Source organism: Neorhizobium sp. T25_13 (genome assembly GCF_002968675.1).
Lineage (GTDB): Bacteria > Pseudomonadota > Alphaproteobacteria > Rhizobiales > Rhizobiaceae > Neorhizobium > Neorhizobium tomejilense.
Genome location: NZ_PVBI01000001.1, coordinates 567,340 through 623,998, shown reverse-complemented (window position 1 = coordinate 623,998; position 56,659 = coordinate 567,340). Strand labels below are relative to the sequence as shown.

Annotated in this window: 53 protein-coding genes and 1 riboswitch (1 of these 54 cut by a window edge); of the genes, 20 read left to right on the top strand and 33 right to left on the bottom strand. The window is 62.4% G+C overall.

The window, feature by feature from the left end:
• The 5 genes from C5J22_RS02970 to aztD form a co-directional block, all read right to left on the bottom strand.
• Positions 1–612: the 5' portion of an ABC transporter permease gene (locus C5J22_RS02970; RefSeq protein ID WP_105437082.1), read on the bottom strand. Its footprint begins 153 nt before the window's first position; the window shows 612 of its 765 coding nt (coding positions 1–612); it begins with the start codon at positions 610–612; its stop codon lies off the left edge, out of view.
• On the bottom strand, positions 612–1,526 hold the full coding sequence (locus C5J22_RS02965; protein ID WP_245440290.1) for an ABC transporter permease: 915 nt from the start codon (positions 1,524–1,526) through the stop codon (positions 612–614). Before C5J22_RS02965 ends, C5J22_RS02970 begins: the two co-directional genes overlap by 1 nt.
• Before the next feature lie 8 nt (positions 1,527–1,534).
• Entirely contained in the window at positions 1,535–3,031 is a 1,497-nt protein-coding gene (locus C5J22_RS02960; RefSeq protein WP_105437081.1) for an ABC transporter substrate-binding protein, read from the bottom strand.
• Positions 3,028–3,837, bottom strand: a complete 810-nt coding sequence (locus C5J22_RS02955) for a (2Fe-2S) ferredoxin domain-containing protein (RefSeq protein WP_245440273.1) — start codon at positions 3,835–3,837, stop codon at positions 3,028–3,030. Before C5J22_RS02955 ends, C5J22_RS02960 begins: the two co-directional genes overlap by 4 nt.
• A gap of 96 nt (positions 3,838–3,933) precedes the next feature.
• Positions 3,934–4,127: riboswitch (cobalamin riboswitch) on the bottom strand.
• A 49-nt stretch (positions 4,128–4,176) separates the two neighbouring features.
• Complete coding sequence (aztD, locus tag C5J22_RS02950; protein ID WP_105437080.1) at positions 4,177–5,415, bottom strand: zinc metallochaperone AztD; 1,239 nt, start codon at positions 5,413–5,415, stop codon at positions 4,177–4,179.
• A gap of 344 nt (positions 5,416–5,759) precedes the next feature.
• On the opposite strand from aztD, the gene C5J22_RS02945 reads away from it, so the two are divergent.
• On the top strand, positions 5,760–6,743 hold the full coding sequence (locus C5J22_RS02945) for a substrate-binding domain-containing protein (RefSeq protein ID WP_105437079.1): 984 nt from the start codon (positions 5,760–5,762) through the stop codon (positions 6,741–6,743).
• A 75-nt stretch (positions 6,744–6,818) separates the two neighbouring features.
• On the opposite strand, the gene C5J22_RS02940 is transcribed toward C5J22_RS02945, so the two are convergent.
• The 5 genes from C5J22_RS02940 to C5J22_RS02920 are packed head-to-tail and all read right to left on the bottom strand — an operon-like array spanning position 6,819 to position 11,864.
• Positions 6,819–8,084, bottom strand: a complete 1,266-nt coding sequence (locus C5J22_RS02940; RefSeq protein ID WP_105437078.1) for an ABC transporter substrate-binding protein — start codon at positions 8,082–8,084, stop codon at positions 6,819–6,821.
• Between the two features lie 25 nt (positions 8,085–8,109).
• Positions 8,110–8,946, bottom strand: coding sequence for a carbohydrate ABC transporter permease (locus tag C5J22_RS02935; protein WP_105437077.1), 837 nt, complete (start codon positions 8,944–8,946; stop codon positions 8,110–8,112).
• Positions 8,943–9,875 (bottom strand): carbohydrate ABC transporter permease, encoded by a 933-nt coding sequence (locus C5J22_RS02930; protein WP_105437076.1) that lies wholly within the window; start codon positions 9,873–9,875, stop codon positions 8,943–8,945. The genes C5J22_RS02935 and C5J22_RS02930 overlap by 4 nt, the downstream gene beginning before the upstream one ends.
• Positions 9,868–11,037, bottom strand: coding sequence for an ABC transporter ATP-binding protein (locus C5J22_RS02925; RefSeq protein WP_105437075.1), 1,170 nt, complete (start codon positions 11,035–11,037; stop codon positions 9,868–9,870). Before C5J22_RS02925 ends, C5J22_RS02930 begins: the two co-directional genes overlap by 8 nt.
• On the bottom strand, positions 11,034–11,864 hold the full coding sequence (locus C5J22_RS02920) for a metallophosphoesterase (protein WP_105437074.1): 831 nt from the start codon (positions 11,862–11,864) through the stop codon (positions 11,034–11,036). The genes C5J22_RS02925 and C5J22_RS02920 overlap by 4 nt, the downstream gene beginning before the upstream one ends.
• A gap of 265 nt (positions 11,865–12,129) precedes the next feature.
• Here C5J22_RS02920 and C5J22_RS02915 point away from each other — a divergent pair, with 265 nt between their 5' ends.
• On the top strand, positions 12,130–12,423 hold the full coding sequence (locus C5J22_RS02915) for a DUF982 domain-containing protein (protein ID WP_046665512.1): 294 nt from the start codon (positions 12,130–12,132) through the stop codon (positions 12,421–12,423).
• Positions 12,424–12,488: 65 nt separating this feature from the next.
• Here C5J22_RS02915 and C5J22_RS30980 read toward each other — a convergent pair whose 3' ends face one another.
• The 3 genes from C5J22_RS30980 to C5J22_RS02905 all read right to left on the bottom strand — a co-directional run bounded on the left by C5J22_RS30980 (position 12,489) and on the right by C5J22_RS02905 (position 14,578).
• Positions 12,489–12,821, bottom strand: a complete 333-nt coding sequence (locus C5J22_RS30980; protein ID WP_172746502.1) for a hypothetical protein — start codon at positions 12,819–12,821, stop codon at positions 12,489–12,491.
• Between the two features lie 178 nt (positions 12,822–12,999).
• Positions 13,000–13,323: a hypothetical protein gene (locus C5J22_RS02910; RefSeq protein WP_105437073.1), complete on the bottom strand. Its 324-nt coding sequence runs from the start codon at positions 13,321–13,323 to the stop codon at positions 13,000–13,002.
• A 181-nt stretch (positions 13,324–13,504) separates the two neighbouring features.
• Positions 13,505–14,578, bottom strand: a complete 1,074-nt coding sequence (locus C5J22_RS02905; protein ID WP_105437072.1) for an ABC transporter ATP-binding protein — start codon at positions 14,576–14,578, stop codon at positions 13,505–13,507.
• Between the two features lie 95 nt (positions 14,579–14,673).
• On the opposite strand from C5J22_RS02905, the gene C5J22_RS02900 reads away from it, so the two are divergent.
• The 7 genes from C5J22_RS02900 to C5J22_RS02870 all read left to right on the top strand — a co-directional run bounded on the left by C5J22_RS02900 (position 14,674) and on the right by C5J22_RS02870 (position 21,316).
• Positions 14,674–15,351, top strand: a complete 678-nt coding sequence (locus C5J22_RS02900) for a GntR family transcriptional regulator (RefSeq protein WP_105437071.1) — start codon at positions 14,674–14,676, stop codon at positions 15,349–15,351.
• Positions 15,348–16,331, top strand: a complete 984-nt coding sequence (locus tag C5J22_RS02895; RefSeq protein WP_105437070.1) for an alpha/beta hydrolase — start codon at positions 15,348–15,350, stop codon at positions 16,329–16,331. The genes C5J22_RS02900 and C5J22_RS02895 overlap by 4 nt, the downstream gene beginning before the upstream one ends.
• Positions 16,332–16,357: 26 nt before the next feature.
• Positions 16,358–17,557, top strand: a complete 1,200-nt coding sequence (locus C5J22_RS02890; RefSeq protein WP_046665517.1) for a sugar ABC transporter substrate-binding protein — start codon at positions 16,358–16,360, stop codon at positions 17,555–17,557.
• 66 nt (positions 17,558–17,623) lie between these two features.
• Complete coding sequence (locus tag C5J22_RS02885) at positions 17,624–18,547, top strand: carbohydrate ABC transporter permease (RefSeq protein ID WP_105437069.1); 924 nt, start codon at positions 17,624–17,626, stop codon at positions 18,545–18,547.
• A complete protein-coding gene (locus C5J22_RS02880) occupies positions 18,544–19,374 on the top strand; it encodes a carbohydrate ABC transporter permease (protein WP_105437068.1) in 831 nt (276 codons plus the stop codon). Before C5J22_RS02885 ends, C5J22_RS02880 begins: the two co-directional genes overlap by 4 nt.
• A gap of 68 nt (positions 19,375–19,442) precedes the next feature.
• On the top strand, positions 19,443–20,324 hold the full coding sequence (locus tag C5J22_RS02875) for a sugar phosphate isomerase/epimerase (RefSeq protein ID WP_105437067.1): 882 nt from the start codon (positions 19,443–19,445) through the stop codon (positions 20,322–20,324).
• Positions 20,321–21,316 carry a Gfo/Idh/MocA family protein gene (locus C5J22_RS02870; RefSeq protein ID WP_105437066.1) on the top strand — a complete coding sequence of 332 codons (996 nt, stop codon included), beginning with the start codon at positions 20,321–20,323 and terminating at the stop codon, positions 21,314–21,316. The genes C5J22_RS02875 and C5J22_RS02870 overlap by 4 nt, the downstream gene beginning before the upstream one ends.
• Positions 21,317–21,443: 127 nt before the next feature.
• On the opposite strand, the gene C5J22_RS02865 is transcribed toward C5J22_RS02870, so the two are convergent.
• From C5J22_RS02865 to C5J22_RS02830, 8 genes are all read right to left on the bottom strand, one after another.
• Complete coding sequence (locus C5J22_RS02865; protein WP_105437065.1) at positions 21,444–21,959, bottom strand: ferritin-like domain-containing protein; 516 nt, start codon at positions 21,957–21,959, stop codon at positions 21,444–21,446.
• A 169-nt stretch (positions 21,960–22,128) separates the two neighbouring features.
• A complete protein-coding gene (locus C5J22_RS02860; RefSeq protein WP_105437064.1) occupies positions 22,129–23,007 on the bottom strand; it encodes a galactose mutarotase in 879 nt (292 codons plus the stop codon).
• On the bottom strand, positions 22,994–24,181 hold the full coding sequence (locus C5J22_RS02855; protein ID WP_037086004.1) for a galactarate dehydratase: 1,188 nt from the start codon (positions 24,179–24,181) through the stop codon (positions 22,994–22,996). The genes C5J22_RS02860 and C5J22_RS02855 overlap by 14 nt, the downstream gene beginning before the upstream one ends.
• Before the next feature lie 11 nt (positions 24,182–24,192).
• Positions 24,193–25,425, bottom strand: coding sequence for a mandelate racemase/muconate lactonizing enzyme family protein (locus C5J22_RS02850; protein ID WP_105437063.1), 1,233 nt, complete (start codon positions 25,423–25,425; stop codon positions 24,193–24,195).
• Entirely contained in the window at positions 25,422–27,182 is a 1,761-nt protein-coding gene (locus C5J22_RS02845; RefSeq protein WP_105437062.1) for an ABC transporter ATP-binding protein, read from the bottom strand. The genes C5J22_RS02850 and C5J22_RS02845 overlap by 4 nt, the downstream gene beginning before the upstream one ends.
• Before the next feature lie 7 nt (positions 27,183–27,189).
• Positions 27,190–28,311, bottom strand: coding sequence for an ABC transporter permease (locus C5J22_RS02840; RefSeq protein WP_105437061.1), 1,122 nt, complete (start codon positions 28,309–28,311; stop codon positions 27,190–27,192).
• A 9-nt stretch (positions 28,312–28,320) separates the two neighbouring features.
• Complete coding sequence (locus C5J22_RS02835) at positions 28,321–29,307, bottom strand: ABC transporter permease (RefSeq protein ID WP_105437060.1); 987 nt, start codon at positions 29,305–29,307, stop codon at positions 28,321–28,323.
• A gap of 141 nt (positions 29,308–29,448) precedes the next feature.
• A complete protein-coding gene (locus C5J22_RS02830; protein WP_105437059.1) occupies positions 29,449–31,398 on the bottom strand; it encodes an ABC transporter substrate-binding protein in 1,950 nt (649 codons plus the stop codon).
• A gap of 195 nt (positions 31,399–31,593) precedes the next feature.
• On the opposite strand from C5J22_RS02830, the gene C5J22_RS02825 reads away from it, so the two are divergent.
• Genes C5J22_RS02825 through C5J22_RS02805 form a run of 5 tightly spaced genes read left to right on the top strand, consistent with a single transcriptional unit; the run spans position 31,594 to position 35,288 of the window.
• Complete coding sequence (locus C5J22_RS02825; RefSeq protein WP_105437058.1) at positions 31,594–31,878, top strand: hypothetical protein; 285 nt, start codon at positions 31,594–31,596, stop codon at positions 31,876–31,878.
• Positions 31,878–32,597, top strand: coding sequence for a FadR/GntR family transcriptional regulator (locus C5J22_RS02820; RefSeq protein ID WP_105437057.1), 720 nt, complete (start codon positions 31,878–31,880; stop codon positions 32,595–32,597). The genes C5J22_RS02825 and C5J22_RS02820 overlap by 1 nt, the downstream gene beginning before the upstream one ends.
• A 45-nt stretch (positions 32,598–32,642) precedes the next feature.
• Positions 32,643–33,473: an NAD(P)-dependent oxidoreductase gene (locus C5J22_RS02815; RefSeq protein WP_105437056.1), complete on the top strand. Its 831-nt coding sequence runs from the start codon at positions 32,643–32,645 to the stop codon at positions 33,471–33,473.
• Positions 33,470–34,351, top strand: a complete 882-nt coding sequence (locus tag C5J22_RS02810; RefSeq protein WP_105437055.1) for an SMP-30/gluconolactonase/LRE family protein — start codon at positions 33,470–33,472, stop codon at positions 34,349–34,351. The genes C5J22_RS02815 and C5J22_RS02810 overlap by 4 nt, the downstream gene beginning before the upstream one ends.
• 10 nt (positions 34,352–34,361) lie before the next feature.
• Positions 34,362–35,288 (top strand): dihydrodipicolinate synthase family protein, encoded by a 927-nt coding sequence (locus C5J22_RS02805; RefSeq protein ID WP_105437054.1) that lies wholly within the window; start codon positions 34,362–34,364, stop codon positions 35,286–35,288.
• 22 nt (positions 35,289–35,310) lie between these two features.
• Here the strand turns inward: C5J22_RS02805 and C5J22_RS02800 are convergent, their stop codons facing one another.
• From C5J22_RS02800 to C5J22_RS02755, 10 genes are all read right to left on the bottom strand, one after another.
• Positions 35,311–36,597, bottom strand: a complete 1,287-nt coding sequence (locus C5J22_RS02800) for a GGDEF domain-containing protein (RefSeq protein ID WP_105437053.1) — start codon at positions 36,595–36,597, stop codon at positions 35,311–35,313.
• Between the two features lie 95 nt (positions 36,598–36,692).
• Positions 36,693–39,122: a PAS-domain containing protein gene (locus C5J22_RS02795; protein WP_105437052.1), complete on the bottom strand. Its 2,430-nt coding sequence runs from the start codon at positions 39,120–39,122 to the stop codon at positions 36,693–36,695.
• A 183-nt stretch (positions 39,123–39,305) separates the two neighbouring features.
• Positions 39,306–40,178: an N-formylglutamate amidohydrolase gene (locus C5J22_RS02790; protein WP_105437051.1), complete on the bottom strand. Its 873-nt coding sequence runs from the start codon at positions 40,176–40,178 to the stop codon at positions 39,306–39,308.
• An 11-nt stretch (positions 40,179–40,189) separates the two neighbouring features.
• Positions 40,190–41,737 carry a gamma-glutamyltransferase gene (locus C5J22_RS02785; protein ID WP_105437050.1) on the bottom strand — a complete coding sequence of 516 codons (1,548 nt, stop codon included), beginning with the start codon at positions 41,735–41,737 and terminating at the stop codon, positions 40,190–40,192.
• Entirely contained in the window at positions 41,737–42,414 is a 678-nt protein-coding gene (locus C5J22_RS02780; RefSeq protein WP_105437049.1) for an RraA family protein, read from the bottom strand. The genes C5J22_RS02785 and C5J22_RS02780 overlap by 1 nt, the downstream gene beginning before the upstream one ends.
• On the bottom strand, positions 42,411–44,063 hold the full coding sequence (locus tag C5J22_RS02775) for an ABC transporter ATP-binding protein (RefSeq protein ID WP_105437048.1): 1,653 nt from the start codon (positions 44,061–44,063) through the stop codon (positions 42,411–42,413). The genes C5J22_RS02780 and C5J22_RS02775 overlap by 4 nt, the downstream gene beginning before the upstream one ends.
• The gene (locus C5J22_RS02770) at positions 44,060–44,896 is read right to left on the bottom strand and encodes a creatininase family protein (RefSeq protein ID WP_245440272.1); all 837 of its coding nucleotides are present in this window, start codon (positions 44,894–44,896) and stop codon (positions 44,060–44,062) included. The genes C5J22_RS02775 and C5J22_RS02770 overlap by 4 nt, the downstream gene beginning before the upstream one ends.
• On the bottom strand, positions 44,896–46,473 hold the full coding sequence (locus tag C5J22_RS02765; RefSeq protein ID WP_105437046.1) for an ABC transporter substrate-binding protein: 1,578 nt from the start codon (positions 46,471–46,473) through the stop codon (positions 44,896–44,898). Before C5J22_RS02765 ends, C5J22_RS02770 begins: the two co-directional genes overlap by 1 nt.
• 41 nt (positions 46,474–46,514) lie before the next feature.
• Complete coding sequence (locus C5J22_RS02760) at positions 46,515–47,354, bottom strand: ABC transporter permease (RefSeq protein ID WP_105437045.1); 840 nt, start codon at positions 47,352–47,354, stop codon at positions 46,515–46,517.
• Between the two features lie 10 nt (positions 47,355–47,364).
• Positions 47,365–48,285 (bottom strand): ABC transporter permease, encoded by a 921-nt coding sequence (locus tag C5J22_RS02755; RefSeq protein WP_105421636.1) that lies wholly within the window; start codon positions 48,283–48,285, stop codon positions 47,365–47,367.
• A 124-nt stretch (positions 48,286–48,409) separates the two neighbouring features.
• Here C5J22_RS02755 and C5J22_RS02750 point away from each other — a divergent pair, with 124 nt between their 5' ends.
• From C5J22_RS02750 to C5J22_RS02740, 3 genes are all read left to right on the top strand, one after another.
• Positions 48,410–49,387 (top strand): LysR family transcriptional regulator, encoded by a 978-nt coding sequence (locus tag C5J22_RS02750; RefSeq protein ID WP_245440271.1) that lies wholly within the window; start codon positions 48,410–48,412, stop codon positions 49,385–49,387.
• Between the two features lie 109 nt (positions 49,388–49,496).
• A complete protein-coding gene (locus tag C5J22_RS02745) occupies positions 49,497–51,035 on the top strand; it encodes a tannase/feruloyl esterase family alpha/beta hydrolase (RefSeq protein WP_105437044.1) in 1,539 nt (512 codons plus the stop codon).
• A 303-nt stretch (positions 51,036–51,338) separates the two neighbouring features.
• Positions 51,339–51,599: a hypothetical protein gene (locus C5J22_RS02740; RefSeq protein WP_105437043.1), complete on the top strand. Its 261-nt coding sequence runs from the start codon at positions 51,339–51,341 to the stop codon at positions 51,597–51,599.
• Positions 51,600–51,663: 64 nt separating this feature from the next.
• Here the strand turns inward: C5J22_RS02740 and C5J22_RS02735 are convergent, their stop codons facing one another.
• Both C5J22_RS02735 and gudD read right to left on the bottom strand, forming a co-directional pair.
• Positions 51,664–52,632 carry a tripartite tricarboxylate transporter substrate binding protein gene (locus C5J22_RS02735; protein WP_105437042.1) on the bottom strand — a complete coding sequence of 323 codons (969 nt, stop codon included), beginning with the start codon at positions 52,630–52,632 and terminating at the stop codon, positions 51,664–51,666.
• A gap of 78 nt (positions 52,633–52,710) precedes the next feature.
• Positions 52,711–54,102 (bottom strand): glucarate dehydratase, encoded by a 1,392-nt coding sequence (gene gudD / locus C5J22_RS02730; protein WP_371412531.1) that lies wholly within the window; start codon positions 54,100–54,102, stop codon positions 52,711–52,713.
• A gap of 154 nt (positions 54,103–54,256) precedes the next feature.
• Between gudD and C5J22_RS02725 the strand changes: the two genes are divergently transcribed.
• The 3 genes from C5J22_RS02725 to C5J22_RS02710 all read left to right on the top strand — a co-directional run bounded on the left by C5J22_RS02725 (position 54,257) and on the right by C5J22_RS02710 (position 56,589).
• Positions 54,257–54,979, top strand: a complete 723-nt coding sequence (locus C5J22_RS02725) for a FadR/GntR family transcriptional regulator (RefSeq protein ID WP_105437041.1) — start codon at positions 54,257–54,259, stop codon at positions 54,977–54,979.
• 285 nt (positions 54,980–55,264) lie between these two features.
• A complete protein-coding gene (locus tag C5J22_RS02715) occupies positions 55,265–55,510 on the top strand; it encodes an SDR family oxidoreductase (RefSeq protein ID WP_305778773.1) in 246 nt (81 codons plus the stop codon).
• A complete protein-coding gene (locus tag C5J22_RS02710) occupies positions 55,507–56,589 on the top strand; it encodes an Ldh family oxidoreductase (protein ID WP_245440269.1) in 1,083 nt (360 codons plus the stop codon). The genes C5J22_RS02715 and C5J22_RS02710 overlap by 4 nt, the downstream gene beginning before the upstream one ends.
• The last annotated feature ends 70 nt before the right edge of the window (positions 56,590–56,659 follow it).

Here is a 56,659-nt window from a genome sequence, read left to right as displayed (position 1 = left end):
GAGACCGATGAAGGCGAGCGAGGCATAGGCGACCGCCGCAAGTCCCGCCTGGTTGCCGACATAGGCGAACATCAGGGGCAGGGTGTTGGGCAGTAGATGCCGGGTAATCATCCGTGCCGGCGCGACGCCGAGGCTCCTCGCCGCCAGCATGAACGGCTGGCCGAGCACCCGCTGACTGAGCGAATGCGCAAGCAGCGCATGCGGCCCGACGCCAGCCAAGCCTAGCGCCAGTCCGGCACTGAGCGGCGACAGGCCAAAAATCGCAGCTGCCGTCAGTGCGACGATGAGCGTCGGCACCATGACGAAGAACTCGCAGAAGCGCAGGATCACCGTTTCGCGCCAGCCGCCAAGGACGGCGGCGGCGGTGCCCAGCAGGGTGCCAAACAAAAAACCGATGGCACCGACCGAGAGGATGACGCCGGCCGTCCGCCACCCGCCGGCCATGATCCGGGACAGAAGATCGCGACCGAGATGATCAGTACCGAGCAGATGGCTGGCGGTCATGCCGGAATGTCGGGCAAGCATGTCCACCGCATCGGGATCATATGGCTGCCAAAAACCGCCGACACAGAGAAAAACGGCGAGCGCTGCGAGCATGACCAGCCGGGACATCAGGCGAGACGCGGATCGAGAAGGCGCATGGCGAGATTGGCGCCGGCATTCATCACAAGCATCCAGATGGCAATGACCATGACATAGGCCTGCAGCACCATCTGGTCGCGTGCCGCGATGCTTTGCACCAGGAACTGGCTGATGCCGGCAAGGCCGAAGAGGATTTCCATGGTTGCGGTGCTGCCGATCACCCAGCCCGCTTCGGAACGGACTGCCGACAAGAGGGCATAGAGTGCGCTGCGGTGGCCGTGCCGCCAGAGCGCCTGCTTTTCCGACAGGCCCTTGGCAAGCGCCGTGCGGAAATGCGGCTGCCCCGCGGTCTCCTTCAGGTCGCGCCGATAGACGCGGGAGAGAACGGCAACCGAATGCAGTGCGATCAGCAGGACCGGCAGGACGATCGCGGTCCAATCATTGGCGAAGGGTCTGAGCCAGCGCAGCTGCACGCCGAGCACCCAGAGAAGAACAAGGCCGAGCCAGAAGGCCGGCACCGCCTGCACGAAGATCGACAGAGCCCGGCTCATCCGATCGACAACACCTGCGGGATAGGCCGCTGAGAAGAACCCGAGCGGAATTGCCATCACGATCGCCAGCGCCAGGCCGGCGAGACCGAGCGACAGCGAGACCGGTAACCGCTCGGCGAACTCGGCAAGCACCGGCTCTCCGGTCCGGAAGGAGCGCCCCCAATCGCCGCTGAGGAAGTCCGCCAGCCAATGCAGATACCTGACCGGCAGTGGCTGATCGAGCCCCCACTCCGCCCTCAACGCGGCGACGGTTTCCTCCGTCGCCGGCAGGCTCCAGACACGAATGGCGATCGCGACCGGATCGGCCGGCATCAAGGTGATGACCGAGAAAGAGGCGAGCGAAACCGCCAGCAACCCCGCTATCGATTGTATGCCGAACCGGGCCAGTCGCATCACGTGGCCTACTCCGCCTCGCCGATATCGGCGCGCAGGACGTGGTAGTCGGATCCCCACGGCTCGTAGTTCTTCAGCCGCTTCGACAGGCCGACATACCACACGGGCGATACCAGGAAGGAGACAGGCGCATCGGCGAAGAGTTTCTGCTGGGCATCCAGCGCGATCGCCACCCGCTTTGCCGGATCGCCCTCGGCCGCAAATCGGTCGAGGATCGCATCGAAATCCGGCGAGGCGTATTTCGCATAGTTCAGCGAAGCGCCGCTTCTCAGCATCGAGTTCAGGAAAAAGGCGGTATCGCCGCTCGGGGCCGTATGCTGCGCCCAGAGCGCGATGTCGAAGTCGCCGGCCGAAGCGACCTGCTGGATGTTCTCCACCACCTGCGTATCGACCGCGATGCCGATCTTGGCGAGTTCCGCCTTGACCACCGGCAGCATGGTGACGAGATCCGGGCGCTGCGGATAGGTGATGACCAGCAGGCGCAGCGGCGTGCCGCCCTTTTCGCGCATGCCGCCGCTGCCTCTTGCCCAGCCGGCTTCGTCGAGCAGCGCGCCAGCCCTGGCAAGATCGGTCGGGCGTGCCTCCTGGCCGGCAAAGGGGAAATAGGCGGCGTAGGCACCTGTGGCCGGTTCGCCGCCATTGATCGCGGCTGCAAGCTGCTTGCGGTCGAAGGCCAGATCGATCGCCCGGCGCACCTTCACGTCAGTCATCAGCGACCGGGCGGTATTGAAGAAAGCGAGATACTGGTACCCGACCGGGAACGACTTGATCGTCAGGTCCGGGTTGGTCTTGAGCCGGCTCACGACCTCCGACGGCAAACCGAAGGCCATGTCGAGTTCGCCTGCTTCCAGCGCCAGCGTCAGGGTCTGGGCATCACCGAACTTGCGGAAATTGACCGGCGAACGCTGGTCGGCGCCGGCGAAATGCACGTTGGGCTCCAGCGAGATCGAGGCGTCCGTCTTGAAGGCGGAGATCTGGTAAGGACCGCTGAAGACGGCATTGCCGGCCTCGGTGGGCTTGTAGGCTATCAGCGGCCATTCGGCGAAGAGTGCCTGAATGAACGGCACCGGCTTTTCGGTCGTCACCTTCAGCGTCAGGTCGTTGACCGCCTCGAAGGTCAGCTTGCCGCCGGTCGCGAGCGCCGCCTTGTTGTTGGCGAACGTGGTATCGAAACCGGCTGCCAGTGCCCTGGCGGTGACGGGCGTGCCATCGGAGAACAGGCGGCCGGGTGTGAGGGTCACGGTCCAGGTCAGGTTCCCGATGCGCTCCGCCTTCACGGCCAGTTCCGGTACGAGCTTGCCGTCCCGATCGACGGTGAAGAGGTTCTCGCCGACGCCATGGCTGACCAGCGCCCAGCCGTTCGAGCCCTTGGCGGGGTCCGTGCCGCTGGTGATGTAGGTGGCACCGACGCGAAGCGGCTCGCCTGCGAAGACGGTGCCTGCGGTGGCAAAGGTGGCGGCGGTGAACCAGGCGGCGGCCAAGCGTGATAGCGTCTGCGACGTCAATTCTCTCTCCTCTTATTCTGTTCGGATGGGGTGCGAAGCCGTTGCTTGCGACCCGTTGGGTGATAGGCGAAGTTCTCGACGATCCGGCCGCCAAGCAGGTGCTCGCCGATGATCCGGTCGATCGCATCTTCGGTGACGCCGCCGTAATAGGTGCCTTCCGGAAACACCTGCAGCACGGGCGCCAGACTGCAGGGACCGAGACAGGTGGATTTTGCGGTCATCGTGCCATCGCCGGCAGCGCGCAATTTCTGCCGCTCCTGCCGGTTGCGCAGATGTCCCCAGATCACACCGGCTCCGGCCGCGTTGCAGGGACCGCCCTGACAAACGAGCACGCGGCGTTTCTGGGCCGGCACGAGGGAACCTTCGATGACAGGTGGGTTTTCGGTTTTCGGGACATCCAGCTCTTCGGCCGTCTCCAGCAGTTCGCCGAGAAGCTGCGCCATCAGCGTGCTGGAGGCGATATCCCTGGCGATGGACAAGGCCGGCCAGGGGCGGCTGTCGGCGGCCTTCCAGCGCGTCAGCGATTTCGTTAGCCAGATATGGAAGCTCGGCTCCATGGGCAGGACGAGCGGCACGATGACGACGGTTTCGACATCCTCGTCGAGCAGATTGGACAGCGCTTGGCGCAGCGAGGGGGTTCCCTGCTCGGTAAAGGCGAACCGGACGATTCCGGCCCCGGTCATGCCGGCCGCAAGCTCCGCGAGCCGCTGCATTTCCAGATGCGGCGACGCCGCAAAGGCGGATTTGGCGATCAGGAGGACGGCGCGCCCGGATACGTTCTGGGAAGATAATCCCTGTGTTTTCACTGCCTTCGTCTCACTCAAGGAGGAGGCAGCAAAAATGAAGGTTGCGGCAGGCACGATGGCCCGACGGAACCGTCATTCCTGTGGCACACCCCGACCACGGAACTTCTATCGTCAGGCAGGTCTCCTGGCTTGCGGGTCAAAGCCTTCATCGTCCGTCTTCCCGGCATTGTTGCCAGTGACATGTTGGACGAACGGCTCACCGCTCACAGTTGCGGGACAGCTCCGGTTTTGACCGGATTCCCTCTTAGCTTCCATCGCGGGATGGAAGAACCTTGACGCCGCGAACTTACACTCCCTCTGCCGACTGTCAACGGCGCCGCTTCATGCAGCATCATCGCATCAATGCGATGCGCCGGAGCCACCGACGGCAACGATCGTAAAGGGTTTTCCTTCGACGGGTATCGTACGGACCTCCTTCAGGCTCTCCGCATCGACGACGCGAACCAGCGAGTGCCGCGGATCGGTAATGACGATATGGTCGTCCGCAACGGCAAGGCGCGGCCGCGGATCACGCCAATGGCCGTCCTTGCTGTAGGGCTCGGTGACCTTGGCCTTGCGAACGATCTCGCCCTTGACCACGTCCAGCACATGAAGATCGCCGTCCTCCGTCAGGATGTAGGCATTGCGCGGCGTTGCCGGGTCCAGCAGGAAGTCGACGCGGCGGGTGGGCAGGGCGATCAGCCGGAAGTGCTCCTCGGCATCCGGATCGATCAGGACGATTTTGTCCTCGCCGTAGTTGCCGAGGAAGAACTGCATCGCCTTGCCGCCAAGCAAGGTCCCGGTGCTGCCCTTTGGCAGGTCCGTCGGGTAAGCGAACATTTCCAGCTTCGGGCCATCAATGCCGCCGGGCCGGGCAACGAGAACGCCTTCCTTGCAACCGAAGGCAACCAGCCGGGCCGAGGTGGCCTCGCCGTGAAGATCGGTGCATTTCGCGACGTCACCGAGCTGCTTGCCCGCCTCGTCGACGACCCGAAGACCGACCCTCGGCGGCAGTTCGTCGGGCTTGGTTTCGATTTCAGTGTTTGGGACCGACACGAGCACGAAACGACCCATCGTCACCGCTACGCCGTGATGCGGCTTCGTCGTGTCGACTGTCTTCACGTCAGCCCTGCCTTCGAGAAGAGCTGTTTCGTCGATGATATCCGCCTTGCCGCCTCGATCGTAAAAGAGGACCGCATGGTCGTCATGCGGGACGACGTGGAAAGGACGCTTGCCTTCGAAAGTCACGGGCAACAGCCCGACGTCGGAAACCTCCAGGTCCCGATGCTCCCCGTGATCGGAGAAATCGATGCCAGTCCTGATGACGTGCACGATGTCATGATCTGACTGGGTAACGAATACGGTCTGGCCGGACGCGCTGGCGGTCAGGGCCGCGGGACCCTTGACGTCATAGCGGCCGAGTTCCTTGCCGTTCTCGAAGTTGATGGCACGCACGACCGGGTTCGTGTGATCGCCGACAAACAGGCGCCATGCTTCCTTCGTCTCATGATCTTCATCGGCAAACGCTCCGGACGCCGCGAAGATCAGGCCTGCCGCGACAGCGCCTAGCAGGCGGCTTGTAGTGAGGGACAAATTCATGAGGTTCCTTCCTTATCGTTTGAACTTTTGTAGCGCCGAGCGCTTATCCAGCACATGGCTATGTACGTTATATCGTTACATTCAATGTTGAGAGTGTAATAACATTACATAGGTGGCCGTTGTCAATCCCTGCGATGGCGACATTTGCCTGGTTCACGCTGGTAGGGCATGCAGCCTGCGGGTTTGACGCGGCAGGACAAATGGACCTCAAAGATTGCCTGGCGGCAGTCGGCCTTGCCGTTTGAGGAAAATCCGTAGTTGCTGACATAAAACTCTTACATATCGGGAGGAAATCTGCCGTTGGCGGGCTCTGGGACTTGGCAAACGGAAGAGGACCTTCTCCGATGACGACATTGCAGCAGGTGGCGACACGAGCCGGATGTTCGTTGGCGACGGCAAGCCGGGCGCTCAGTCGCAACGGCAATGTCAGCGACCGCATGGCACGCAGAGTCCGCCGCGCCGCGGCAGAGCTAGGGTATCGGCCGATCAATTCTGCGTCCGGCAGGCCCGGGCAACGGCCGGTCGTCGGCGTACTGATCCCGAGCATCACCAATCCCGTCTTCGCCTCGTCGCTTTCCAGCATCCAGAACCGCATGCTGGTTGCCGGCCATGGCGTGCTGATCGCCCAGTCGAACTACGACCCTGCACGCGAGGCGGACGCGGTCGCCTCGCTTCTCATCGACCGGCCGACCGGGCTGATCCTGACCGTCTGCGATCCCGCCACAAGCGTTGCCCTCGCATCCTCGCTGCCGCCAACCGTGCTTCTGAACAACATGCCGACCTCGCTGTTTCCCGCCGCCGTGACCGTGGACAATCGCGGCGCCGGCCGGGAGCTGACGCAGATGCTGATCGGTCTCGGCCATCGACGCATCCTGTTCGTCTCCGGAAATTTCGCGGCCTCCGACCGCGCGCGTCGCCGGCATGAGGGTTATCGCGATGCGATGAACAAGAATGGCGTTGAACCCTTGGAAGCGGTCGAGATTTCCTTCCTCAACGGCTACGACCAACTCGATCTCAGCGTGGCGCTCGCGACCGTGTCGCCGACGGCGATCATCGCCTCCAACGATCTTCTTGCGCTTGGCGTCATCAGCGCGCTGCGGCGCGAGGGACTTTCCGTACCGCGTGATATTTCCGTGGCCGGTTTCGACGGGATCGCCATCGGACGGCTGATGGACCCGCCGCTGACGACGGTGGAGATGCCGGATGCGAGCATGGGGGCGGCGGCGGCCTCTCTGCTGCTGGACATGGCCGAGAATGCGGCGCCCGCCCGGCATCTCGACGTCGCTTATATGCTGCGCCGGGGCGGCACGGTGCGGGCAATCCGGTAAAGCTTCGTGCAAAAGGAAAACCGCCGCTTCCGATCGGAAGCGGCGGCTCGTGGTGTGGTTGGGCCGGATCGGCGCTTAGCTGCGCGGCAGCAAACCCTTCACTTCGGAAGCAGCATCCTCCAGCGCTTGCCTCGGGGTGGCCTGCTGTTCGACGATACGCGACAGGTTCTCAACGATCGCCTGGGTGACCTTGACGCCGTTGGTGCCCGGGAAGGCGTACCAGGGAACCATGCGGTCCATCTGGCTGAGGCCGGCGACGAAGAGCGGGTTTTCCTTGTAGAAATTGCCGAGATAGTCGGGCGACTTGGCGGCAAGCTCGTTGTTCGGAACGTAGCCAGTGCCCGGAACGACGACCGAGGCGCCATACGGACCGGCGGCGAACTTGGCGAACTTCCAGGCGGCCTGCTGCTTTTCGGCATTGCGGGCGAGGATGACGACGGCATTGCCGCCGGTCGGCAGCTTGCCCTTGACCGGATCGATCAGCGGGATCTGCGCGGTGCGCAGGTCGAACTTGTCGCCGACGCTCTTGATCGTGTTGCGCAGGGCGCCGGTCGTTTTGAACTCGATGCCGACCTTGCCGGCGAAGAAGGCCTGTTCGCCCGCCTGGGCGGTGAACACCGGCAGGCCGCCCTGCTTGACCATGCGGTCGAGCGTCTCGACAGCCTTCAGGCCTTCCGGTCCGGCGAACGCGACGGATTTTTCGTCGGCGCTCAGCATCTGGCCGCCGGCGCCGAACAGAAGTGCCGAGAACATCCAGTCGTCACCCTGCCAGCGGAAATCGATGCCTTCGATGCCGTTGCCGAGCGCCTTGATCTTGGCGCCGAGCGCGATGACTTCGTCCCAGGTCTTCGGCGGAACGTCCGGGTTGCCGCCGGCAGCCTTCACCAGGTCGGCGTTGTAGTACATGATCGGGTTCGACGTGGCGAAGGCAAGGCCGGCCTGCTTGCCCTTGACCTGGGCGAGCTTCAGGATGTTGTCGGAGAAGCCGAGCTTGCCCATGTCGCCTTCCTTGGCGATGAACGGAGCGAGGTCGACGGGCAGGTCGCGCTCCTGAACCATGCGCAGCCGGTTGAGGCCGATAAAGGTCAGGTCCGGCATTTCCGCCGTGCCGGCCTGGCGCATGATCAGCTGGATGCCCTCTTCATAGGTCGCCGACGGGTTGGCGAACTGGATCTTGATGTCCGGATTTTCTTCCATGAACTTCTTCGAGATCGTGTCCATCACGTCCTTGAAGAAACCCGGCATCGGATAATGCACGGTCAATGTCGTTTCGGCATGGGCCGGAAGCGACACCGTCATGGCAATCGCCGCGGCGGCGAGGATGTTGGTGAGATGCTTCATCGCATAGTCTCCTGGTTGATGCCGGTCAGCCTTTGAGACCGGTCATTGTGATGCCCTCGACGAAGCGCTTCTGTGCCAGAAGGAAAGCAGCAACGAGGGGAGTGGTGATGATCAGCGTGGCGGCCATCAGGGCGCCGTAGTCGTCGCCGGCCTCGGCGGCTCGAAAATAGAGGAGACCGAGCGGCGGCGTCGCATAGGTCTGGTTGGATACGACGATCAACGGCCAGTAGAGGTCGTTCCAGTGGGCGACGACCGAGAAGATCGCGAACGCGGTGATCGCCGGCCAGGCATTCGGCACGATCACGCGGCCGATAATGCCGAGCTCTGACATGCCATCGAGCCGGGCGGCATGTATCAGGTCGTCCGGTATCGCGCGAAAGAACTGCAGGAACAGGAAGATGCCGAAGACGGAGATGGTGAAGGGGGCAACCAGTGCGAAATAGCTGTTGAGCACGGCCAGGCGGTCGAAGGCGACATAGAGCGGCAGGGCGGTGGCATGGATCGGTACCAGCAGGCCGAGCATGACCAGCACCATCATCAGCCTTGCAGCGCGGAACTTCAGTTTCGCCATGGCATAGGCGCAGGGGATGGCGATCATCACCTGGAAAACGAAGATCAGCGCGCAGACGGCGACGCCGTTGAAAAGCAGCTGCGTCATCGAGACGCGCGTCAGCGCCTTGGCGAAGTTGGCGGCATAGGACCAGTGCTGCGGGATGAGCGACAGCGAGGAGGAGAAGATGTCGCTCTGCGCCTTGCCGGCGGTCGAAATCATGAAGACGTAGGGAGCGAGAAATATAGCCGCCCCGAAGATCAGGATCGACAGGCGGACGGCTCGCCCGAGGGTAAAGGCTGAAGCATTCATGAGTAATGCACCTGCTTGTCCTGGACGCGGTATTGCAGGAACATCAGCACCACCAGAATGATCAGGAAGACGACCGTCATCGCCGAGGCGTAGCCGACCTTCAGGTAGACAAACCCTTCCTGGTAAATGGTGAAAAGCAGCACTTCGGAAGCCTTGTTCGGCCCGCCCTCGGTCAGCGTCTTCACCGTCTCGAAGACCTTGACCGCATTGATGATGCTGATCGTGGTGACGAACAGCGTCGTCGGTCCGAGCATCGGCCAGGTGACCAGCCGGAACCGGTCGAAGACGGAGCGGGCGCCATCGACATGCGCGGCGTGATAGAGCTCGCGGGGGATTGCGGTGAGGCCGGCCAGGAACAGGACGAGATTGAAGCCGACCGATTGCCAGATGCCGATGATCGACAGGCTGTAGAGGACGGATGTCGAGGCGCCGAGCCAGTTGGGGCGCGGCAGGCCGCCGAGCGCCAGAAGCGCGTTGATCGGGCCGATCGTCGGGTGGAAGAGATATTGCCAGACCGTCGCCATCGCGACGAGCAACGAGGCGACCGGCAGGAAATAGGCGGTTCGAAAGAAGGAGCGGCCGATATTCTCGCTTTCGATCAGCATCGCCAGGCCGAGTGCCATGAAGATCGAGATCGGCGCGACGATCGCGGTATAGACCGTCGTGTTCCACAGCGAGCGGCGGAAGGTGCGATCGGTAAAGAGCTCTGTATAATTTTCGAAGCCGACGAACCGGAAACCCGTATAGCCGAGCTCGTAATCGGTAAATCCGAACAGGATCACCACCGCGACCGGCAGCAGGATAAAGACGAACAGGAGAACCATAGCCGGCAGCGACAGCACGAGCGCAGCGCGCGCCTCCTGCCGCTCCGCAGCCGAACGGGCAGGTTTTCCGATGAGGGGGAGTGCAGCAGCAACCGCGTCAGCCATGGGCCGTCTCCCGCATGACGGCAGCATCGACCGGTGTCGAGGGCAGGCGATTGCCCTCCTCTGCAAAGACGAAGAGATGGTCGGCGGAGAAGTCGAGACGCACCGGCATGCCGGCGGCAAGACCGGCGCCTTCGGCGGGCGAAAGCTTGGCGACCACCGGTTCGCCGATCGCATCCAGGCGGCAATAGAGAATGATCTCGGAGCCCAGGAACTCGATGCGGTCTATGCGTGCCGGCAGGCCCTGCTGGCCACTGCGGGAGACGCGGATGAATTCCGGCCGAATGCCGATCGTCACAGATGCGCCCGCAGCAACCGTCTCACGGGGCAATCCGACCCGGATATCGCCGAACGCTATCGTGCCATCGGCCCCGACCTGCGACGGAAAAAGGTTGATGCGCGGCTGGCCGATGAAACGAGCCACCTCGATATGCGCCGGATCGTCGTAGATCACCTGCGGCGAGGCGAGCTGCAGCAGCGAACCGCCGATCATCACCGCAACGCGGTCGGCCATGGACAGCGCTTCCGCCTGGTCATGGGTGACGTAGAGCGTCGGCACGCCGGCCCGACGGTGTAGTTCGACGATCTCGCCGCGGGCATGGACGCGCAGGTTGGCATCCAGGTTGGAAAGTGGTTCGTCCATCAGGAAGACGGAGGGGCGGCGCACCATGGCGCGGCCGAGCGCCACGCGCTGGCGCTGGCCACCGGACATCTGGCCGGGCTTGCGATCGAGCAGGTGGTCGATCTTCAGCGACACCGCCATCTCGCGCACGTCGCGCTTGATCGCCGCCACCGCCTTGCGTTGGCCGGGCATCAGCGGGCCGACCAGTGGCAGGCGCTGCGCCCGTGTCAGCTTGCGCATGACCAGCGGCACGGCGATGTTCTGCGCCGCCGTCAGGTGCGGATAAAGCGCGTAGGACTGGAACACCATGGCGATGTTGCGGTCGGCCGCCGGCACCGGCGACAGGTCGCGGTCGCCAAGCATGATTTCGCCGGCGTCGGCGCTCTCGAGGCCGGCGAGGATGCGCAGGAGCGTGCTCTTGCCGCAGCCGGAAGGGCCGACGAGGGCGATGAACTCGCCGGGACCGGCGTCAAAGCTGACGCCCTTGAGGATCGGATTGCCGGAGAACGACTTCTCGATGCCGCGAAGCGAAAGGGCGGTCATTCGACGCTCTCCGTTTGCTTGGCGCTGGTCGGATAGACTTCCTCGATGACGTCGTCGAGGACATAGGCGGTCATGCCGGGCACGGCGACGATATCGCTTTCAACGTCGTCGCTGAATTCATGCACGACCGCGCCGACCAGCCGCTCGCCCGGCATTTCGCGCACCAGTTTGTCGAGGATGAAGGCGGCAGACGGACCCCAGGTAAGCGCGGTGTTTTCGAAACGGCCCTGCCAGGCCCAGTGCAGGTGGCCGCTCGCGAAAAGCGCCACATCATGGGCGGCGATCAGGTCGTAGAGACGCTTGCGTTGCGTCGGACGGACGCTCCAGTAGCCCGTGTCGCCCTCATGCGGTTCATCGACGAACAGCGGCTTGTGGGCAAACAGCGCGATGCGGCGGCCGTGACGCTCTTCGAGGGTTTCGCGCAGCCATTCGAACTGGCCTTCCTCCTCATCGTCCTCATGACCGAGCAGGAGCGAATTGAGGCCGACGAAACGCCAGCCGTCGGTGTCTTCGAACCAACGGTCCTCTCCGACGAGGTCCCGCCAGCGGGCAAGGCGCTCGGCATTGACGGGCTGTTCGGAACCCGGCAGGTGGCCGACATCGTGATTGCCCGGCAGGATCAGCATCGGGATCGAAGTCTGCCGCATCAGGTCCATGCAGAAGGTGATATCGCCCGGCTTATCGGCGCCATCGACGGTCAGATCCCCGGTATGGATGATGAGATCGGCGCGGGTATCCTCGATCCAGGTCAGCAGCGGCGCCCAGTTGCCGTTGAAATGCGACTTCTCCGGACTGAAATGGGTGTCGGTAATCTGGATGATCTTCACGGCAACTCTCCGGTCTCGCAGGTACCTTCCGCAGGTGGGAAGGCGTTTACGGTTCCTTAGAGCGCTATCGTGTCAGGCCGGTTACAGAGTTTTCCAGCTTTCTTTCATTTCTGTCACAGGACTGTAAAACAGGCCGGCTTCCGCCTGGCGGATCGCTTCAGCGCGTCCCAAAATGCTCTCGGGCGAACAGCCTCGGTGTCTTGAACCCACGGTCCCATTTCCTAAATCACTCTGCGGTCCACGGCGAAAAGGAAAGGAGGTAGCGATGGCCAATACGTTGTTTGACAAACCGCTGTTTGTGAAAACATCTCGCTATGTTCAGGAGCTTGCCAGCCTGGAAGACGTCTTCGACTTTCTCGACGAGTGGCCGATCGACAAAAGGGGCGACACATACGAGGTGTTGTCGAAGGCTTGTCGGATGGCCGCTCAGGGCATCTTCCCCTTGCCGGCAATCCGAGAGAACGTGCGCCGGTTCCTGCTGAAGGAGCGCGTGTTGGCGAACATCGAGGAGGTGCCTCTGTTCGCAGGGCGCACGACCGACCGCAATCTCGGCTCATGAGACAGATAAAGCCCCGCAGCCGGTTCGGGTTACGGGGCTTTAGACGAACGAACTGCCCGGTCGTGTCAGCAGGAATTTGCCTGGTTGGTCGGGCTGTTCGGGTCGGAGGTAGACGCGTGGGTGCCAGCCGGCCCCGCAGTGGTGGGGCTCTTGCCGCAATTGGAGTTGCTGCTGCCGGCCGTACCTGCGCCCTGGGTGTTGGCGGTACCCGTTGCTGCCGTACCGGATGTTGCCGTGCCTCCGGCACCGGTGCCCGGGACTGCGGTCGATGTGCCGGTGCCAGAAGCGCCGGTCGAACCCGAACCACCAGTGCTGGAACCACCGCCAGCACCCTGTGCGAATGCAGAAGTAGCAAGACCGAGCACCAGAGTGCTCGCAGTGAGAAGTTTTACGATCATGAAGTGTTTCCTCTCTGTTTTTGTTACGGCCTCCTAACCGCGGGTCGTATCGAAAGTTCCCGTCACTGAACCATTCGGCACAGGCTGGAATCGTCAGAGTCGGCAGTGCGTCAGACGCACCATACGTCGCTTCCGCTATCGGAACCGTGGGGCAAGCGCTGGTGCTGGGGACGAGAACCTATGCGTCCGGATTATTCAACGGCGCGTAGCCACGGCTTTTTCGGTCCAGCCAATCAAGCCTGGATTTACCGGCCGCACGGAGATAGGCGGCGGCTTTGAGGACAAGCGGATGACGCAAATCCCGTTTTTTCAGCCAGTTCCTTGCTTTGCCGCTGTACCACCCCATCAGGGCGGTCTTTTCCGGTTCGTCGCTGTATGCGCGCGCCAGGAGTGTCAAAACTCCGTCCGAAAACTCGTAGACATCGTATTCGTAATGGTAGTCGTAGAACCCGTCGCTGTCAGGTTCGGACGCATCGATGTGATGCGAGACCTCCACCGTCATGGGCCACGCTGGAGCGCTCTGCCCACGGAGTGCGGAAATCCGCCACAGGGCCACCCGAACCGGGTAATACAGTCGTTCAATCTGGGACAAATTCACCCGCCAACAAGTTTGCCTGCAAGGCACTGCATTTTACCCAAAGCGCTCGAAACGCCGCCACGACTTTGCTTGAACGGCTCCAGGTTCAGTTCAGCCTTTTGCCGGTCCCGGTGTCGAACAGGTGCACCCTCTCGGGATTGCCCTTCACATGCATCGTCTCGCCGACCGTGATGTCGCGGTCTCGGGGGAACTCGACGGTTAGCATTTTCGAATGGCCGACTTCGACATAGCCGTAGGTCTGGCTGCCGAGCCGTTCGGCCACCATCAGTTCGCCGCTGAACCAGGCCTGTTCGGGGGAACAGGGGGTCAGTTCTTCGGGCCGAATTCCGAGCGTGACCTCCTGGCCGGCAACTGCCCTTGCGCCGGGAATGCTGCCGGTCGCCGTCTTTCCCAGAAGTTTCAGGCTTTCGCCATCGGAGGCGAGCTTCGCCGGCAGGGTGTTCATGGTCGGGCTGCCGATGAAGCGGGCGACAAACAGGCTCGACGGGTTGTGATAGAGGTCGAGCGGCTTGCCGATCTGCTCTACCACGCCGCCGTTCATCACCACGATGCGGTCGGCCAGCGTCATGGCCTCCACCTGATCGTGCGTGACATAAACCGTGGTCGCCTTCATGCGGTTGTGCAGTTTTGCGATTTCCAGGCGCATCTCGACGCGCAGCGCAGCGTCGAGGTTGGAAAGCGGTTCGTCGAACAGGAAGGCCGCCGGCTCGCGGACAATCGCACGGCCCATGGCGACGCGCTGGCGCTGGCCACCCGACAATTGTGCCGGCCGGCGATCGAGATAATCTCTGATCTTGAGGACATCGGCAGCCTGACCGACGCGGCTTTCGATTTCCCGGTCGTCGCCGCCGCGCATTTTGAGGCCGAACGACATGTTTTCCCGCACGCTCATATGCGGGTAAAGAGCGTAGTCCTGAAAAACCATGGCGATGTTGCGCTCGGCCGGCGGAAGCAGGTTGACCGTGCGGCCTTCGATATCCAGTTCGCCGCCCGAGATTTCCTCCAGCCCGGCGATCATGCGCAGCAGCGTCGATTTCCCGCATCCGGAAGGGCCGACGAGAACCAGGAATTCGCCGCTTTGGATCTCGATATTGATGTCGTGGATGACCTGCAGGGCGCCATACGACTTCCGGATCTTCTTCAACGCTATGCCAGCCACGAGGTCCTCCCAAACTTTTCAAGCTTGACGCCACTTATCGATATCAATATCGATAATGATAACTTTGGAAATGCGCAACCGGCTGGATGAGTGAGATGGCCTATTTTTCCGCTAGATCGACATCGGTTAGATCGCCCAAGGCAGGCGCCGCCTTCAATGCGTTAAAGCGCGACATCATGCTCGGAACGCTTGCGCCGGGGACCGGCCTTACGGAATTGGAGCTGGCGGCCCACTTCCAGTGCAGTCAGGGCACAGTCCGCGAGGCGCTCCTGCAGCTTCAGGAGGAAGGGCTGGTCCGTCGTCGCGGGCATCGTGGGACGCAGGTTTCCGAGTGCACGGAAGACGAGGCAATCGAGATGTTCCGGCTGCGTCAGCAGATAGAGGGCAACGGCATGGCGCGCGTCATGCGCGCTCGCAGCCGTACGCTGGTCAAGGAGCTCGATGGCCTGCTCGACAAGATGCTGCTTGCGGCCGCGGCGGGTGACGAGTTGGAGCTTGCGGCCTTCGACCGCGATTTCCATCGGCGCATCTTCGAGGATGCCAACCTGCCGGCGCTTGATCCGATCCTTCACCGCTGCCTCGTGCATAATCACCGGTTCAAGATTTCCCGCAGCCCAATGGCGCGGGATCTCGAGGCGACGGCCTTGCGGCATCGCAGCATCATCGACGCGATCGAAAGCGGTGATGCCGGGCGGGCGACCGCCGCCATGCGTCATCATATCGCGACCATCGTCGATCTCGGGCCTGAAGTTTTCCCGGAGGCGACACAGTGAACGAGCTACCTCAACTGTCGGACACACTTTCGGACGAAATGCTGGCGCTGACGCAGCGGGTTGCGGCGGAACTCGGACCTCTGCCGGATCCGACGACCCTTCCGCCGGCGGAAGGTCGTGCACAGACGCTTGCCGCCAATGTGCGATGGAATGTCAATCTGCCAGCCATGGCAAACGTCGGGGAGGTTTGGGTAGCGGACGATGCGCGCCTTGGTTCGGCCCGCTGTCGCCTCAAGGTGTTCGTGCCGCCGGATGCCGCGGATGGCGCCATCCTGTTCGTGCATGGCGGCGGCTTCGCCTTCTGCTCGCCGGAAACCCATGAGCGCTGCGCGCGGGTTCTGGCGCTGGAAAGCGGCATGCCGGTCGTGATGCCCGATTATCGGCTGGCGCCGGAAGCGCCCTATCCGGCCGGGCTCATGGATGTCGTCGCAACGCTCCGAGGCCTCTTCGAGGTGACTGCCGGCGAAGGCGTCCGCCCTGGCCCCTTGGTCATCTCCGGCGACTCGGCGGGAGCCAACATTGCTCTTGCAGCGATACTGCATGAACAGGCCGAGGGCCGACGGCTGCCGGATGCCGCGCTGCTCTTTTACGGCACTTATGCGCGTTCGTTCGAAACGGCATCTTACGTCCGTTTCGCCGAAGGCCCGGCACTCACGCGCGGAAAGATGCAGCGCTACTGGTCGTTCTATGCCGGTCAGCGCGCAGTCGAGGATGATCCGCTTGCCTGCCCCCTCACGGCGTCCGATGCGGCCTTGGTGGCGCTGCCGCCGCTTTATCTGATGGCGGCGGCGGTGGACCCGCTGCTTTCCGACACCGTGAGCCTGAGCCAGCGTCTCAGGGCTCTCGGCCGGGACGACGAGCTGCACGTCGTGCCGGGCGTCATCCACGGTTTCCTGCAGAACACCAATGAACTTTCGGCCGCGCGGGAGGCGTTGGCGGCCGCAGGCAGTGCAGCAAGGCGACTGACACAACGTCGATGACGTGAACGGATCAAGAGGAGGAGACTATGAAATTTCTGAAGACACTCGCGCTTAGCGCCGCTCTTGCGGCTTCGGCCGCATTCGGTCAGGCGAAAGCGGAAACCGTCCGCTTCTGGTACCATTTCGACAACCCGGCAAACCCGATGTCGGACCTGGTCAAGAAGTTCGAGACAGCCAATCCCGGCATCAAGATCGAAGCCGAAAACGTGCCGTGGAACAGCTACTACGACAATCTCTATACCGCGCTGGTCGGCGGCAATGCGCCTGATGCGGCGATGGTGAAGCTCTTCGCCCAGCCCCGGCTTGCGGAAATGGGCGCGCTGGAGCCGATCGGCAAGCAGCTCGACGCGTGGAAGGGCAAGGCCGACCTGCTGGACAACCTGCTCGACCTGAACAAGGGGCCGGACGGAAAGCAATATTACCTGCCTATCCAGTACGTGGTCCTTTATCTCTATTACCGGACCGATCTCTTCCAGGCGGCCGGTCTGCAGCCGCCCAAGACCTGCGAAGATTTCCGCAATGCGGCGATCAAGCTCACCAATGCGCCGCAGACCTACGGCTTCGGCTTGCGCGGCGGCAAGGGCGGCTGGGACCAATGGGGCGCTTTCGTGCTCTCCCAGGGCGCCGAGCTGAAGCCGGGTGGCCTGACCAAACCCGAGGCGATCGCCGCCAACCAATGGCTGGTGGATCTCTTCCAGAAGGACAAGGTCATTCCGCCGTCCGCGCCGAATGACGGTTTCCAGGAAATCGTCGCCGCGTTCAAATCCGGCAAGACGGCCATGACCATCCACCATATCGGTTCGTCCAAGGATCTCGTTGCGGCTCTCGGCGACAAGGTGTCCGCCGTGCCGGTTCCGAAATGCGGCAATGGTCAATGGACGTCTTACGGCGATGAGTCGCTTGCGATCTTCTCCTCGTCCTCGGTCAAGGACGCTGCCTGGAAGTGGATCTCCTTCCTGGCCGAGGGCCAGAACAACGTCGCCTTCAACGGCGCGACAGGCCAGCTGACCGTCACGAAGAGCGGCTCTGCCGACTGGAAGCTCCATGAGCGCCGTTTCGTCGAAGCGACCGTCCAATCCCTGCCGTTCGCCAGGGTGCTGCCGCAGAACTCCGCGGTCTCGGAATTCGTCAACACGGCCTGGCAGACCAACATGCAGCGGGCGTTGACCGGCCAGATCACGCCCAAGCAGATGATGGAGCAGCTGCAGACGCTGTTTGCCCAGTAAAAGTCGCCTCCGGTCCCGGCACGTCCTGTGTCGGGGCCTCTTTCCCCGCCTTGAGGCTGGATCCGCATGTCCCGATCGAACCATTCTACCGTGGAGCGCCGCACGCTGTTCCAATGGCATTCTGAGCGGCTTCTGCCGTACTGGCTGCTTGCGCCGGCTGTCGTGGTGACCCTCGTCATCGTCTTCATGCCGATGGTGCAGGCCGTCTTCACGAGCTTCTACGACTTGATCCTGTTTCGCCCCAATGCCAGCAAGTTCGTGGGCTTCGGCAACTACGTCAAGCTGTTCAACGATCCGGTCTTCTGGACGGCGTTGTGGAACACCGTCATCTGGATCGGATTGACCGTGCCATTGCAGATGGGGCTCGGGCTTGTCGCGGCCCTGCTCCTCAATCGCGAGTTTCCCTGGCGTGGGTTGGCACGGGCGCTCATCATCATTCCCTGGGCGCTCCCGAGCGTTGTGATCGCGCTGATGTGGCGCTGGATCTATGACCCTAATACGGGCGTGCTCAACGACATCCTCATCTACCTGTCGATCGTCCAGTCCGCAGTTCCGTGGCTCGCCGATCCCAACGTGGCGATCTATGCGATCATCGCCACCCTGACCTGGCAGGGTTTTCCTTTCTTCGCGGTGATGATCCTTGCCGGCCTCCAGGGTATTCCGCGCAGCCAATATGAAGCGGCGTCGATCGATGGCGCCTCCACCTGGCGGCAGTTCGTCCATATCACGCTGCCGGGCATCGCGCCGGTGCTCGCAACGGCCGGTTTGCTGCGGGTGATCTGGGTCGCCAATTCCATGGACGTTATCTTCGTGATGACCGGTGGCGGCCCGGGCTATGCCACGCACACCCTGCCGCTTTATGCCTTCATCAAGGCGCGCCAGAACCTCGATTTCGGCTACGGCACCGCGATCGCCGTCACCTTCACGATCCTGCTCGGCGCCTTCGTGGTTCTCTATCTCTCCCGTACGATGCGCGAGGTGGAACGATGAAACAAAGTGCACTTCGCCGGATCATCACCACCGACCTTCCGGTCCTGCTGATCGTCCTCTTCGCCATGACGCCCTTCGCCTGGATGATCCTGACATCGCTGACGCCGACCGCGGTGTTGAATGCCACGGGCGTGTCGCTTTCGCCACTCGGCTGGAGCCTCGACAACTACGTGCGGCTCATCGAGCAGACATCCTTCCTCAAGAACATGCTGGACAGCCTGATCATCGCCGCCGGCACGGTTGTCGTCGGGCTGATCGTCTCGGTCACGGCGGCCTATGCCTTTTCACGCTTCCGTTTTCCGGGCCGCAAACTGCTGATGCTGCAGTTCCTTCTGATCAACATGTTCCCGATCGTGCTGCTCATCCTGCCGCTCTTCGTGCTGATGCGCCGTTTCAACATCCTCGACACCCATTTCGGCCTGATCCTCGCCAATGCGACGGTGGCGATCCCGTTCGCGGTGTGGATGCTGACGAGCTATATCGGCGCCATTCCGAAGAGCCTCGACGAAGCGGCCATGACCGACGGATGCTCGCGCCTGACGGCGCTGCGCAGGATAGTCCTGCCGCTGACCATGCCGGGCATCATCTCGACCGGCATCTACATCTTCATCACCGCCTGGAACGAATATCTCTACGCGCTGACGCTCGGTGGGCGGAACGTGCGCCCGGTCACGGTCGCGATCCAGACGCTGATCGGCGAATACCAGATCGAATGGGGACTGCTGGCGGCAGGCGCAGTGGTCGGCGCAATGCCCGCGACCATCCTTTTCCTTCTCGTGCAGCGGCGCCTGATCGGCGGGCTGACCCAGGGCGCGGTCAAGGGATGAGGGCAAGGGATAAGGGCAAGGAATGGTCGGCGCAGCCGACGAAACGGAATGTAAAAGAGGACGTAACAATGAACCCCATCGGGTTGATTTCCATGCAGTATGCAAGGCCCTTCACGGCCGAGCATTTTCCGCTGTTTGCAAAGATGCGTCAGCACGGTTTTGACTTCGTGGAGCTTCTGGTCCCGGAAGCCGGCGAACTCGACATCCGTGAAACAAAGAAAGCGCTCGACGATGCCGGTCTCGGCGTCGTGCTCGCCGCCCGCGTCAACCTGCAGCGGAATCTCGCGTCGGCCGATGCCGAAGCCCGTCGTGCCGGTGTCGAATATCTGAAATATACTGCCGATTGCGCGGCAGGCCTCGGTTCAAAGATCGTCGGCGGGCCGCTGACGGGCAATCCTCTGGTATTCGGCGGTCGTGCCCCGCAGCCGGTCGACGAGGCCGAACGGCTGGCCCGCAAGGACCGTTGCGTCAAAGGCCTGAAGGAAGCCGGAGACCACGCTGCCAAAATGGGTGTTTTGCTGGCCGTCGAGCCGCTCAACCGCTTTGAAAGCGACGTTCTTTGCACCACGCAGCAGGCGATGGAACTGCTGGATGTCGTCGATCATCCAGCCGTCAAGCTGATGCTCGACACTTTCCACATGCACATGGAGGAAAGCTCGATCGCCGAGGCCATCCGGCTTGCCGGTGACCGGCTGGTGCATTTCCAGGCCAATGAAAACCACCGCGGCTTCCCAGGCACGGGTTCTACCGACTGGGTCGACGTCTGCCGGGCGCTCCACGAGATCGGCTATAAGGGGCCGGTTTCGCTGGAACCGTTCCGGCGCAACGACGACCGCTTCGGCGTGCCGTTCGCCCAATGGCGCCCGCCGCACGAGGATGAGAGCGATCGCCTCGCGGCCTCGAGCGCATTCATGAAATCCCATCTCCTGCTTACGGAATATCGTCGATGACTTTGAAAATCGGTTGGATCGGTTGCGGCGTTCATGCAACCCAGATGCTGCTTCCCCAACTCGTGCGCCATGACGTCGAGATCGTCGCGCTGTGCGATATCGACGGCAAACGCCTGAAGGACGCCGGCCGGCAATTCGGCGTTGCCAACCTGACGACGGACGCGCAGGCCCTGCTTTCGACCCGCGGCATCGATGCGGTCGGGATGGCCGTCGGCCCGGATCAGCACCTCGCCTTCGGCAAGGCGGCGCTCGAACGAGGCTTGCCTGTCTTCATGGAAAAGCCGCCATCGGGTTCCGCCGCCGGGGCGCGGGAACTTCTGGCCGCTTCGGAAAAGGCGAACAAGCCGCTGCTGCTCGGCTTCATGAAGCGCTATTCGATCGGCAACCGCATGGCGGCTAACATCGTCAAGTCCGGCCGCTTCGGGGAGGTGTTCGGCTTGACCGGTTATTACATGACGGCACCGGGCTATTTCGCCGGCAATGTCGATTACACCGGCTTTTTCCTGCATCACTGCGTTCATTACATGGATCTGGCGTCCTTTCTGGTATCGCCGGTTCGTTCGATCTCGACGCGCAAGGTGGAGAAAGCTCCGGGCCGGCTGCTGTTCCATGTCGCCTTCGAGTTCGAATGCGGAGCGATCGGCAACATTGCCATGGGTACGATCCAGTCACGCGGCACGCCGGTCGAGCGGATCGAGCTGATGGGTGACCACCAGCGCATCGAGGTGGAGGACGTGATCGAAATCCGCTGGCATCGCAATCCGCCCTTCAAGATCGATGACCTGGGCGCTACGCTGAAGGAAGACTGCGACACGCTGACGTGGAAACCGAACTTCACCGCGGCAGCCAACGAGGATCCGAAGGGTTACCATTCGCTGCTGGCCGATGTGGTTCCCGCGCTCGGGGGCGCGACGACTCCCGCGCCGACGATCGCCGATGGCGTGATTGCCATGGAGCGTCTGGAAACGGTTCGGCGCGAGCTCGCGCTTTGAGGAGGATCCGGCCCCGATTTGCCGTCGTCAGGCAAGTTTGCGCCACTTCATGAATACCGGCAGTCGGGCCGCAAAGCAGGTCCTGCGGGTGTGTCCGCAGGACCTGCCGGTAACGGAACGGCGTTGGTCAGATTTTGGCACGTTCGCCCGCTTCCTTGAGCGAGGCGAACTTCATCGTCACGCTCTTCAGATTGTCATCCAGCCATTTGGCCATGGCGATCTCTTCCTCAAGATTGCTTTTCAGCGCCGGCGCCAGTCCCGGAAAGCCGCCATGTTCGGCGATGGTGATGAGCGACTTGTAGGCGGCGATCTCGTAATTCTCGAAGGCGAAATTGGCGAGCGAGTTCTTGATGATTTCGTCGCCTGCAACGCTGTGTCCCATCGCCGCCATGCTGCCGGTGAGGGACAATGCCATGTCCTTCAAGCTCGAATGATCTTCCGCCAAGCTCTTGAGAACTTCCTCGATCCTGGCGATCTGACCCTCCGTTTCACGGATATGCTGCTCGAGCCGCGCCGCCACCTCCGGATAGTTTTCGATCCGCGAGACCTGCGGCTTCATGATCGACAGAGCCTGGTTTTCCATGGCGTGCGCGTTCTTGAGGCCGGTCACGAAGATGGAGCGGGTTTCGGATGTATCTGCCATCGCATTTCCTCTTTGGTTGTGTGGGACCCACTAACTGAGAGAAGGAGCGATAGTTCCAGGGCGCTCACCGGTGCCCGAGGGACCTCAAAGGCGAAAAATGGCATTTTGTAAAATGAAAACCTCTATGGGCTATAGCGCCGCTACGGTGGCCCGATCTCGCGCCGCGTTCTCAAAAGACCCTGAAAGAAAAGGTAAAGCTCGCCGAGCGCTGTTCCCCCGCTCGCAGCACGAAAAGTCCTGAATCACTGCCAAGCGGAAAACCGAAGGCGCCGGCAACGTGCGATACGGGTTCGATGCAGACATAGTCCGCGGTGCGGTGAGCGACGAGGTGTTTCAGTTCCGGCCCGGCCGTCAATGCGGCCTCGATGCCTCCGTTGGTGACAACCGCGGCCCGCTGCCAGTCCGAAAGAAAAAGAGTATGGGGCTCGTTCGGCAGCATTCTCACACTCCGCGCTTCAGATCGGGTTCCGTCTGGAACGCCCGCATCACCTGGCGGCCAGATCTTGCCGGCATCGCAGGATGCCGGCTTGTCGAGATCAGCCGCAAAATACGGATGCCAGCCAAATCCGCCGGGCATGGAGGCCTGTCCGGTATTGGTCATTGAAAGTTCGATATCGAGCCGGTCGTCGCCCAGCACGAAGCGCTGTACGGCGCGGAAGTCGAAGGGCCAGTCCGGATCGGCGCGGTAGTCCAGCACCAGTTCGATCCGATCGGCACTGAGCGAGGCCACCTGCCAGGCGCGGCGATGGGCCGGGCCGTGCTGGGCATCGGTCCGAAGCGCCGGGTGCGGCAGAACTTCATGACGCTTGCCGTCATGCAGGAAAGCCGCACCGAGGAGCTTGTTGTGATAGGGAAACAGCGGATAGGCGCCGGCCTTCGGCCAGTTCAGCGGCTCGAACGCCGGACCGGCGGTCGGCACGAGAATATCGCCCAGCCGGTCATGGACGAGATGCGTCATCCGGCCGCCGTTTTCAGGCAGGAAACGGGCCGCAAGCGGCCCGCTTCGAATGCTTGGCCAATCCTTCTCCGTCATTTCAGGCGAAGGCATAGGACCCGTCCGGCCGCTTCGGCACGCGACGCTGCCAATGGACGTAGCCGTCCTCCTGCATCGCCTTTTCGTCCATCTCGACACCCCAGCCGGGACGGTCCGGGCGAAGCTCGAGATAACCGTCCTTCGGCAGGTAGGGATCGGCGACGTAACGCGCCGATGCTTCCCGGGTCTCGACCTCAGTCCCGCCATAGACGTAGGCCTGGCCCGTCGGCAGGCGGTATTCGAGGATCTTGAAATTCTGCTGGGCGGCCGAGAAATGCACGTTGACCGCGGTTGCCAGAGGTCCCATCGGGTTGTGCGGGGCCACGCCGACATAAAAGGCCTCGGCAAGCGTCGCGATGCGGCGCATTTCCGAAAGCCCGCCGACGACGCAGATGTCCGGCTGGATCAGATCCGCGCCCTTCACCTGCAGCAGACGCAGGAATTCGTAGCGGCTGTAGAGGCTTTCGCCCGTCGCCAGCGTGCATTCAAGCCCCTGCTTGAGTTCGCCCCATGCCTCGATGTTTTCCGGCCGGAGCGGCTCCTCGTAGAACAGCGGATCGTAAGGTGCGAGTGCGTTGCCGAGCTGCCGGGCGGCGGCGGGCTCGTAGATCTTGGCATGCGCGTCGAAGGCGATCTCGTAGTCGTCGCGGACCGTCTCGCGGAGCTGGCGGAAGTAGTCCGCGGACGCCTTCACCACATTGCCCCAGCGGTTGGTATGCATATCGATCCGCCAGGGGCTGAGCTTGAACGCGGTGAACCCCCAGCCTTCGTTCAGGCGGTCGAATTCGTCGCGCGCCGCCGGTGCGTCCGGCGCGGTGTAGACGCCGGCATAGACCTTGATCTTGTCGCGCACCTCGCCGCCGAGAAGCTTGTAGACGGGCAGGCCCGCAGCTTTGGCGGCCAGGTCCCAGAGGCAATGGTCGAGGCCGGCGATCGCCGCAAGCCCCATGGCGCCGGGAGGAAACCGGCTCTGCTGGATCATCAGATTGACGAGGTAGTCCACCCGCGTCGGGTCCTGGCCTGCAACAAAGCCGTAAAGATAGTCGAGAAGCGGCGGCAGCGCCTTGTCCGGCCCGTGGTTGTAGCATTCGCCCCAGCCGGTCAGGCCGTCGTCGGTATCGAGCGCGACGATGACACGCGGGCGGTCCTTGTCGCGGGTCATGAAAACCCGCATCCGGTCGATCTTCATCTAATGTGTCCTTACTTGCCGAAATACTGCCGACGCGACACACGCGTCTGCACATAGAGATGTTCGCCCCAGGTGCCCGGCGCATAGGCGCCGCTATCCGGCTGAACCTGTACGGAAAGATTGCCCTGGCTCGGGTAGCGGGCAACGAATTCCTCGTCGATATCGCAGCCCAGTCCCGGCGCGTCCGGCACCACGATCAAGCCATTTTCCTGGACCGGATGCGGCACGATCACGCTCTTGCGCCCCTCCCAGTCGTCGTCGAGGCGTTCCAGGATCAACGCATTCGGGATCGCGGCCATCAAATGCAGAGCGGCATATTCGGCGACCGGCCCGAGCGAGCCGGAATGCGGCGCGAACTGGATGTGGTGCGCCTCCGCCATGGCGGCAATCTTCTTCATCTGGGTAATGCCGCCGGCACGTCCGGTATCCGGCTGGATGATGTCGACCAGTTCCTTCTCGATCAGCTCGCGCTCACCGAAAATCGTGGCGCTGCGTTCGCCGGCGGCAAGTGGCACATGCGCTGCATCGCGGATGCGGCGGTAGCCGTCTACGTTCTCCGGCGCGATCGGGTCTTCCACCCACATCAGCTCATAAGGCTCGAGCTTGCGCACCAGCCGGCAGGCATCGGCGGGCGTCATCCATGGCGCACCGTGAAGGTCGATGGCGATATCCATCTCGTCGCCGACCGCCTCGCGCAGCGCGGCGACCTTTCGGACTGGATCGGAAACGCCGCCGCATTTGATCGCCTTGATGCCGCGGCTCTTCACGGCAAGCGCCTGTTCCACGGTATTGGCATGCGAATAGATCGGAATATGGTCGCGAACCTTGCCGCCGAGCAGGTTCCAGACTGGCACGCCGAGCGCCTTGCCCTTGATGTCCCAGAGCGCCATGTCGATGCCGGTCATGGCACCGCCGCCGACCGTGCCGAGCATGCCGTGGCCCATCATGGCGATCATCATCTTCTGCCACAGCTTTTCGATATGCGTCGGGTCCTCGCCGATCAGGAGCGGCGCGAGATCCTTGATCGCCGTCTCGATGACGCGCGGCCAGCCGGAGCATTCGCCGATGCCGGTAATCCCCTCGTCGGTATCGATCTTCAGGAACAGCCAGTTGCGGGTGCCGCCGAAATAACCTCGTTCGGACGATCCCGGACCGGAAGAAGCAGGTGCGTCGTCGGACGCCCATTTCGAACGGTGCGGCTGGCCCACATGCATGAGAAAGGTGCGGATTCCTGTGATCTTCATCGCACAGAACTTCTATTCTTGACGTTGCTGGGATCGATGTGGGGGCTTGGCTCGATGTACCGGAACCGCTTGGAGCGATCGCGATCGCGGGGATCCGGCCGGGGGATGGCCGAAATCAATGCCTGCGTGTAGGGGTGATCAGGATTGTTGCAGACCTTGTCCGCTTCGCCGACTTCGACGAGCCGGCCGCGATACATGACGCCGACCCGGTCGCACATGTAGCGAATGACGCCGATATCGTGGCTGATGAAGATGTAGGCGAGCTTGAGCTCGTCCTGCAGCCGCATCAGGAGATCCAGCACCTGGAAGCGCACCGAGACGTCGAGCGCCGAGGTCGCCTCGTCCGCCACGATGATGCGCGGATTGAGCGTGATCGCCCGCGCGATGCCGATGCGCTGGCGCTGGCCGCCGGAAAAGGCGTGCGGGTAGCGTTCTCGCCCTGCCGGGTCGAGGCCGACCTGATCCATCAGGTGGCAGACCCGCTCGTCGAGTTCCTTGCCCTTCGACAGGCCGTTGACCAGCAGCGGCTCGCCGATCACCTGCGCCACCGTCATGCGCGGGTTGAGCGAGCCGAACGGGTCCTGGAAGACCATGCGCAGCTCTCGACGGGCGGCTTTCAGTTCTCTTCCCTCAAGCCTGGCGAGATCGACCACCCTGCCATCGGCGCGGCGGTAGTGCATCTCGCCGGATGCCGGATCGTAGAGCCGCATGATCGAGCGGCCCAGGGTCGTCTTGCCGGAACCGCTTTCGCCCACGATGCCGAGCGTCTCGCCGGGCAGGAGAGCGATCGAGACGTCGTTCAGGGCCTTCATCTCCCCGAAATGCATGGAGAGGTTGCGGATGTCGAGGATCGGTTCGGCGGACGTGTCGAGCGGCGGCCGCGCGAGGCGGATTTCCGCCTTCTGCTCCAGCTTCAGCACGGAACCGATGAGCATCTTCGTATAGGGATCCTTCGGCGTATGGAAAATCTGGTCGACCGGCCCGTATTCCTTGATGACGCCGTGATGCATGACCAGCACGTCGTCGGCAATCTGTGCCACCACGCCCATGTCGTGGGTGATGAACAGCACCGCCATTCCGGTCGTCTGCTGCAGGCGCTTGATCAAGTCGAGGATTTCCGCCTGGGTCGTCACGTCGAGCGCGGTGGTCGGCTCGTCGGCGATCAGCAGCTGCGGCTTGCACGCAAGCGCCATGGCGATCATGGCGCGCTGGCGCATGCCGCCGGAATACTGGAAGGCGTAGCGGTCGAGCGCCTGTTCCGGATTGGGGATTTCCACCTGCCGGAGCAGTTCGGCGGCTTCCTTGCGGGCCTGCGCCTTGCTCATGTTCAAATGCAGGCGCAGCACTTCGGTAATCTGGTCGCCGACGGTGTGCACCGGCGAAAGCGACGACATCGGCTCCTGGAAGATCATCGCGATGTCGCGGCCGCGGACGGCGCGGATCGCCTTGCTGCGCGGATCAAGCCTCGCCAGGTCGACCGAAGTGCCGTCCTGGCGGTTGAGGATGATCGAACCGGAGGCGATGCGGCCGGGCGAGTCGATGATCTGCAGGATCGAGCGGGCGGTGACGGATTTGCCGGAACCGCTTTCACCGACCACGCACAGGGTCTTGCCGGGTTCGATCGAAAACGAAATGTCGTTGACCGCCTTGAAGATGCCGGTGCGAAGCGGAAACTCCGTCACCAGGTTCTTCACGTCGAGCAGCGTCTTGCCCGCTGCCATCGAAGGACGGGGCGTGATGGATAGGATATCGGTCATCCGCGCCTCACTTGTTGTACGGGTCGGCCGCATCACGCAGACCGTCGCCGAAAAGGTTGAGTGCCATGACGGCGATGACGACCGCGAGCCCGGGCATGAACAGCCATGGCGCGGTGGCGATGGAGCGGATGTTCTGCGCCTCGCGCAGAAGAACGCCCCAGGAAACTGTCGGTGGCTGCAGGCCGAGGCCGAGGAAAGAGAGCGATGTCTCCGCCAGGATCATCGCCGGCACGGCCAATGTCATCGAGGCGATGATATGGCTCGAAAAGCTCGGCAGCATATGGCGGAAGATGATGCGGCCCTCCGAGACGCCGTCGAGACGAGCGGCGGCGACGAATTCCTCGGTTCGCAGCGACAGGAAGCGGCCGCGCACGACACGGGCAAGCTGGGCCCAGCCAGTGAACGACAGGATGATGGTGATCATCATGTATTGCAGCGCCGCCGGCCACCCCTGCGGCAATGCTGCGGCGAGCGCCAGCCAGATCGGTATGGTCGGCAGCGACAGCACGAAGTCGATGACGCGCTGCATGACGAAGTCGATCCGGCCGCCGTAATATCCGGAAATGCCGCCGAGCACGATGCCGAGCAGCAGCGACAGGAAAACGCCGACCAGACCGATCGACAGCGAGATCTGTGCACCCTGCACCGTGCGGCTGTAGACGTCGCGTCCGAGACGGTCGGCGCCGAAGAGATAGAGCGGCTTGGTGTTGTCGGTGGTGGCGATGAGGTGGATGTCGGTCTCGAACAGGCCAAGTACCGAATAGGTGTAGCCACGCCCGAAGAACTGGATCGGGATCTTCGTATTGGTATCCTTGACGAAGATGGCGGCAAGCGTGTTCGGATCGCGCGTCAGCTTCATCCCGTAATAATACGGGCCAAAACTGAACCCGTTTGCCGTGTCGAGGAAATGAATGCTCTGCGGCGGATGGAAGGTCGAACGGGCGTTCTGCAGGATCGGGTCGTTGATCGCGAAGAAGCCCGGGAAGATTGCGACAATGTACATCGCGACGGTGACGACAAGGGCGGCCATGGCGAGCTTGTGCCGCTTGAAGGCCCACCAGATCAGCTGCCATTGCGCCGCGACGGCGACGCGATCGGGGCGATCGTTGAGGATGGTTGCATCGACCATTCGGGTCTCCTATTCGAGCCGGATGCGCGGATCGACCAGCGCAAGCAGGATGTCGCTGATCAGCGAGCCGATCAGCGTGAGAGCGCAGATCAGGAGCACGAAGGCGCCTGCGAGATACATGTCCTGCGCCATCAGCGCCTGGAGAAGCAGGGGCGCCGCTGTCGGCAGGTTGAGCACGATCGCCACGACGACCGAGCCGGAGATCAGGTTGGGCAGAAGCCAGGCGATCGTCGAGATGAACGGGTTGAGGGCGATGCGCAGCGGGTATTTGATCAGCAGCCGGAACTCCGAGAGCCCCTTGGCACGAGCAGTCGTGACGTAAGGTTTGGGCAGCTCGTCCAGCATGTTGGCGCGCATGACGCGGATGAGGCTCGCAGTCGAAGACACCGCGAGGATCGCCACCGGCAGCCACAGACGCGACAGAAGGTCGAGCGTCTTGGCGATGCTCCAGGGCGCCGTCTCGTATTCCGGTGAGAAAAGGCCGCCCACATCCGCGCCGAACTCGACGGCAGCGACATACATCAGCACCAGCGCCAACAGGAAAGACGGGATCGACAGGCCGAAGAACGTGAAGGCCGTGAATGCATAGTCGCCGATCGAATATTTTTTCACCGCCGAATAGACGCCGATCGGCAGCGCGATCGCCCAGGTGGCGAGCAGGCTTGCGAGCGCGAGGACCAGGGTCAGCGCCATGCGCTCCCAGATAAGGCCGGAAACCGGTTGCTGCCACTCGAACGAGATGCCGAAATCACCGCGGGAAAGAATTCCCCAGACCCATTTCAGATATTGCACCAGCATGGACTGGTCGAGGCCGAACCGCTCGCGCAGTGCGGCTGCGGTGTTCTGATCGACCACTTCGTTGGAAGAGGCAAGGGTCGCGATATAGGTGGTGACGAAGTCGCCCGGCGGAAGCTGGATGAGAACGAAGGCGAGGAAGCTTACCGCAAACAGCGACGGTATCATCCATAGCAGACGTTTGATGATAAATTTCAGCATGCAAAGCTCGCAATTCGGATTGCATAGCATGCCTATACGAAAGCCTTCGACCGTCGTTCGGGCAGGTGATGCAATGGGACCGGAAGGGTGCCGCCGCCGGTCGGGCGGCGGCACAGTTGGAGTAAATCAGCTCGTGCCCGCTCAGCTCGTGAATGTGAACTGCTGCGGCAGGGCCGGGCCGGGGTTCGGCCAGGACCAGCTGTCCGGCTGTTTTTCCGGAACGTTGCGCAGGTTGTTGCGGATCACGCCGAAGCCGCCCACAGCGAGGCAGATCCCCATGACTTCGAATTCTTCCGCAGCGATATCGAAGACCTGCTTCATGATCGCGCCGCGCTTGTTGACATCGGCCGTGGAACGAGCTTCGTCATAGAGCTTGAAGCGCTTCTTCTGGCTTTCCGGGGGCTCTTCGCCCTTGGCGCCGTTGGACGTGTACCAGAGCGTCCACGGAATGGCGTAACGCGATCCCTGCGGATGGAAGGCGAAGAAGTCGCGCGGATCGAGCATCGGGTCGAGGCCGCCGGGGCCCGGCCAGACCTGCGCATCATGGGCGTTGTCGTCGCCTCTCGTATAATAGAGCGCGCGTTCGATGGTGTTGACCTTCATGCTGATACCGATCTTCGCCCAATGCGCCTTCACCAGTTCCAGCACGTCGACGAGGTCGGGATAGAGCGTCGGGATGACGTCGACCGCGAAGAAGAGCGGCTGGCCGTCAGGCCGGAGACGGATGCCGTTGGCATTCTTCTTGTCGAGGCCAGCCTTGTCGAGCATGGCATTGGCCTTGTCCGTCGCAAATTCGGTGAACTGCCGTGCCAGCTTCTCGTGATACCACGGGTGGCCGGGGCGCGGGCCGGTCTGGTAGCCCTCGCTCTGCCCGAAGTAGACGATGTCGATGATTTCCTGGCGGTTGATGCCCATCGACAGGGCTTGGCGGAACGACTTGTCTGCAAAGATCTTCCGCAGCACCGGATCCTTGTGGGTCATGTTGAGGTAGAGCGAGCACTGCTGCGCCGCCGACGGCACGAGCGACAGCAGGCGGTAATCGCCCTTCTTCATGTTCTGCGACAGCGTCGGCTTGTTCGCGAGCGAGTTGATATGACGCTCCTGAATGTCGATTTTGCCGGAGATGACGTTGAGCATCAGCGACTCGACGTCCTGCGAGATGCCGAAATTCAGCTCGTCGACATAGGGCAGCTGGTTGCCCTCGGTATCGACCTGCCAGAAGTAAGGATTGCGAACCATAAGCACCCGGGTCGCGCCGCCGGAATAGGCCTCCTTGATCATCCAGGGATCGAGCACCGGCTTCTCGGCATTGCCCCAGCGCTGCGGAATTTCGATGTCGCCGCACTTGGAGCGGAAGAGGTCCGGCCAGCTCGACGAACCGGCCGCTTTCACGTCCGCGTCGAGGTTCGGGTTATATTTCGGCAGGTACTTGCTGCAGTAGTGCTTGGCGAACAGCGTCGGATGCTGGCCGAGCGGGGTCGCAAGGTTTTCCAGATAAAGCGCGTTGGCTGCGGCGAAGGTGAACTTGACGGTGTAGTCGTCGATCTTTTCGACCACGACCGGCTTGCCTGCCACGGAAATCTGCGCCGGCGTCGAGCTGTAGAGTTCCTTGTTCTTGACGACATCCTCGATGGCGAACACCACGTCGTCGGCCGTGAACGGATGGCCGTCCGACCACTTCACACCCTTCAATAGGTGGAAGGTGAACTGCGAAGCATCCGCATTGACTTCCCACTTCTCCGCGAGATTCGGCAGAGCCTGCGTGAAGTCCATGTTCCAGCGTACTAGGCCCTGGTTGCCGACCATGCGCAGGATACCGTTATGGTCAGACGAGCCGCGAAGGCCGCGCCGCAGCGTGCCGCCGTAGGTACCTATTTTTTCCCAGGGCTTTACGACCATCGGGTTCTTCGGAAGACGTTCGGCAAGCGGCGGAAGCTTGCCGTCCTTGACGAGGGCCGCAAGCTGCGGCGCCTCCTTGGTCGCAGCCGCGCTGGCGCTGCCGCCCGCAACTGACAGGGCAACCGCCCCGCCAACGCCTGCGAGGAACGTCCGGCGGGTAACGCCGGAAGACATATTTTCGTCGTCGCGCATTAATTTCCTCCCAAATGAACCGCCGACCTGAAAGGCGATCGATGGCAGGTTCCCTACCGCCACGACCGCCGAGGACCTCCATCCCATCGGCTGAAACGACCATAAGCAGGTTTTCAGATGATTACAAGTATTGACAGATTTTTACAGGTTACATACTGCTGGTTAAAAAGAGCCATGTCGACAGGGAGGAGACGCATGACTTTCAGCGAAGACTCGCGCCAAAAATTGAAGAGCGTCTCGACGGCCACGCTGACGTCGGTGCTTCTGAAGGACGGCCTGCGGAACGTCTTCATTCGCAACGTGCACAAGATCAACAAAGGCGCTCCGCGCCTTGTCGGGCCTGGAGCCTTCGAGCAGACCGTTTTCGAGGATTTCGTCGGAGAACGCGTGAGGGCGGGCGAGGGCATCTTCGGGCTTTATCCGCCGGAAGCCAAAGCCGAGCAGGCGTTTCGCGAATGGAGACGTGAAAAGGGACGTTGATGAACCAGTCGGGCGTGATAGCGGCCGCCAAGGCGGAGCCTCGTTTCAGCGACATCATCTACGAGAAGATCGTAGGCATGATCGCCGACGGCCGTTTTCCCATCAACGAGCGCCTTCCCTCGGAGCCGAACCTTGCAGTCATGTTCGGGGCATCGCGGCCCGTGGTGCGCGAAGCCCTGGAGCGGCTTCGCAGGGATCAGTTGATCGTGTCTCGCAAGGGATCCGGCTCCTATGTGCGGCAGCGGCCGGACTCGTCGGTGCTGAGGCAGGTTCCGGTCGGATCGCTTGCCGACGTGCAACGGTTCTTCGAGTTCCGCGCCGGACTTGAGGCGGAGGCGGCAGAACTGGCGGCCCGCAACTGGCAGGCCAATGACAGGATCCGTATCCTTGCGGCGCTTGCTGCCCTCGAACACTGTCTGGAAATCGGCGAACTCGGTGCGGAAGAGGACCAGTACCTGCACGACGCCATCGCCGCGGCGACCGGCAACCAGTTCCACGTCACTGTCCGCGATTGGTTCAGGCCACATTTTTCGATCGGCATGTCGGTGACCCGCAGCCTCAGCCTGAAGCGGACGCCTCTGCATGTGCGACACGTGCAGGACGAGCATCAGGCGATCGTGGAGGCGATCCTGGCACGGCGGGAAACGGCGGCCCATGACGCCATGAAGAACCATATACTGAATGCGCGCGCCCGCATGTTCCAGGGCGTGGGAGGCTAGGAGACCTTCGATTTCATGCGATGCGAGGCATCGCGAGGAGGGGTGTTGAAACGGATTGCGATAACAGGTGGCGCGGGCAATATCGCCACGCAGCTTCGGGGATTTCTGCGCCCCGAGGCGGAACACATCAGGCTGATCGACATCAGGCCGGCGAAAGAACTCGCGTCGAACGAAAGCTTCTTCGAGGGCGATCTGGCGGATGCAGACGCTATGCTTGCCGCACTCGAGGGCGTGGACGGCGTCATTCACCTCGGCGGGCTTCCCCGCGAGGCCGATATCGGCGACATGCTGCAGAGCAATATTCTTGGCACGTACAATCTGTACGATGCCGCCCGCGCCAACGGCACGAACCGCGTCGTCTTTGCGTCCAGCAACCACGCGACCGGCTTCTATCCCCGTTCGCAGACGATCACGCCCCTCGACGTGCCGCGGCCCGACACGCGCTACGGCCTGTCGAAATGCTGGGGCGAGATGGTCGCCGGATTTTATTACGACAAGGCGGATATCCGCACGCTGTCGATCCGCATCGGCAATGCCGGTCCCTATCCGAACAGCGACCGGGCGGCGGCGATCTGGATCAGCCCGCGCGACCTGTTCCAGCTCGTGAAGATCGGCCTCACCCATCCCGACATCGCTGCCGCGGTCGTCTACGGCATGTCGCGCAACGATGCCGGCTGGTGGAAGGATGAACTTGCCGAGCGGCTCGGCTACCGGCCACAGGATTTCTCGCGCGATCATCTGCGCCTCGAGCCGGTGGATGAAAGCCCGGTTGCCGCATTCTTCCAGGGCGGAGGTTTCTGCGACCCTCAGCACAACGGGACAATCCGGCTCCGGGACGAGAACGGACTGATCGTATTCACGGAGACTGCGCGATGAGCGAAACAAAGATCATCACACCGAAGGTTCGCCGCGTCATCGATTTTCCCCTTAAGGTCGGAGAATCTCCCACCTGGGACGCGCGCACCGGCGATCTCTGGTTCGTCGACATCCTCGCACCCGCGGCAATCTGCCTGCGGGCCGGCGGCGCCGTTGATCGGTTCGAGATGCCGGCGAAGATCGGCTGCCTGGCTCTTTGTGAGAATGGCGAAGTCGCGGTGGCGCTGGAAAGCGGCGTATACCTGCTGAACCCTCAAACAGGTTCGATGAAACTGCTTTGCAACCCGGATGGCGGCCGGCCGGACAGTCGGCTCAACGACGGAAAGGCCGGGCCGGACGGCTGCTTCTGGGTCGGTACCCGCGACGAGGCGATACCGCAGACGGGCAATGGCCGCCTTTACCGGGTGAAGCCGGACGGGTCGTTCGACACGGTGATCGATGGCGACCTGATGACCTCCAACGGTATCGCCTGGAGCCCGGATGGGCGGGCGATGTACCATTCCGACAGCAGTGGGCTCTACGCCCAGATCTTCGATTTCGATCCCGCGTGCGGCGTCACAGGTCCTCCTCGCCGCCTGCATGACTTCACACCGGAAGAAGGACGGCCGGACGGTGCCGCCGTGGATGCCGATGGATTTTATTGGATCGCCGGCCAGCAGGGGGGACGGCTCAACCGCATCTCGCCGGATGGAACGGTTGTCGAGGCCTATCTGATGCCCGCCAAGGGGCCGAGCATGCCCTGCTTCGGCGGACCCGATCTCGCTACTCTCTACGTGACCACGCTCTCCACCGACAACAACGGTACCTTCGAAGACGGCACGATCTACGCCTTCGAGCCGGGGGTCCGCGGCACGCCTGTTCATCGCTTCGCAATCTGAGGAAAAGCTTATGGATATCCTGACATTCCGCGAAATCCTGACCGGCATTTCCGGCGTACCGATCACCGCCTACGGAGCGGATGGCGAGGTCGACATCGGTGTCACCCGTGCGATTTACGCGCGGGTGGCGAAAGCCGGCATCCACAATATCGTCGCGGCCGGCAATACCGGTGAATTTTATGCGCTCACTCCGGCGGAAATCACGGTCGTTACCGAAGCGGCAGTGGCGGGCGTCGATGGCAAGGCGCCGGTGACGGCTGCCGTAGGCCGCTCGTTGCGAGAGGCGATTGCCATGGCAAGGACGGCGAAGACGATCGGTGCCTCCGCCGTCATGTCGCATCAGCCGGTCGATCCTTTCGCAGCGCCCGCCGCCCAGATCGATTATTTCCGCAATCTCGCCGATGCGTCCCTGCTGCCGATGGTCGCTTATGTCAGGGCGGATGGTTTCAGCCTTGACGACATGCTGCGGCTCGCGGCTCATCCGAACATCGCCGGCATCAAGTTCGCGACGACCGACATCCTGCTTTTATCTCGGGTCGTCGCGGCATCCGCTGCGGGCAACGCGCTGTTCATTTGCGGGCTGGCGGAAAGCTGGGCGCCAGCCTTCACCGCTGCCGGCGCCCGGGGATTCACGTCCGGTCTCGTCAATGTCGCGCCCCAAATTTCGCTGGCGATTCATGCAGCACTTGAGGCCGGGGATTATCAGGAGGCTCGACGCATGATCGACATCATCGAGCCCTTCGAGCGGATGCGCACGCAATACCGCAACGGCGCAAACGTCACGGTCGTCAAGGAAGCCGTGGAAATAGAGCTTGGCATTTCGGTCGGCGAAGTGCGGGTTCCCGGCCTGCCGCGGCTCGCTCCGGACGACCGGATAAAATTGACCGAAACGCTCGGCCAATGGCGATCCCTGATGAGCCGAGCATCCGGCTATTGAAGTCGGCTCGAGCGGAGCAGGTTCAATCGGAGGTTTTGCCGGTCTCTGGAGCATGGAGTATCAGACAGTTCCGGCCGGCCTTCTTGGCAAGGTAGAGCGCGGCATCCGCCTGGCGCTGAAGATGCTCCGCCGAGACGGGTTCGCGGTCCTGCAGCAGCGCCGCTACCCCGATGCTGACCGTGACATAAGGAACGACGCGGGAGGTGGGGTTTGGAAGCGACGCCGCTTCTACGCGGCTGCGAACTCTTTCGGCGACAATCCTGGCCTCCCGTTCATCAGCGCCCGGGAGGAAGACGAGAAACTCTTCGCCACCGTAACGGGCGACCTCGTCCCGCTCGTCTCGCATGCTGCTTTGAATGATGCCGGCAACCTTTACCAGGCAGCGGTCGCCTTCGGCATGCCCGAGACTATCGTTGAGGCGCTTGAAGTCATCTACATCGCACATCAGCATCGCCGCGCCTCTGGTTCGTGTTAGGTCCTCGTTCCAGAAACGATAGAGCGTTTCCATCATCGAGCGCCGGTTGGCGACGCCTGTCAGCGGGTCGGTTCGTGCAAGCAGTTCCAGCTGGGAATTGGCGTCAGCAAGCTCGGCGAGGCGACTTCGGTCTCGCAACTCGAGCAAGAAGCTCTTGTGAGCCAGGATCGTTGCGGTGCGTCGGGCAACGATGGTTGCTGCGACGCCGCTCGCGAAAAACAGAGCGCTGGCCAGAGCACTGCCCACCTCGATACCTGGATTGTGCAGTTGAAACACGAGGTAGATACCAAGGGCCGAAGCACCGATCGCCATGGCCCAGCCAAGCAGTATGGGGAATATGATGATGGCAGTGACGGCCACAAAAAGCATGATGGTCAGATGGCGTTCATAAAACTCTCCACCGGCGCTGACGCCCACCAGGGCTACGGACAGGAGGATGAAAAAGACAGCCGAGAGAAGGAAAACTCCCTGCAGCCACAAAGCGTGCGGCCGGAGAAACACCACCGCCGCGACGAGAGCTGCGGGGGGAAGGATGGATGCCGGCCAAAGCATCGACATCACGGTTTCGGTCGGAAGCAGGATCGCGTAGAGGCCCAACGTCAGGACGTCGAGTACGCTGACCCAAATCATCCACGCGCGGATGATCTTGGCAGTCTGCGGCCAGGAGCGTTCGCGAAAAAGCCGGGCCAGCTCCCCGTTGAGCCGGATATTCCGCGTTCGCCCACCCAGTAGGCGCTCGACTTGTTCCACACTGGCCGGTCTCGGCCTCTGGAGAGGTTTCCGCGAAGACGGGCTTGCTGATTTGGTAGAACCTGTGATTCGCTCAGCGTCCATGTGCCGGATCTAGGGCCTAGATGATTGGGGACAAGACGGCCGATGAACCGATCACAGCCGGGTCCGCAATCACTTCGAGCCGCGTGTTGTTACTTTTACGTCTGGACCTCGATCGGTAGATCCATCTGGTCGGTCAACGTCTGGCCTGCGTCCTTCTCCGTTTGCTCGGGCGTCGCGATCGGCAGCTTGATTGTAAATACGGTTCCTTCACCCTTGACGCTGTCCACGTGAATTTCGCCGTGATGCAACTCGACCACCTGTTTCACCAGGTTGAGGCCGATACCCGTCCCGGCGATGCCGGACGAACTTCTCGCCCGGAAGTAGCGCCCGAACATCTTGGGCAAGTCGTCGGCGTCGATGCCTATGCCCTCGTCGCGAACGGTAATCTGGACACAGTCGTCTTGCTGCCGCCCCGTGACATAGACGTCTGGAGAGTCCGGCGCGTACTTTACCGCATTCGAGAAGAGATTGGTGAATACCTGCTCCAGCGCCGCACCGTCGCCGTAAATCGTTAAGGGAAGCCGCTCCAGATCGAGCAGGAACCGGTGCGATTTACGTATGCTTTCCTGCCGCGCACTGCAGGTCCTGATCATGTCGCCCAGTGCGCATGGCTTGCGGACGATGTCGATGTGGCCGTGATCCAGGCGGCCAACCGCGAGAATGCTCTCCATCAGTTCCAGCATTCGCGAAACCGCGCTGCGGATCTGCTCCGTCTTCTCACCGATGAATTCCGATGTCACCGCGTTCTTGCGGCGAACGAGACGTTGTGCCGCGCCGTCGATGATCGAAAGCGGCGTCCGGAATTCGTGAGACGCCATGGAGACGAATTGCCGCTGCAGTTCGTTGACCTGCCGCTCTTGATCGAGCATCCGTTCCAGTTCCGCAGCCTGACGGGCAATTTCTGCGGTCCTGCTGCGCACTGTTTCCTCCAGATCGTCGCGATGCTGAAGCAGTGCCCTTTCCGCACGTTTTCGCTCGGTGACGTCGACTGCGGCAATCAGTGACGCCGGATGGGCGTCGAAGGCAAGTTGGCTGGAATAGATAAAGACCTCGATTTCGGCTCCACAAGCCGTCCGATGCTGCTGAGAACGATTGGCGTCGCTCACACGCTCCGCACCCGGGACCGCGGTTTTCATTCTTTCCCGGTCCTCCGGTGAAAGGATGTCCAGGAGTGTCATGGAAAGAAAAAGGTCGCGATCATAACCGTAGTGATCAAGAGCCGCCTGGTTGACGTCGAGAAATTGAAGGCTCTCCCGGTCCTGAACCCACATCGGCAGAGGGTTTCCTTCGAACAATAGCCGGAAGGAAGCCTCGCGCATCTTGAGATCCGTGATGTCGACGCGAATCCCCACGCTTCCGCCGCCCGAAACGCGTCGTTCCTCTATCCGGACCCATCGGTTCCCCGGCAGGCGCTGCTCGTGGGCGCTCTTTGGCTCCGCGTGACGAGCCAATCGATCGACCAGCCATTCCTCCTCACGGCCGATCGCGTCGGGATACTGGCCACGCTGCAGCCCGCTGCGAAGTCTGTCCTCGAAACCCATGCCCTTGACGAGGGGAGCACCGCTATCGGCGTAAAGCTGCTCGTAGCGGCGGTTCCACATCACAAATCGATCATCTTCATCGAACAATGCCAAGCCTTCCGGGACGACTTCGAAGGCGGCCAGCAGGCGCGCATGGGCGGCTCTTGCCTCCTGCTCTGCGCGCTCAGCCTGCGCATGAGCTTCAGCAAGAGATCGTTCGGCCAATCGCGCCTCGGTAACGTCCTCATGCGTCGATACCCATCCGCCGTCAGCCGTACGCTGATGACAGCCCCGGATGACCTTGCCCGATTTAAGTTCCTTAACCCAGACTTGCGACGAAGCACCGGCGTTCGTGTCCTGCGCCCATTCGAGGTATTCCTCCATGGACATCTTCGGAACGGCTCCGACTTCGTCCCTCAACTTGATGATGTCTTCGAGCGACTGCCCGGGATGGATCAAGGCTGGATCGACCCCGTAAACCTCGGCGTAGCGACGGTTGGACAGGGCCAATGTACCGTCCGCATGGAAGAGGCAAACGCCCTGGCTCATGCTGGCGAGTGCGGTCCGAAGCTGTTCGTCCTGGCTCAGAACCTGCTTGCGACTGCGGCTCGACGCGAGTTGTGTGTTGACGCGCGCACCAAGTTCCCGGCTGTCGATCGTGCTTGAGACACAGTCAGCAGCACCGGCCTCGAAGCCAGCGGTCCTTCCGTCGATATCGCCCTCGGCAGTGACCAGGATCACCGGTATTTCAGACGTCACTGAGCTGTGTTTCAGCTGGCGACAGATTTGGATGCCGCACAGGTCTGCGAATTGAATGTCGAGCAGGATCAGGTGGGGCTGTGACGCCTCCACGATTGTTTGGAGGTTCTCCCGGCCGTCGGATGCTGAAACCACCGAGAGTTCGATGTTTTCTGCCGGAAGCTGACGGAGATTCAGCTTGGCCGCATCGGTGCCTATGACGAGAACAGTCGTGCGTCGATGAGCGATGTTCTGGGCGACCAGCATCGGAGCGGCCCGGCCGTCCGGAGCCGCGGGCAGCGACGATGAATGTAATCGAAGGGGAACCGCTGTCGTCAATGAAGGTCGCCTACCATTCCGCGCTGGCCTGTTGCACGCCCCACAATACGTATTGAGCGTTAAGGAGAGCTTATGCGCGCTGTTGCGGGACCCGGCGGCGCCTGGCGCCCCTCAGCTTTTGTGCATGACGTAGTCGCGCATGACCGTGCCGAGCCTGGCGAGATTGACTTTCAGCTCGTCATAACCGGTGATTTTCTCGCGGGTATCCTCGTCCATGTAGAGTTTGCGGTTGAGTTCGATCTGGATGCTGTGGCGGTTCTTTCCAGGCGAGCTATAGGCCGAAACCAGCTCGGCGCCCTTAAAGGGCACATTCAGCGACACCGAATAGCCAAACCCTTCCAGCGTCTCGACCACGAGTTTCACGAAATCCGGTTCGCTCGACACGCCTTCGTAGTCGCCGACCACGATGTCCTTGCGGACGGTGCCGGCCGGATCGGGCGAGAGCACATGGCCGATTGCCGGCATAGAGTGGCAGTTGACGTGATAGACCTTGCCGAAGGCCGCATGGGTTTCATCGAGCAGCCGAACCAGCTCGCGGTGGTAGGGCCGCCAATAGGTATCGATGCGGTCTTCCAGCTCCTTCACCGCCAACTTGCGACCATACATTGGCGTGTCACCCCAGGCGTAACGCCAGGTGATGCCCATGCCGCGGCGTGCCGAGGCACTGTCACGGACCGGATGCGGCCACTCGCCCTCGACCATTTCCAGGTCGACATCCTTCAGCGACCGGTTGAGGTCGAGAAAACTCCTCGGAAAATGCGCGATCAGCAGCGGCGCGCCGATCGACGGAGCAAAGCCGAAGAGGTCGTCCACATGGGTGTCGGCGGCGACGCGCACCAGTTCGTCGGAAACGGTGCGCTCGAAATCCGGCAATGTCAGGCCGCTATGGGGAGAGTCGAACACCAGCGGTACGGCCGGTGCTGTCGGCGGAATGATCTTGAGAACGCCATCGATATCGACCGGGGCGAAAGTCAGCTCTGTCATCTTGGTCTCGTTCAGGCTGTGGCGGCGTAGGCGGCCGGATAGGTGATGTCGGGCATGCCGATAAAGGCATTGCCGCGCCTCCCCACCATGCCGGGAGCGGCGAAGGGCCGAGGATAGACGACCGCTGCGGCGGGTTTCACCGTGGCGATCCTTTCGAGCGCCTCGATCTGGTCGGCGGGCATGTCGACATTGACGATGATGTCGTTATGCGGGCCGGTCGTCATGCGCGGCATGTTCATTGCCTCCTCGATGTCGAGGCCGGCATGCAGGATCATGCCGGTGAGCTGGGCAAGCGACGGCACGATCTGGTTGCCGCCGGCGGCACCGAAAGCCGCGAATGCGCCGTTCTCGTCGGTGATCGCCACCGGGCACATGTTGCTCGGCGCATAGGCGTTCGGCGTCAGCGAGTTGGCGCGGCCGGGGGTCGGGTCGAACCAGGACATGCCGTTGTTGAGCAGGATGCCCGTCGATGGCGACAGGGCGCGGGCGCCAAACCGGTTGAGCAGCGTGAAGGTGATCGCGACCATCCGGCCCTCGGAATCGACCGCGTTGACCTGCGTCGTGCTGGTCTTGTTGGTCGTCTCGGCCGGGTTGAGGCGTTTGCGATGGGCGCCGAAACTCTCCCAGAGGGCTTGGGCCATGGCTGTAAAGAAACCAGCGTCGACCGGGCCTTTGCCGCGCGTCCTGTCGAAGTGATCGAGCGCGTCGAAGAGCCGTTGGCCGGCGCTGGTTTCCCCCGCCACATGCACGGTTTTGCCCTGCAATGGCATGGTCCGGGATGGATAGAGGAGGGGCGCGTAATTGGCCAAGTCCTCCAGGGTGATCGAGCTGCCGCCGGCATTGAGGTCGGCGACCAGCTTCTCGCCGATCGCGCCGCCATAGAGCGAATCCGGGCCTTCGTTCGCCAGCTGCTCCAGCGTCCTGGCGAGCTGCTCGAGAGGCAGCGTTACTCCAGGCTCCGGCGCGTGGCCACTGGGGAGAAAGATCGAACGGGTGCCGGGATCCATGGCGAGCTCGCCCTCGGCGATCGCGATCGCCAGCGTCGTGTGCCAGTCGACATACATGCCCTTGCGGGCACGCTCGATCGCCGGGGTCAGCGCCCGGTCGAAGCCGATCGTACCGTAACGCTTCAGCGCTTCAGCGAAGCCGCGCACGCATCCGGGCACGACGGCCGCGGTAAAGCCGCGGACATTGCGGTTGTCGATCGATGCCGGGTGGCCGATGAAGGTCCTGATGCTGGGATCGGGCCTGTAGAATTCCTCATCAAAATACGAAGGCACGCGGCCTGTGAATTCGACGACCTCGACCGTTCCGTCCGGCTGGGCGACCAGCATGTAGCCGCAGGCCGCCAGACTGGTCATCCAGGGTTCGACGGTCTGCAAGGTGAAGGCGGCGGTCACGGCAGCGTCGACGGCATTGCCGCCCGCTGACAGGACCGCCGCCCCAGCCTCGGCCGCCGCGTAGTGCTGGGAGGTGACGACGCCGCGCTCGCTGACGCCGGCGATCTTGCGGTAGATACCGCGCTCGACGCGAAGATGATTGTATTGCGGATTTTCCATCATTTCGGCTCCAGCGCAGCGGCAACCAGACGGCTGGCACCGGAGAGATCGCCCAGCTTCTCGCCGGCTGCGATCTTGTCCTTGTTGCGGCCCGCCCGTGCCTGACGCGCGATTGCCTCCTCGATGACGTCTTCGGCCTCATCGACCGGGATCACCACGACGCCGCTTGCATCGGCAACCACGATATCGCCCGGCAAGACCGGAACGTTGCCGCAGGAAATCGGCAGGTTGAGCGAGCCGCCGAGATCGTTGAGCCGTGTGGTGATGCCGGAGACGCCGCGTGACCAGAACGGCAGATCGAGTTCGAGGATTTCCTCCACGTCGGTGCAGGGACCGTCGAGCACAACACCGATGGCGCCGGCCGTCTTGATCGCGAAGGCGACGCCGCCGCCGATGCAGGCGTGGCGATCGTCGCCCAGCCTGTCGACGAACAGGAAATCGCCCGGGCGAATGAAGCCGATCGCGTGATGGAGGAGGGTGGAGTCGGTCGCCGGGATCGCCACCGTTACCGCCGTGCCGACCAGCGTCCTGCCCGGCTCGACGACGGGGGAAATCGATTGATGCACGAAACCGCGATGGCGAAAATGGCCGATGGTCGCCACCTCGACGCTTTCGAACCTGGCGATGAGTTCCGGGTCGACCTGTTTCGGCATGCTGCCGATGTGATATTTCTTCATGGGGTTTCCTCCCGGGATTTTGCCGTCCCGGCCTCGGTTTCACGGGCGTGACGCTGCCAGCCCCTGCCGGGCACGGCGGCGAGCAGTTCCTTCGTGTAGGTTTCCTTCGGCGCGCCGAACAGCGAGGCGGGATCGCCCCGTTCGACGATCCGTCCGTTGCGCATCACCGCGATATTGTCGCAGATCTGGCTCGCGACGCGCAGGTCGTGGGTGATGAACAGGATGCCGAAGTCAAGCCTCTCCTGCATGTCGGCCAGCAGTTTCAACACCTGCGCTTGCACCGAGACGTCGAGGGCAGAGACGCTTTCGTCGGCGATCAGCAGTTCCGGCTCGACCGCGAGCGCGCGGGCGATGCAGATGCGCTGCCGCTGGCCGCCGGAGAACTCGTGCGGGAAACGGGTCGCCGAGGCACGGTCGAGGCCGCAGGCTTCGAGCAGGTCGAGCGCGCGGGCCATCGCCGCCTTGCGGTCGAGGCCGTGGATGACCGGCCCCTCGGCAATGGAATCGCCGACCTTCTGGCGCGGATCGAGCGCAGTGTACGGATCCTGGAAGACGATCTGCACCTTGCGGCGGGCCTCGCGCAGCGCCTTGCCATTGAGGCCGGCGAAATCGCCGCCTGAAATCAGGACGTCGCCGCTTTCCGGCTGCACGAGGCGGATGACGCATTGCGCCAGCGTCGACTTGCCGGAACCGGACTCGCCGACCAGGCCCAGCGTTTCGCCGCGGCGGATGGTGATATCGACGCCGTCCACCGCCTTTACTGAGCGGCCGCCGCCGAAGAGGCCGGAGCGGGCGAATGTCTTGACGATGTTCCTGGCGATCAGCACCGGCTTGCCAAGGCCTTCTCGTTCTTTCCGTGGCGTCAGCGTCGGCACGGCGGCGAGCAGGCGGCGGGTATAGTCTTCTCTCGGATGGTTGAGGATTTCGTCGCGCGTGCCGATTTCGACCAGCCTGCCTGTCTGCATGACGGCGACGCGGTCGGCGATCTCGGCGACCACGCCGAAATCATGGGTGATGAAGATGGTGCCGGTATCGTGTTTGGCGCGCAGGTCCAGCATCAGCTTGAGGATCTGTGCCTGGGTGGTGACATCGAGCGCGGTGGTCGGCTCGTCGGCGATCAGCACCGAAGGATCGAGGGCAAGGGCGGTGGCGATCATCACCCGCTGGCACTGGCCGCCGGAAAGCTGGTGCGGATAGGAATGGTAGATCTGCTCGGGATTTGGGAGCTGAACTTCGCGGAAGAGATCGATCACCTTCTTGCGGATCTCGGCCCCACCCAGCGACGTATGGATGCGAAATGTCTCCGACACCTGTTCGCCGACCCGGAAGATCGGGTTGAGCGCCGCCGTCGGCTCCTGGAAGATCATCGCGATGCGCCGGCCGGTTATGTCCCGGCGGGACGCCTCGTCGAGGGTGAGCAGGTCCTTGCCCTCGAACATCACCTTGCCCGCCGGCTTGCCGAGGTTGCGGGGCAGGAGCCCCATTGCGGCCAGCGCGGTCAGCGATTTTCCGGAACCGGATTCACCGACGATGCAGAGGATCTCACCCTTGCTGACCGACAGTGACAGGTCCTCGACCGCAAAGGCGCGATCGGCGCCGCGTGGCAGCGGCACATTCAGGTGTTCGATGGAAAGCCGCTCGTTGTTCATGAGGCCGCCTTTTCTTCTTGTGGTGAAAAGGCCGTCACCGAGCGCATGTCGCAGCGGCGCAGGTGCTCCACGAACCGGGCGCAGAAGCCGACGAGATGCTCGACCATCTTCTCGCCCTTCTCGGCGCTGGCGAGCAGCGGGTCGCCGCCGAGCATGCCGTCGGCATTCACCTCGTCGCAATTGAGCGGCACGTGCACCGGCATGCCCTCGAACTGGACATTGTTGACGCCCCCGGTCGGCAGGCCGAAGGCCTTCTCGCGCACCGAGGGGCGGGCCAGGTCCATCCGCATCAGTTCGGGGAAAAGATGCAGGTAGATCGAAGTCAGCGGATCGCCGCCATGGCCGCGCGCCGCCGCGACCGAAGAGCCGTGCAACTCTTTCCAGACCGTATCCGGGATCGCCTGCCAGAGATTGATGAAGGCGACGGAAACGCCGCGCTCGGCACGGATGCGGCGAAGCGTCTGGTCGAAGAGCGGCGCATTGCTGGTATGGCCATTCAAGATCAGGATGTGCTCGACGCCGTGATCGAGAAAGGCGGTCACGGTATCCTCGACCACGGCCGAGAATGTCGAAGCCCGGAACTGGATGCCGCCCGGAATGGTCTTGAAGAAATCGGCGTAACCGAAGGGGATGATCGGCGCCACGATCGCGCTGGAGGCTTCCGCCACCTTTGCCGCCACCGCTTCGGTCAGCATGAAATCGCCCATCGGGGCATGGGGTCCCTGTTCCTCCTGGCTTCCGAAGGGCAGAAGGATGACGGGTTTTTCGGAAAGACGTTCGCGGAACTCCGCGAACGTCATGTCCTTCAGCGCATGCTTGCGTGTGCTTGCCATCATACGAACTTGAAGTAGTCGCCGTAGATGCGCATTTCGCCGTTCGGCTTGAACTTGAATTCGATGCCGGCGCGGTGGGCGCAGTTGTAGACACTCTTCCAGAGATAATAGCCGGGCGTGATGCGCTGCCATTCTTCGGAAAGTGCGAGATAGGCTTTTTTGCGCTCCTCGAAATCCGTGGTGGCATCGAACTTCTTGCCGAGTGCGATGAATTCCGGCGATGGGTCCCAGGTCTTCCATGTAGCGGTCGAACGCGATGCCGTCGGACCCCAATCGAGCCACAGCGGCTGGTAGGGGTCGCCGGGGATGAAGTCCGAACTCATCGACATGTTCATCATGTGATAGGGGCGGCGGTAGACGAGCTCGAAATTGTCGAGAATCTGCGCCTCGACATTGACGCCGATCTCGCGCCACTGCTCGACCATGATTTCGGCAGCGGCTTCGTAGTTCGGGTAAAACTGGCGAGTGATATGCCACAGCAGCTTCTCGCCCTTGTATTTGGTCTTTGCGACGAGCGCCTTGGCGGCCGCCACGTCGTAGGGGAGCTTCACCGGCAAGTTCGGGTCGTAGAATTTGCCGTATTCCTTGAAGTTGAACGGAACTGCCGGGTGTTCCGTGGTTCCGTTGAAGAGCGCCTGGACGATCGCGTTCATGTCGATCGCCTGGACCATGGCGTAGCGCAGGTTCGGATCGACCAGCGGATTGTCTTCCGGATCGGGACGGGTGTTGAAGGCGAGAGCCGGGTAGTTGTCGGCGAGAACCCGCTTCAGCGTCACGCCCTGGTATTTTTCGAGCGCTGCTTCCTGGTCGGTCGGAATGTTGACGATGAAGTCGAATTCCTTGGAGACGAGACCGGCCATGCGGGCGGCGAATTCCGGAACGATCTTCCAGGAGATCTGCTTGACCGGCGGCGGGCCGCCCCAATAGTCGTCGAAGGCTTCCAGAACCATGATCTCGCCGGAGCGGAAGGTCGTGACCTTGTAGGGGCCGGTGCCGATCGGTTTCTGGCCGAAGGCGTCGACGCCGACTTCCATGTAATATTTCTTCGGCACGACAAAGCCGATATAGCCGGTGAGCTTGCTCGGCATGTTCGGGTCCGGCCGCTCGGTCTCGATCTCGAACGTGTATTTCCCGGTCGCCTCGACGCGCTTGAAGCCGGCGGTGAAAGTCTTGCCGCGCGGTTCGAATGGTTTTGCGCCCCAGAGACGTTCCGGCGACAGCGTGAACACCGCGTCTTCCGCCGTCATCTCGGTGCCGTCGTGGAACTTCACGCCTTCACGCAAAGTGAAGGTCCAGATATTGCCCTTCTGCTCCCATTTCGTCGCGAGCTTCGGTGCGAAGATCAGGCCGTTCTCGTCCTTGATGTAGTCGCGGTCGACGAGGTTGTCGTAAAAATTCGGAAAGATACGGCGCGACGTCGTCGAGATGCCGTTGATCGTCGCCATATTGGCCCAGAGATTGTCGACCGCGATATTGAGCGACGGCCGGTCCGCCGCATTTGCTTTCGGCAGGCTGCCCACCATCGACAGCGCCCCCGCTCCGAGAATGAGACTTCCCACTTCACGTCTTGTAAACATCGTTCCACCTTCCCTTGTTCATTTATGTTCGAACGGCATTTTCAGGTTGTTCGGGCACGCAGCATCGGATCGAGCCGGTCACGCAGCCAGTCGCCGACGATGCTCATCGAAAGCGTGACGAGAAAGATGACCAGGCCAGGCCAGATCGAGATCCACCACGCGGTCGAAAGGTAGTCCCGGCCATCACCGAGGATCTGACCGAGGCTGGTCTGCGGGGCCTGGATGCCGAGGCCCAGAAAGCTGAGCGAGGTTTCCAGAAGGATGATCTGCGGGAACGTCAGGGTTACCTGCACGATCAGGGCACTCGCCACGTTCGGCAGCACATGTTTCAGATAGAGCCGGCCGTTGCCGGCGCCGAGCGCGACGATCGCCTTCGCATAAGGCTGGTTGATCGCCGACAGAACCACACCGCGGGAGAGGCGGGCGTATTTTTCCCATCCGAACAGGCCCATCAGGATGATGAACAGCGTCATGCTGTTGCCGAAGAAGGCTAGCAGCGTCAGGGTGATGAGGATGAACGGCAGCGACGCCTGGAAGTCGACCAGCATCATCAGCACTTCCTCGACCCAGCCGCGGAAATGCGCAGAGATGAAGCCGACGACGGAACCGAAGACGGCGCCGATGATCGTGCCGGCGATCGCCACCGAAAGCGACATCTGCAGGCCGGCAATCACTCTTGCGACCATGTCGCGGCCGATGCGGTCCGTGCCGAGCGGGAAGTTTGGATTGCTGCCGGTCATGAAGGCCGGCGGCTTCAGGCGGGCGAGCAGGTTCTGCTGCGACATGCCGTGCGACGTGAAGACATTGCCGATGATGGCGACGATGACCGCGATCGCCAGGATGACGATGGCAAAAACCAGAATGGGGGAAACGCGCTTCATCCGCCGGCCCTCAATTCTGCACGCGAATGCGCGGGTCGAGCAGGCCGTAGAGCAGGTCGACGACAAGGTTTGCGAGCACCATCGTCACCGCCATGATCAGCACCAGCCCCTGCACGACCGCAAGGTCGCGCGAGGAGACGGCGGTTACCAGCAGGCGGCCGACGCCCGGCCATGCGAACACGGTCTCGACGACGATGGCGCCACCGATCAGCTCGCCGAGATTGAGGCCGATAATGGTGACGAGCGGGATGCTGGCATTCGGCAGCGCGTGGAAGATGATACGTTTCCAGTAACCGACGCCCTTGGCGGCGGCGGCGCGGATATAGAGCTTGTCCAGCACTTCCAGCATCGCCGAGCGGGTGAAGCGGGCGAGCGTGCCGGCCGTGAAGGTTGCAAGCGTGATGGCGGGCATGATCAGGTGCAACACGGTGCCGGTGCCGGAACTGGGCAGCCATTGCAGGCTCAACGAAAAGAGCAGGATCATCAGGATGCCGAGAAAGAAGTTCGGCAGGGCGAAGCCGAACACGGCGGTCGCCATGATCAGGTTGTCGAAGGTCGAACCGCGCTTGATGGCGGCGATGATGCCGGCCGGCACGCCGATCAGGATGGCCCCGATATAGGAAAAAAGGCCGAGGATCAGCGTCCACGGAACCCGTTCGGCGATGATGTCGATGACCTCGCGGCCGTCGCGATAGGAAATGCCGAACTGGCCGGTCGCCATCTGGACGACGTAGCGGAAATACTGGATCCACAGCGGATCATCGAGACGCCAGAGCTGGCGGAACTGTTCGACTTCCTCAGGCGTGGCATCGGCGCCGACAAGCGCCACGACCGGATCCCCGGACGTTCTCAGCACCACGAATACGAAAGTCACCACGAACCAAAGCGTCAACACGGTCCGCAAAATTTTCAACACCCAGAAACGCGTCATTCACGCTCCGTTTCGGAAGCCGAAGCTCCAGCTGTTCCAATTTTATCGTCGTTTTTTTGAAACTAATCACGGGAATAGATTATTATCTATTACAAAATCACGGGGGTATTGATATGTTTCCGATATGAAATATGGCATCGAATTTCGTCACCTCCACTATTTCGCCTGCGTCGCCGAAGAGCTGCATTTCAGCCGCGCCGCCGACAAGCTCGGCATGGCGCAGGCGCCGCTCAGTCAGCAGATCCGGCAGCTCGAAGATCGCCTCGGCACCAAGCTTTTCCGCCGCACAACCCGCCGGGTAAAATTGACGCCGGCCGGCGAAATCTTCCTGCGTCACGCCCAGGAAATCCTAGGCGGCATCGACAGGGCGGTCACGCATACCCGTTCCATTTCCGGTGACGATAGCGGAACGATTTCCGTCAGCGGCGTGCATGTGGCGCTATCGCATGTCCTGCCGCCGGTCATTGCGGACTTTCGAAAACGCTATCCGGCGATGACCGTCGACGTGCAGGTGCTGGGCACGGCGCAGCAGCTCGAACTGCTCCAGAGCAGCAAGGTTCAGGTGGCCTTCATCCGCCCGACCAACCCGGCAGGTTTCCTGAAGACCGAGCATATCCTGCAGGAAGGTTTCGTGGCGGTGCTGCCCAGGGAGCATCGGCTGGCGCAGAAGGAAGACCTGACGGTCAAGGATTTCGCCGGCGAGCCCATCATCACCTATGCCCCGACTGTTGGGGCGAGCTACTACCATGCGATCATGGGTGCACTCCGCCGCGCCGGCGTCTACCCAGTGATCGTGCAGGAGGTGTCGCATACCTTGGCGATCGGCACGCTGGTAGCGGCCGGCGTCGGGATTGCGATCGCGCCGTCCTGGCTCGCCCACAATCCAAGCCCCTATCTCGTGTACAGACGGCTTGACGACATCCCCGCCGAGGTCGAACTGCTCGTCGCCTGGCATGCGGAGGAAAAATCAAAGATCGTGCTCGATTTTGTCGAGACGACGCGTCGGGTAGCGGCAATGAAGGATGTGAGAACCGCTATCAAGTGGCCGGCCATGTCCGTCCCGCCGGCACAATTCGAAACGATCGGCGGGCAGCCCGAATAGCCGACTGGGGCAGGCAAGCGGCGCCGCTGTTGATTGACAGGGAGCCTGAAATCTGGTGCGATTGTGGCGCGGCTTGAGGAGGCTGCGTCATGGAGGAGGACGATCGGATATGATCAAGCTGGTTGTTGCCACAGCGTTTGTTGCCCTCGTGCCCGGCTTGACGCCGGCCGTCGCCGCGGATTCTCCGCCCGAAGCCAAATGCTCGGCGGCGAAGAGCCTTCAGCTGGCCGGGTTCGACATGAAGGTCGCGAGCGCCGATCACATCAAGGACAAGGGCCTCGCGCATTGTCTCGTCAGCGGGTCGTTCGAACACCGCACCGGCGCGGACGGCAAAGCTTATGCCATCGGTTTTTCCATTGCCTTGCCGGACAGTTGGACGGGAAGGTTTCTGGTCCAGGGCGGCGGCGGTCTGAATGGCGTCGTGCGGCCAGCCCTGGGAGACGTGGCCGCCGGAACGCAGAATGGCCTTTCTCGTGGTTTCGCCGTCATCTCGCATGATAGCGGCCACAAGGGCGAAGCCTGGGACGCCTCCTTCCGGGCGGATCAGATTGCCACGCTGAATTTTGCCGGCTGGTCGGTCGAGAAGGTCACAGCCCTCGGCAAGGCATTGGTCGCCGCCTACTACGGCAAGGCCGCCGATCGCTCTTATTTCGCAGGATGCTCGACCGGCGGGCGCGAGGCGATGGCATCGGCGCAACGCTTTCCCACATTGTTCGACGGCATTATCGCCGGGGCTCCTGCCATGCGCACAAGCCGTTCGAACATGTCGCTCGCCGCCAAGAACGTTGCGATGAACAAGATTTCTCCGGCCGGTGCCGATGGCGCGCCGGACCGCTCGAAAGTCTTTTCGGATGCCGATCGCGACCTGGTCCTCAAGGGAATACTGAAGGCCTGCGATGGCCTTGATGGCCTCAAGGACGGAATGATCGCAAATCCGGGCGCATGCAAGTTTGACCCGGCGAGCCTTGTTTGCCCTGCCGGTAAAGCCGACGTTTGTCTCACGAAGCAGCAGGTGGACGTGGTGACTGAGACGTTTTCGCCGACACTCGATGCATCAGGTCGGCCCGCCTATGTGGCGTTTCCCTACGATACGGGCGTCATGAGCACGGCAGACCCCATTCCAGGGCTCATGCGGTTCGACGACAAGCGCAACCGGCAGTTCAAGAACAACGCCATGAGTTTCGATGTGGACGATGCCGTCGAGAAAGCCGATATCGGCGATCCGCAGCAGCGGCTGATCAACGCCGATCAATGGACGGATCTCAGTTCCTTCGCCGCCCGGGGAAGCAAGATCATTTTCTTCCATGGGGTTAGTGATCCGTGGTTCTCGTCCAACGATACGGTCGATTTCTTCAACCGGATGAGCACGGCGACCAAGACCGGCAAGCCGGTGGAGGACTGGGCTAAGCTCTATCTCGTTCCGGGCATGGCCCATTGCCGTGGCGGCCCCGCCGGTCTCGACCAGTTCGACATGTTGACCGAGCTGGTCGACTGGGTCGAAAAGGATGAAGCTCCACGAAGTGTCGAAGCTTCGGGCAAGGCTTTTCCCGGCCGGACCCGTCCGCTATGCCCCTACCCGTCCTACGCGCACTACAAGGGGGACGGAAATGTCGACAGCGCGGCAAGCTTCGACTGCCGGACCCGCTAACATGGGGCCCTTGGCCTTGCATGATTAAGCGCAAGCGACTGGATTCCGGACTCCAGTCGCGAGGCGGGACCATTGCTGATGGTGGGGGTCTTCCCGCATCGCCATCATTGTTCAGTGCTCGTGATTCGCATATCCGCCAGACGATCTATTTCCGCGTCCAGATGCGGGAGTACAGGAACTTGTTGTGGACATGTCCACCCGGCACCACCGAAAGGAGCAACCGGGCCTACCTCGTTTTCTCGATTTGAAATGATGTGTTCCGCTCGATCTTATGGGCTATCCGAAGATCGCGTGGAGTTGTGAATGTTTCTGGTGGCAGTCGAGGACAGTGACGATTTTTTTGCTGAAGACATCAGGATTGAAAACGGGAGATTGTACACAACCGTGACTGACGGTGTCCGATCGTTCAAGTTGTCAAGCGTGTTGGAAGTCGTACCGGTCGAGCTGGAGAGCCGCAGTCCCGTCGAGCGGATCGAAGACGTGGTCGCGTCGATCAAAGATCTCTTCCACATCGAGGTTGCAGATACGGGGCCGGATTCCGGAAAAGTCTCTTTCAGACCTTGATGCGACTTCCCCGATGTTGCGAGAAAGCCGCTCAAGGGACTGAGGCAGCCCGTGAAACCACGGATTACTCCGCGCTGATATTGCCCTTTTCGATGACGTCCTTCCAGCGCGCCATCTCCTTGTTGAGATAGGTGCCGAATTCCTCGTTCGAATTGGCGACGACGTCGAAGCCCAGCTTGTTGAACTTGGCAACGATTTCGGGGTCTTTGAGCGAGGCCTGGATCGCCTGATTGAGTTTTGCCTTGACGTCGGCCGGCAGACCTTTCGGCGCTGCAACGCCCTGCCAAGCGTTGACGACGATATTGCTGTATCCGAGCTCCGTGAGCGTCGGCACGTTCGGCAGCAGCGGATGGCGTTTCTCGCCCGTCTGGGCGAGCGCCTTCATCTGCCCGCCCTGCACGAAATTGATGATCGCACCGAGGTTCTGGAAGGACACGTCCACATGGCCGCCGACGAGATCGGCCTGTGCCGCGGAGCCTCCCTTGTAGGGCACATGCACGCCCTTGGTGCCGGTCGCCTGCCAGAAGAGGGCGGCAGTCAGGTGATCGGAAGAGCCGGTGCCGGAACTTGCGAAGGTGACGCTTTCCGGCTTTTCCTTCATCGCCGCCACGAGTTCCTGGACGCTGGCCGGCTTGAATTTCAGCGTGGCGACCAGCACGTTGGGCGTGCTCACCGCGACCGTCAGCAGATCGAAGTCCGTCACCGGATCGTAGGAGAGCTTCTTTTGGAGATAGGGGTTGGTGGCGAAAGTGCCGAGCGAGGCGACCATCAGCGTCTGGCCGTTGGCTTCCGCATCGGCGACCAGGCCGGCGCCGATCGCGCCGGTGGCGCCCGGCTTGTTTTCGACGACAATGTTCGCTCCCAATACCTTGGACATGTGCGGCTCCATGAACCGCGCGGTCGTATCGGTCGCGCCGCCTGGCGGGAAGGGCACGATAATGGTGATCGGGCCGTCCGGGAACGCCCTGGCAGCGCCCGCGGCAAGAGCGATGCCGAGGCTAAGCGAAATGGCGAGCAGTGTTCGCGCTTTCATGGTTCATCCTCCTCAATGATCCTTGACGCCGCTTTCCGGTGATGGCCGCTGCGGCGCATGGCGGCCTGCGGTTCTTCGTCAGCGCACCAGGCACGGCCGCTTGTTGTCGAAGCGCCAGTCCTTGATGAGATATTGCATGGCGGTCGCGTCGTCGCGCGCGCCGAGCCCGTGCTTCAGGTAGAGCTGGTGGGCTTCCTCGACGCGCTCCATATCAAGCTCGACGCCGAGCCCCGGCCGGTCCGGCACCGCGATATGTCCGTCCTCGATCTTCAGCGGCTCGCGGGTCAGCCGCTGTCCGTCCTGCCAGATCCAATGGGTGTCGAGTGCCGTTACGCGCCCGGGCGCTGCCGCGCCGACATGGGTGAACATCGCCAGCGACACGTCGAAATGGTTGTTGGAATGCGAGCCCCAGGTCATGCCGAAGGTCTGGCAGACCTGTGCGACGCGCACGGAGCCCTGCATGGTCCAGAAATGCGGGTCGGCGAGCGGGATGTCGACCGATTGCAGCTGGATCGCGTGCGAGAGCTGGCGCCAATCGGTGGCCACCATGTTGGTGGCGGTCGGCAACCCGGTGGCGCGGCGAAACTCGGCCATGATCTCGCGGCCGGAATAGCCCTGCTCTGCGCCGCATGGGTCTTCCGCATAGGCGAGCACGTCGCCGCGTCCCTTGCAGAGGCGAACCGCCTCCTCCAGCGACCAGGCGCCATTGGGATCGAGGGTAACGCGTGCGTCGGGGAAGCGGCGAGCGATGGCCGTCACCGCCTCGATCTCCTCGTCGCCTCGCAAGACGCCGCCTTTCAGCTTGAAGTCGCGAAAACCGTAGCGCTCCTGCGTTGCCTCGGCGAGCCGGACGATCGCTTCCGGCGTCAGCGCCTCCTCGTCGCGCAGCCGCAACCAGGCGTCGGTCTCGCCTTTGCCATCACGATAAAGGAGGTCGGTCTTTTGGCGATCGCCGACGTAGAAGAGGTAACCGAGCATCTCGACCCGGTCGCGCTGCTGGCCATCGCCGAGAAGGGCTGCCACCGGCACGCCGAGATGCTGGCCGAGAAGATCGAGCAGCGCCGATTCCAGCGCTGTCACCACATGGATTGTCGTGCGCAGATCGAAGGTCTGCAGCCCGCGGCCGCCGCTGTCACGGTCGCCGAACGTCTTGCGCACCTGGTCGAGCAGGCCGTTATAACCGCCGATCGTCTGGCCGATCAGGAGAGGGCCTGCTTCCTCGATCGTCCGGCGGATCGTCTCGCCGCCTGGAACCTCGCCGATACCCACACGACCCGAATCGTCTTCGATGATCGCCAGGTTGCGGGTGAAGAAGGGAGCGTGCGCGCCGCTGAGGTTGAGCAACATGCTGTCGCGTCCCGCAACCGGGATCGCCCGCACGGAAACGATCCGCGGCGTATGCCGGGCGAGATGGCTGTTTGCGGCGTGGGTCGATGAATTCGGCTCGATGAGCATCCGGTCCTCTGTCATGTCGGGCACTTCTCAGGTCATGCGGGTTTCTGGCCAGCTTGGCGCGGCAATCTTCAACTAAGTCGCGCAAGCGAACTCATTTGTCAATATAAGTAAATATTAGTAAGCGGTCGACCCACTTGGAAAGGGCGGATGCCGGGGATAGGATGTGGCGATGGATGAGATAATTCAGCAAACCCGCACCGTTAAGGACCTGTCGTCACATGTGCTCGCCCGGCTGGAAGCGATGCTGGAAGCGCCGGCCTGGCAGGGGGGCGGACGCCTGCCTCCGGAGGCGGAGCTTGCCCGGCAATTCGGCGTATCGCGCCCGGTCCTGCGAAAGGCGCTGGTGAAGATGCGCGACGCCGGCCGGATCATTTCCCGGCGAGGCTCGGCCAATTTCGTGCAGCCTCGGGCGGATGTCGTGCCGTCGGCCGCCGACATTCAGGGGCTGTCGATCCAGACGGTGTTCGACATGAAGCGCTGCATGCGGTTTCGCCAGGTGGTGGAATGTGCGGCAGCGGAGGATGCGGCGCGGCTTTGCGATCCCGAAGGAATCCGCGGTATCGAGGACGCGCACCGTCGGATGCTGACCCTGCCGCCCGGCGAGGGCGTCTTTGAAGCAGATTTCGCCTTTCACATGGCCGTGGCGCAAGCCACTCGCAACCCGTATTATCCCTTTGCGCTCGGGACGATGCGCAACCAGATCAAGCTGATGATGGAGTTCACCCGCAAGCTGCAAGAACGGCCGCCCGATCAGGTGGCGCCGCGTGTCGTCGAAGAGCATCAGCGCGTCCTTGAAGCGATCAAGGCCGGCGACGCGGTGCAGGCACACGAAGTCATGAGTTTCCACATGAGCCAGAGCGTCATTCGACTTCTGGTCGAAGACGGCGCGTGAAGCGACATCAAGTTCTGCGCAAAGGTACCCGATACGGCGAAATATGCCGGTCCTCGGTGCTGCCGCTCCGCGCTCCGCGCGCAGGTTCAGTCGAGTTTTTCCAGATAGGGCAGGTCATGCGGATGCACTTCGCGGGTTACCTGCGTGATGCGGTCGGTCGCCCGCTGACGCGAAATCTGCAGGTGCTGTCGCAGCGAGGCTGCTGCGTCTTCCGTCCTGCCGGCCTGAAGCCGCTCGTCTTGCCAAAAATCAAATGACGTCTAGTGTGCATACTAGACGTTGGTTGTGCGCCTGTGGAAGGGGTTCCCGAACCGGGTCGCCTATGGGCACGACGCTTTCGCCCGGCTTGCTGGTCGGACCGACGAGGCGGCCGATCCCGAAGAGATGCGGCGCAGCGTCATTTCCCGTCAGGCGATAGGTCGGCTGGGCGCAGTGAAGGAGATGGCGGCCGCGGCCGTTTTTCTCTCCAGCGACGAAGCAGCATTCATGACCGGCCAGATACTCGTGATCGACGGAGGACAGACGCTTTGAACCAGACTTCAGCCACCGAGGATACGGTCCATGTGGCAATCGGCGATGTCGAGCGGTTCTGCCGCGCGGTTTTTCTCGCCGCCGGGACGGATGAGGCGACCGCGGATGCCGCGACCAGGGCGATGATGCATGGCTCGCGGCTCGGCGTGGACAGCCACGGGGTGCGCCTGCTCGACCATTATATCACCGCAATGACCGGTGGCCGGGTGAACAAGCGCCCGAACATCACGGTGACCCAGTCCGTGCCGGCGGTGGCCTTGCTCGACGCCGATCACGGCCATGGCGCGCTTGCCGCCTATCGCGCCATGGACAAGGTGATCGAGCTTGCCGACACATGCGGCATTGGCGCCGTCTCGATCCGCAACAGCTCGCATTTTGGCCCGGCCGGCGCCTATGCGCTGGATGCGGCGCAGAGAGGGTATATCGGCGCCGCTTTCTGCAATTCGGACAGTTTCGTACGTCTGCACGACGGGGCGATGCGGTTCCACGGCACCAATCCGATCGCGTTTGCCGTGCCGGTCGCCGGGCAAAGGCCCTGGCTGCTCGACATGGCGACGAGCGCCATTCCCTATAACCGCGTGAAGCTCTACCGCAGCCTCGGCCGAGAGCTTCCGGCGGGCGTCGCCTCGGATGTCGAGGGTCGCGACATCCGTGATCCGTCGCTGGCCGAGATGCTGGCGCCGGTCGGCGGCGAGTTCGGGTTCAAGGGCGCGGGGCTGGCGGGCCTGGTGGAAATCCTGAGTGCGGTTCTGTCGGGCATGCGGCCGAGCTTCGACCTCCTGCCGATGAACGGCCCGGATTTTTCCACGCCCCGCGCCCTTGGCGCTTTCGTATTGGCCATGAAGCCCGGCGCTTTCGTGCCGGAAGACGTCTTCACCGCCGGCATGCAGCGATATGTCGAGGTGTTGCGGTCTTCGCCGCCGCGCGAGGGCACGCGGGTGATGGCTCCGGGCGACCGCGAATGGATGGTCGCCGACGAGCGTGAACAGCGTGGCGTTCCACTGGATCCGGCAACGCGGGAGGCGTTCGCAAAGCTTGGCGAACACTTCGGGTTGGAGCCCCCCGCGCTTTTGCCGTGACGACTGCCGGCGGAGGAGCCCGGCAAGGCAAACGATGTCCAGGAGACACGAAGAGGAGGAGAGCATGCGC

Excerpts from the sequence above, each read along its gene's own strand:
- C5J22_RS02965 (WP_245440290.1), bottom strand. The coding sequence starts at position 1,526 with ATGCGACTGGCCCGGTTCGGCATACAATCGATAGCGGGGTTGCTGGCG.
- aztD (WP_105437080.1), bottom strand. The coding sequence starts at position 5,415 with ATGAATTTGTCCCTCACTACAAGCCGCCTGCTAGGCGCTGTCGCGGCA.
- C5J22_RS02945 (WP_105437079.1), top strand. The coding sequence starts at position 5,760 with ATGACGACATTGCAGCAGGTGGCGACACGAGCCGGATGTTCGTTGGCG.
- C5J22_RS02940 (WP_105437078.1), bottom strand. The coding sequence starts at position 8,084 with ATGAAGCATCTCACCAACATCCTCGCCGCCGCGGCGATTGCCATGACG.
- C5J22_RS02935 (WP_105437077.1), bottom strand. The coding sequence starts at position 8,946 with ATGAATGCTTCAGCCTTTACCCTCGGGCGAGCCGTCCGCCTGTCGATC.
- C5J22_RS02930 (WP_105437076.1), bottom strand. The coding sequence starts at position 9,875 with ATGGCTGACGCGGTTGCTGCTGCACTCCCCCTCATCGGAAAACCTGCC.
- C5J22_RS02925 (WP_105437075.1), bottom strand. The coding sequence starts at position 11,037 with ATGACCGCCCTTTCGCTTCGCGGCATCGAGAAGTCGTTCTCCGGCAAT.
- C5J22_RS02915 (WP_046665512.1), top strand. The coding sequence starts at position 12,130 with ATGGCCAATACGTTGTTTGACAAACCGCTGTTTGTGAAAACATCTCGC.
- C5J22_RS30980 (WP_172746502.1), bottom strand. The coding sequence starts at position 12,821 with ATGATCGTAAAACTTCTCACTGCGAGCACTCTGGTGCTCGGTCTTGCT.
- C5J22_RS02910 (WP_105437073.1), bottom strand. The coding sequence starts at position 13,323 with ATGACGGTGGAGGTCTCGCATCACATCGATGCGTCCGAACCTGACAGC.
- C5J22_RS02900 (WP_105437071.1), top strand. The coding sequence starts at position 14,674 with ATGGCCTATTTTTCCGCTAGATCGACATCGGTTAGATCGCCCAAGGCA.
- C5J22_RS02890 (WP_046665517.1), top strand. The coding sequence starts at position 16,358 with ATGAAATTTCTGAAGACACTCGCGCTTAGCGCCGCTCTTGCGGCTTCG.
- C5J22_RS02885 (WP_105437069.1), top strand. The coding sequence starts at position 17,624 with ATGTCCCGATCGAACCATTCTACCGTGGAGCGCCGCACGCTGTTCCAA.
- C5J22_RS02880 (WP_105437068.1), top strand. The coding sequence starts at position 18,544 with ATGAAACAAAGTGCACTTCGCCGGATCATCACCACCGACCTTCCGGTC.
- C5J22_RS02875 (WP_105437067.1), top strand. The coding sequence starts at position 19,443 with ATGAACCCCATCGGGTTGATTTCCATGCAGTATGCAAGGCCCTTCACG.
- C5J22_RS02870 (WP_105437066.1), top strand. The coding sequence starts at position 20,321 with ATGACTTTGAAAATCGGTTGGATCGGTTGCGGCGTTCATGCAACCCAG.
- C5J22_RS02865 (WP_105437065.1), bottom strand. The coding sequence starts at position 21,959 with ATGGCAGATACATCCGAAACCCGCTCCATCTTCGTGACCGGCCTCAAG.
- C5J22_RS02860 (WP_105437064.1), bottom strand. The coding sequence starts at position 23,007 with ATGCCTTCGCCTGAAATGACGGAGAAGGATTGGCCAAGCATTCGAAGC.
- C5J22_RS02855 (WP_037086004.1), bottom strand. The coding sequence starts at position 24,181 with ATGAAGATCGACCGGATGCGGGTTTTCATGACCCGCGACAAGGACCGC.
- C5J22_RS02850 (WP_105437063.1), bottom strand. The coding sequence starts at position 25,425 with ATGAAGATCACAGGAATCCGCACCTTTCTCATGCATGTGGGCCAGCCG.
- C5J22_RS02845 (WP_105437062.1), bottom strand. The coding sequence starts at position 27,182 with ATGACCGATATCCTATCCATCACGCCCCGTCCTTCGATGGCAGCGGGC.
- C5J22_RS02840 (WP_105437061.1), bottom strand. The coding sequence starts at position 28,311 with ATGGTCGATGCAACCATCCTCAACGATCGCCCCGATCGCGTCGCCGTC.
- C5J22_RS02835 (WP_105437060.1), bottom strand. The coding sequence starts at position 29,307 with ATGCTGAAATTTATCATCAAACGTCTGCTATGGATGATACCGTCGCTG.
- C5J22_RS02830 (WP_105437059.1), bottom strand. The coding sequence starts at position 31,398 with ATGCGCGACGACGAAAATATGTCTTCCGGCGTTACCCGCCGGACGTTC.
- C5J22_RS02825 (WP_105437058.1), top strand. The coding sequence starts at position 31,594 with ATGACTTTCAGCGAAGACTCGCGCCAAAAATTGAAGAGCGTCTCGACG.
- C5J22_RS02820 (WP_105437057.1), top strand. The coding sequence starts at position 31,878 with ATGAACCAGTCGGGCGTGATAGCGGCCGCCAAGGCGGAGCCTCGTTTC.
- C5J22_RS02810 (WP_105437055.1), top strand. The coding sequence starts at position 33,470 with ATGAGCGAAACAAAGATCATCACACCGAAGGTTCGCCGCGTCATCGAT.
- C5J22_RS02805 (WP_105437054.1), top strand. The coding sequence starts at position 34,362 with ATGGATATCCTGACATTCCGCGAAATCCTGACCGGCATTTCCGGCGTA.
- C5J22_RS02800 (WP_105437053.1), bottom strand. The coding sequence starts at position 36,597 with ATGGACGCTGAGCGAATCACAGGTTCTACCAAATCAGCAAGCCCGTCT.
- C5J22_RS02795 (WP_105437052.1), bottom strand. The coding sequence starts at position 39,122 with ATGCTGGTCGCCCAGAACATCGCTCATCGACGCACGACTGTTCTCGTC.
- C5J22_RS02790 (WP_105437051.1), bottom strand. The coding sequence starts at position 40,178 with ATGACAGAGCTGACTTTCGCCCCGGTCGATATCGATGGCGTTCTCAAG.
- C5J22_RS02785 (WP_105437050.1), bottom strand. The coding sequence starts at position 41,737 with ATGGAAAATCCGCAATACAATCATCTTCGCGTCGAGCGCGGTATCTAC.
- C5J22_RS02780 (WP_105437049.1), bottom strand. The coding sequence starts at position 42,414 with ATGAAGAAATATCACATCGGCAGCATGCCGAAACAGGTCGACCCGGAA.
- C5J22_RS02775 (WP_105437048.1), bottom strand. The coding sequence starts at position 44,063 with ATGAACAACGAGCGGCTTTCCATCGAACACCTGAATGTGCCGCTGCCA.
- C5J22_RS02770 (WP_245440272.1), bottom strand. The coding sequence starts at position 44,896 with ATGGCAAGCACACGCAAGCATGCGCTGAAGGACATGACGTTCGCGGAG.
- C5J22_RS02765 (WP_105437046.1), bottom strand. The coding sequence starts at position 46,473 with ATGTTTACAAGACGTGAAGTGGGAAGTCTCATTCTCGGAGCGGGGGCG.
- C5J22_RS02760 (WP_105437045.1), bottom strand. The coding sequence starts at position 47,354 with ATGAAGCGCGTTTCCCCCATTCTGGTTTTTGCCATCGTCATCCTGGCG.
- C5J22_RS02755 (WP_105421636.1), bottom strand. The coding sequence starts at position 48,285 with ATGACGCGTTTCTGGGTGTTGAAAATTTTGCGGACCGTGTTGACGCTT.
- C5J22_RS02750 (WP_245440271.1), top strand. The coding sequence starts at position 48,410 with ATGAAATATGGCATCGAATTTCGTCACCTCCACTATTTCGCCTGCGTC.
- C5J22_RS02745 (WP_105437044.1), top strand. The coding sequence starts at position 49,497 with ATGATCAAGCTGGTTGTTGCCACAGCGTTTGTTGCCCTCGTGCCCGGC.
- C5J22_RS02740 (WP_105437043.1), top strand. The coding sequence starts at position 51,339 with ATGTTTCTGGTGGCAGTCGAGGACAGTGACGATTTTTTTGCTGAAGAC.
- C5J22_RS02735 (WP_105437042.1), bottom strand. The coding sequence starts at position 52,632 with ATGAAAGCGCGAACACTGCTCGCCATTTCGCTTAGCCTCGGCATCGCT.
- gudD (WP_371412531.1), bottom strand. The coding sequence starts at position 54,102 with ATGACAGAGGACCGGATGCTCATCGAGCCGAATTCATCGACCCACGCC.
- C5J22_RS02725 (WP_105437041.1), top strand. The coding sequence starts at position 54,257 with ATGGATGAGATAATTCAGCAAACCCGCACCGTTAAGGACCTGTCGTCA.